This is a genomic window from Streptomyces triticagri (assembly GCF_003429565.1).
In the GTDB taxonomy this organism is placed as follows: Bacteria; Actinomycetota; Actinomycetes; order Streptomycetales; family Streptomycetaceae; genus Streptomyces; species Streptomyces triticagri.
The window spans coordinates 1-56,363 of record NZ_QUAK01000122.1 but is presented as its reverse complement, the minus strand read 5'-3'; the positions used below and the strand labels follow the sequence as shown (position 1 = coordinate 56,363).

52 protein-coding genes and 1 pseudogene (1 of these 53 running past the window's edge) are annotated in these 56,363 nt (G+C 70.5%); 31 read left to right on the top strand and 22 right to left on the bottom strand.

The genetic code is table 11. The annotated features are described in order from the left end of the window. On the bottom strand, nt 1–214 hold the 5' portion of the coding sequence (locus DY218_RS23325) for a HelD family protein (protein WP_233521838.1). 2,063 nt of this gene lie to the left of the window's left edge; the window shows 214 of its 2,277 coding nt (coding positions 1–214); its start codon is at nt 212–214; its stop codon lies beyond the left edge, outside the window. A 319-nt stretch (nt 215–533) separates the two neighbouring features. Between DY218_RS23325 and DY218_RS23320 the strand changes: the two genes are divergently transcribed. Next, nucleotides 534–1,271 (top strand): glycoside hydrolase family 16 protein, encoded by a 738-nt coding sequence (locus DY218_RS23320; RefSeq protein ID WP_128558098.1) that lies wholly within the window; start codon nt 534–536, stop codon nt 1,269–1,271. A gap of 107 nt (nt 1,272–1,378) precedes the next feature. Here DY218_RS23320 and trxA read toward each other — a convergent pair whose 3' ends face one another. Together trxA and DY218_RS23310 are read right to left on the bottom strand one after the other, a co-directional pair. Beyond that, nucleotides 1,379–1,726, bottom strand: a complete 348-nt coding sequence (gene trxA / locus DY218_RS23315) for a thioredoxin (RefSeq protein ID WP_128558097.1) — start codon at nt 1,724–1,726, stop codon at nt 1,379–1,381. Between the two features lies 1 nt (nt 1,727). Beyond that, entirely contained in the window at nt 1,728–2,147 is a 420-nt protein-coding gene (locus DY218_RS23310; protein ID WP_128558096.1) for a MerR family transcriptional regulator, read from the bottom strand. A gap of 131 nt (nt 2,148–2,278) precedes the next feature. Here DY218_RS23310 and DY218_RS23305 point away from each other — a divergent pair, with 131 nt between their 5' ends. Both DY218_RS23305 and DY218_RS23300 read left to right on the top strand, forming a co-directional pair. Next, the gene (locus DY218_RS23305) at nt 2,279–2,575 is read left to right on the top strand and encodes a hypothetical protein (RefSeq protein ID WP_128558095.1); all 297 of its coding nucleotides are present in this window, start codon (nt 2,279–2,281) and stop codon (nt 2,573–2,575) included. Between the two features lie 174 nt (nt 2,576–2,749). Then, nucleotides 2,750–3,724, top strand: a pseudogene (locus DY218_RS23300) (glycoside hydrolase family 16 protein); the annotation flags it as partial. Between the two features lie 97 nt (nt 3,725–3,821). Here DY218_RS23300 and DY218_RS23295 read toward each other — a convergent pair. Beyond that, nucleotides 3,822–5,189: a cation:dicarboxylate symporter family transporter gene (locus tag DY218_RS23295; protein WP_128558093.1), complete on the bottom strand. Its 1,368-nt coding sequence runs from the start codon at nt 5,187–5,189 to the stop codon at nt 3,822–3,824. A gap of 178 nt (nt 5,190–5,367) precedes the next feature. Between DY218_RS23295 and DY218_RS23290 the strand changes: the two genes are divergently transcribed. The 7 genes from DY218_RS23290 to DY218_RS23260 all read left to right on the top strand — a co-directional run bounded on the left by DY218_RS23290 (nt 5,368) and on the right by DY218_RS23260 (nt 12,360). Beyond that, the gene (locus DY218_RS23290) at nt 5,368–7,143 is read left to right on the top strand and encodes a sensor histidine kinase (RefSeq protein ID WP_128558092.1); all 1,776 of its coding nucleotides are present in this window, start codon (nt 5,368–5,370) and stop codon (nt 7,141–7,143) included. After that, on the top strand, nt 7,140–7,832 hold the full coding sequence (locus tag DY218_RS23285) for a response regulator (RefSeq protein ID WP_128558091.1): 693 nt from the start codon (nt 7,140–7,142) through the stop codon (nt 7,830–7,832). The genes DY218_RS23290 and DY218_RS23285 overlap by 4 nt, the downstream gene beginning before the upstream one ends. Before the next feature lie 175 nt (nt 7,833–8,007). Next, nucleotides 8,008–8,253, top strand: coding sequence for a hypothetical protein (locus DY218_RS23280; protein ID WP_128558090.1), 246 nt, complete (start codon nt 8,008–8,010; stop codon nt 8,251–8,253). Between the two features lie 169 nt (nt 8,254–8,422). Next, nucleotides 8,423–9,781, top strand: a complete 1,359-nt coding sequence (locus tag DY218_RS23275; RefSeq protein ID WP_128558089.1) for an ABC transporter substrate-binding protein — start codon at nt 8,423–8,425, stop codon at nt 9,779–9,781. After that, entirely contained in the window at nt 9,778–10,698 is a 921-nt protein-coding gene (locus tag DY218_RS23270) for a carbohydrate ABC transporter permease (protein WP_128558088.1), read from the top strand. The genes DY218_RS23275 and DY218_RS23270 overlap by 4 nt, the downstream gene beginning before the upstream one ends. Nucleotide 10,699: 1 nt before the next feature. Then, the gene (locus DY218_RS23265) at nt 10,700–11,530 is read left to right on the top strand and encodes a carbohydrate ABC transporter permease (RefSeq protein ID WP_199566834.1); all 831 of its coding nucleotides are present in this window, start codon (nt 10,700–10,702) and stop codon (nt 11,528–11,530) included. A 131-nt stretch (nt 11,531–11,661) separates the two neighbouring features. Further along, nucleotides 11,662–12,360 (top strand): helix-turn-helix domain-containing protein, encoded by a 699-nt coding sequence (locus tag DY218_RS23260; RefSeq protein ID WP_407703677.1) that lies wholly within the window; start codon nt 11,662–11,664, stop codon nt 12,358–12,360. A gap of 36 nt (nt 12,361–12,396) precedes the next feature. Here the strand turns inward: DY218_RS23260 and DY218_RS23255 are convergent, their stop codons facing one another. Further along, nucleotides 12,397–13,422, bottom strand: coding sequence for an ATP-dependent 6-phosphofructokinase (locus DY218_RS23255; RefSeq protein ID WP_128558086.1), 1,026 nt, complete (start codon nt 13,420–13,422; stop codon nt 12,397–12,399). A gap of 283 nt (nt 13,423–13,705) precedes the next feature. Between DY218_RS23255 and pta the strand changes: the two genes are divergently transcribed. The 3 genes from pta (at nt 13,706) to pyk (ending at nt 18,592) form a co-directional block, all read left to right on the top strand. Beyond that, nucleotides 13,706–15,784, top strand: coding sequence for a phosphate acetyltransferase (gene pta, locus DY218_RS23250; protein WP_128558085.1), 2,079 nt, complete (start codon nt 13,706–13,708; stop codon nt 15,782–15,784). A 76-nt stretch (nt 15,785–15,860) separates the two neighbouring features. Further along, the gene (locus DY218_RS23245; RefSeq protein ID WP_128558084.1) at nt 15,861–17,072 is read left to right on the top strand and encodes an acetate kinase; all 1,212 of its coding nucleotides are present in this window, start codon (nt 15,861–15,863) and stop codon (nt 17,070–17,072) included. An 89-nt stretch (nt 17,073–17,161) separates the two neighbouring features. Beyond that, nucleotides 17,162–18,592: a pyruvate kinase gene (gene pyk / locus DY218_RS23240; protein WP_128558083.1), complete on the top strand. Its 1,431-nt coding sequence runs from the start codon at nt 17,162–17,164 to the stop codon at nt 18,590–18,592. A gap of 109 nt (nt 18,593–18,701) precedes the next feature. Here pyk and DY218_RS23235 read toward each other — a convergent pair whose 3' ends face one another. The 4 genes from DY218_RS23235 to DY218_RS23220 all read right to left on the bottom strand — a co-directional run bounded on the left by DY218_RS23235 (nt 18,702) and on the right by DY218_RS23220 (nt 23,005). After that, nucleotides 18,702–20,084, bottom strand: coding sequence for a hypothetical protein (locus tag DY218_RS23235; protein ID WP_128558082.1), 1,383 nt, complete (start codon nt 20,082–20,084; stop codon nt 18,702–18,704). Continuing rightward, nucleotides 20,074–20,586, bottom strand: coding sequence for a DUF6114 domain-containing protein (locus DY218_RS23230; RefSeq protein WP_128558081.1), 513 nt, complete (start codon nt 20,584–20,586; stop codon nt 20,074–20,076). The genes DY218_RS23235 and DY218_RS23230 overlap by 11 nt, the downstream gene beginning before the upstream one ends. A gap of 142 nt (nt 20,587–20,728) precedes the next feature. Further along, the gene (locus tag DY218_RS23225; protein ID WP_128558080.1) at nt 20,729–21,355 is read right to left on the bottom strand and encodes a DUF6230 family protein; all 627 of its coding nucleotides are present in this window, start codon (nt 21,353–21,355) and stop codon (nt 20,729–20,731) included. A gap of 675 nt (nt 21,356–22,030) precedes the next feature. Continuing rightward, nucleotides 22,031–23,005, bottom strand: coding sequence for a tetratricopeptide repeat protein (locus DY218_RS23220; RefSeq protein ID WP_128558079.1), 975 nt, complete (start codon nt 23,003–23,005; stop codon nt 22,031–22,033). A gap of 424 nt (nt 23,006–23,429) precedes the next feature. On the opposite strand from DY218_RS23220, the gene DY218_RS23215 reads away from it, so the two are divergent. After that, nucleotides 23,430–24,062, top strand: coding sequence for a TetR/AcrR family transcriptional regulator (locus tag DY218_RS23215; protein ID WP_128558078.1), 633 nt, complete (start codon nt 23,430–23,432; stop codon nt 24,060–24,062). Between the two features lie 126 nt (nt 24,063–24,188). Beyond that, on the top strand, nt 24,189–24,764 hold the full coding sequence (locus DY218_RS23210; RefSeq protein ID WP_128558077.1) for a dihydrofolate reductase family protein: 576 nt from the start codon (nt 24,189–24,191) through the stop codon (nt 24,762–24,764). A 66-nt stretch (nt 24,765–24,830) separates the two neighbouring features. On the opposite strand, the gene DY218_RS23205 is transcribed toward DY218_RS23210, so the two are convergent. The 4 genes from DY218_RS23205 to DY218_RS23190 form a co-directional block, all read right to left on the bottom strand. Further along, complete coding sequence (locus DY218_RS23205; protein ID WP_128558076.1) at nt 24,831–26,531, bottom strand: acyl-CoA mutase large subunit family protein; 1,701 nt, start codon at nt 26,529–26,531, stop codon at nt 24,831–24,833. A gap of 85 nt (nt 26,532–26,616) precedes the next feature. After that, entirely contained in the window at nt 26,617–26,955 is a 339-nt protein-coding gene (locus tag DY218_RS23200) for a DUF3817 domain-containing protein (RefSeq protein ID WP_128558075.1), read from the bottom strand. 72 nt (nt 26,956–27,027) lie between these two features. Next, nucleotides 27,028–27,537, bottom strand: a complete 510-nt coding sequence (locus DY218_RS23195; RefSeq protein WP_128558074.1) for a MarR family winged helix-turn-helix transcriptional regulator — start codon at nt 27,535–27,537, stop codon at nt 27,028–27,030. A 32-nt stretch (nt 27,538–27,569) separates the two neighbouring features. Further along, nucleotides 27,570–28,832, bottom strand: coding sequence for an MFS transporter (locus DY218_RS23190; RefSeq protein WP_128558073.1), 1,263 nt, complete (start codon nt 28,830–28,832; stop codon nt 27,570–27,572). 117 nt (nt 28,833–28,949) lie between these two features. Here DY218_RS23190 and DY218_RS23185 point away from each other — a divergent pair, with 117 nt between their 5' ends. Beyond that, nucleotides 28,950–29,954, top strand: a complete 1,005-nt coding sequence (locus DY218_RS23185) for an ArsR/SmtB family transcription factor (protein ID WP_128558072.1) — start codon at nt 28,950–28,952, stop codon at nt 29,952–29,954. Between the two features lie 123 nt (nt 29,955–30,077). Then, nucleotides 30,078–31,112, top strand: a complete 1,035-nt coding sequence (locus DY218_RS23180; RefSeq protein ID WP_128558071.1) for a glycoside hydrolase family 6 protein — start codon at nt 30,078–30,080, stop codon at nt 31,110–31,112. A 19-nt stretch (nt 31,113–31,131) separates the two neighbouring features. Here the strand turns inward: DY218_RS23180 and DY218_RS23175 are convergent, their stop codons facing one another. From DY218_RS23175 to DY218_RS23165, 3 genes are all read right to left on the bottom strand, one after another. Then, nucleotides 31,132–31,650 carry a DUF1203 domain-containing protein gene (locus tag DY218_RS23175; RefSeq protein WP_128558070.1) on the bottom strand — a complete coding sequence of 173 codons (519 nt, stop codon included), beginning with the start codon at nt 31,648–31,650 and terminating at the stop codon, nt 31,132–31,134. A gap of 76 nt (nt 31,651–31,726) precedes the next feature. Continuing rightward, on the bottom strand, nt 31,727–33,517 hold the full coding sequence (locus DY218_RS23170) for a glycosyltransferase family 2 protein (RefSeq protein ID WP_128558069.1): 1,791 nt from the start codon (nt 33,515–33,517) through the stop codon (nt 31,727–31,729). 210 nt (nt 33,518–33,727) lie between these two features. Then, entirely contained in the window at nt 33,728–34,072 is a 345-nt protein-coding gene (locus DY218_RS23165) for a DUF3817 domain-containing protein (protein WP_128558068.1), read from the bottom strand. Between the two features lie 98 nt (nt 34,073–34,170). Here DY218_RS23165 and DY218_RS23160 point away from each other — a divergent pair, with 98 nt between their 5' ends. The 4 genes from DY218_RS23160 (at nt 34,171) to DY218_RS23145 (ending at nt 36,855) form a co-directional block, all read left to right on the top strand. Next, nucleotides 34,171–34,809, top strand: a complete 639-nt coding sequence (locus DY218_RS23160) for an AIM24 family protein (RefSeq protein ID WP_128558067.1) — start codon at nt 34,171–34,173, stop codon at nt 34,807–34,809. A gap of 1 nt (nt 34,810) precedes the next feature. After that, complete coding sequence (locus DY218_RS23155) at nt 34,811–35,461, top strand: AIM24 family protein (RefSeq protein WP_128558066.1); 651 nt, start codon at nt 34,811–34,813, stop codon at nt 35,459–35,461. After that, on the top strand, nt 35,458–36,237 hold the full coding sequence (locus DY218_RS23150) for an AIM24 family protein (protein WP_128558065.1): 780 nt from the start codon (nt 35,458–35,460) through the stop codon (nt 36,235–36,237). Before DY218_RS23155 ends, DY218_RS23150 begins: the two co-directional genes overlap by 4 nt. 141 nt (nt 36,238–36,378) lie before the next feature. Next, nucleotides 36,379–36,855 carry a MarR family winged helix-turn-helix transcriptional regulator gene (locus DY218_RS23145; RefSeq protein WP_128558064.1) on the top strand — a complete coding sequence of 159 codons (477 nt, stop codon included), beginning with the start codon at nt 36,379–36,381 and terminating at the stop codon, nt 36,853–36,855. Nucleotides 36,856–36,876: 21 nt separating this feature from the next. Here DY218_RS23145 and DY218_RS23140 read toward each other — a convergent pair whose 3' ends face one another. Beyond that, nucleotides 36,877–38,427, bottom strand: coding sequence for a sensor histidine kinase (locus DY218_RS23140; protein WP_233521834.1), 1,551 nt, complete (start codon nt 38,425–38,427; stop codon nt 36,877–36,879). Further along, the gene (locus DY218_RS23135) at nt 38,424–39,101 is read right to left on the bottom strand and encodes a response regulator transcription factor (RefSeq protein WP_128558063.1); all 678 of its coding nucleotides are present in this window, start codon (nt 39,099–39,101) and stop codon (nt 38,424–38,426) included. Before DY218_RS23135 ends, DY218_RS23140 begins: the two co-directional genes overlap by 4 nt. Before the next feature lie 131 nt (nt 39,102–39,232). Between DY218_RS23135 and DY218_RS23130 the strand changes: the two genes are divergently transcribed. Continuing rightward, nucleotides 39,233–39,685 (top strand): PepSY domain-containing protein, encoded by a 453-nt coding sequence (locus DY218_RS23130; RefSeq protein ID WP_128558062.1) that lies wholly within the window; start codon nt 39,233–39,235, stop codon nt 39,683–39,685. A 136-nt stretch (nt 39,686–39,821) separates the two neighbouring features. Here DY218_RS23130 and meaB read toward each other — a convergent pair whose 3' ends face one another. Continuing rightward, nucleotides 39,822–40,790, bottom strand: coding sequence for a methylmalonyl Co-A mutase-associated GTPase MeaB (gene meaB, locus DY218_RS23125; RefSeq protein WP_128558061.1), 969 nt, complete (start codon nt 40,788–40,790; stop codon nt 39,822–39,824). A gap of 1,238 nt (nt 40,791–42,028) precedes the next feature. Then, nucleotides 42,029–43,231, bottom strand: coding sequence for an acetyl-CoA C-acetyltransferase (locus DY218_RS23120; RefSeq protein WP_128558060.1), 1,203 nt, complete (start codon nt 43,229–43,231; stop codon nt 42,029–42,031). 135 nt (nt 43,232–43,366) lie between these two features. Between DY218_RS23120 and mce the strand changes: the two genes are divergently transcribed. The 7 genes from mce to DY218_RS23085 all read left to right on the top strand — a co-directional run bounded on the left by mce (nt 43,367) and on the right by DY218_RS23085 (nt 53,229). Further along, nucleotides 43,367–43,807, top strand: a complete 441-nt coding sequence (gene mce, locus DY218_RS23115; RefSeq protein WP_128558059.1) for a methylmalonyl-CoA epimerase — start codon at nt 43,367–43,369, stop codon at nt 43,805–43,807. Nucleotides 43,808–44,117: 310 nt separating this feature from the next. Next, on the top strand, nt 44,118–47,891 hold the full coding sequence (gene scy / locus DY218_RS23110; protein ID WP_128558058.1) for a polarized growth protein Scy: 3,774 nt from the start codon (nt 44,118–44,120) through the stop codon (nt 47,889–47,891). 244 nt (nt 47,892–48,135) lie between these two features. Next, a complete protein-coding gene (locus DY218_RS23105; protein WP_128558057.1) occupies nt 48,136–49,074 on the top strand; it encodes a coiled-coil domain-containing protein in 939 nt (312 codons plus the stop codon). 130 nt (nt 49,075–49,204) lie between these two features. Continuing rightward, nucleotides 49,205–50,230: an ATP-binding cassette domain-containing protein gene (locus tag DY218_RS23100; protein ID WP_233521832.1), complete on the top strand. Its 1,026-nt coding sequence runs from the start codon at nt 49,205–49,207 to the stop codon at nt 50,228–50,230. A gap of 3 nt (nt 50,231–50,233) precedes the next feature. Next, a complete protein-coding gene (locus DY218_RS23095; RefSeq protein ID WP_128558056.1) occupies nt 50,234–51,004 on the top strand; it encodes an ABC transporter permease in 771 nt (256 codons plus the stop codon). Between the two features lie 165 nt (nt 51,005–51,169). After that, nucleotides 51,170–52,354: an ABC transporter ATP-binding protein gene (locus DY218_RS23090; RefSeq protein WP_128558055.1), complete on the top strand. Its 1,185-nt coding sequence runs from the start codon at nt 51,170–51,172 to the stop codon at nt 52,352–52,354. Beyond that, nucleotides 52,351–53,229 carry an ABC transporter permease gene (locus DY218_RS23085; protein WP_233521830.1) on the top strand — a complete coding sequence of 293 codons (879 nt, stop codon included), beginning with the start codon at nt 52,351–52,353 and terminating at the stop codon, nt 53,227–53,229. The genes DY218_RS23090 and DY218_RS23085 overlap by 4 nt, the downstream gene beginning before the upstream one ends. A 21-nt stretch (nt 53,230–53,250) precedes the next feature. Here DY218_RS23085 and DY218_RS23080 read toward each other — a convergent pair whose 3' ends face one another. Further along, entirely contained in the window at nt 53,251–53,586 is a 336-nt protein-coding gene (locus DY218_RS23080; RefSeq protein WP_128558054.1) for an ATP/GTP-binding protein, read from the bottom strand. A 273-nt stretch (nt 53,587–53,859) separates the two neighbouring features. Between DY218_RS23080 and DY218_RS23075 the strand changes: the two genes are divergently transcribed. Further along, complete coding sequence (locus DY218_RS23075) at nt 53,860–54,894, top strand: LLM class flavin-dependent oxidoreductase (RefSeq protein ID WP_128558053.1); 1,035 nt, start codon at nt 53,860–53,862, stop codon at nt 54,892–54,894. A 100-nt stretch (nt 54,895–54,994) separates the two neighbouring features. On the opposite strand, the gene DY218_RS23070 is transcribed toward DY218_RS23075, so the two are convergent. Then, complete coding sequence (locus DY218_RS23070; protein WP_128558052.1) at nt 54,995–55,387, bottom strand: SCO5389 family protein; 393 nt, start codon at nt 55,385–55,387, stop codon at nt 54,995–54,997. Nucleotides 55,388–55,665: 278 nt separating this feature from the next. Between DY218_RS23070 and nucS the strand changes: the two genes are divergently transcribed. After that, nucleotides 55,666–56,328 (top strand): endonuclease NucS, encoded by a 663-nt coding sequence (nucS, locus tag DY218_RS23065; RefSeq protein ID WP_199566832.1) that lies wholly within the window; start codon nt 55,666–55,668, stop codon nt 56,326–56,328. The last annotated feature ends 35 nt before the right edge of the window (nt 56,329–56,363 follow it).

Sequence of the window (56,363 nt, the reverse complement as noted above, 5' to 3'; positions counted from 1 at the left end):
CGAAGCACAGACCGGATTCCACACCGGCCAGTTCGGCGGCGGTCCTGCCGTGTTCCGCGACGCTCACATCCCGCTCGAGCCGGGCCTGCTGACCGCGCCCGACCTGGGCGAGCGAGGCCTTGGCCAGGGACTGGGCCTCGGCGTGCAGCACTCCGAGACGATCGTAGAGACGGTCGATGAATTGCTGCTCATTCTGCAATTCCTCGGTTGACAATTCGGCTCCTCGCGGGGTATGGTGCTTTCTGTTGGCCCCTTTCGAGGGGCCCTTTTTTGTGGCCAGAGAAACCCCCAATATACGCAGAGAAATACCCGGGGAGTCAATCCGCCGGCGGTGATCGCCGCCCGCCCGGCCGCGCCACTCGGGCCTCGGCCCACCGTTCAACTACCTAAGGCATGTACCGATCCGTACGCCGAGTCTTGTCAATTGTCGAACGGAGTCCTACGGTCCGTCGGCAAGCGAGCCGTGGGAACGCTCCCATTCCCGCATGGGATCGCTCCCACCGCCGTCTGTTCATCCAAGCAATGGAGCCGTGATGACTGACATATCTCGGAGGCCGAGCCGCAGGCGCGTGCTCGGCGCCGCACTCGCCGTACCGCCCGCACTGGTCCTGGGCACCGCCGGGACCGCCCGGGCCGACTCCTGGGGCGACCCGGTGACCGTCAATTCCTGGAACAAGATCGAAGGAAGGTGGACGCCCAACAACGAACTCCAGACCTACACAGCGGACTGCGTCTGGTACGAAGGCGACACCCTGGTGATCAAGGCGTACTCGGCGGGCGGCGATCTGTACTACTCGGGCCGCGTGGAGTCGACGGCGCTGTACGGCTACGGCACGTACAGCTTCACCGCGAACATGCCCAACGGACAGGGGCTGCTCCCCGCGGTGTGGGCGGCCTACCTCGATCCGTGGCTGCCGGAGTTCGACGCCGCGGAGATCGTGGGCCAGGACCCGAACGTCCTGCACCAGACGTCGCACGACATCAACAACGCCCAGGAGCAGTTCTCCACCACGAACTCCGCGGGGTGGACGAACGCCTTCCACACCTACTCGTTCACCTGGATGCCCGACCACATCGACTTCGCGGTGGACGGCCAGGTCACCGGCACCACCTGGTACACCACACCGGCCGGCACCGGTATGCACTTCATCGCCAACATCGCGGTCGGTGGCGACTGGCCGGGCAATCCGGACGGCTCCACCTGGGACACCGCCGACGGTGCCCGGTATCTGCACGTCTCCTCGATCACGCACACGCCGTACTACCCGTGAGGTGACACGGCGCTGCCACCCGTGAAACCGAACGGGCAGAGCCCCCTGACCCCGCAATGGTCAGGGGGCTCGCGCGCTCCGGGCCTGCCGTGCACCCGGGGCGAGGCTCAGAGTACGCCGTCGACGACCCCGTCCAGCTCGGCGAGGAGCTTGCGCTTCGGGCGGGCGCCGACCATCGACTTCACCGGCTCGCCGCCCTGGAACACCATCAGGGTCGGCATCGACAGGATGCCGTACGCCGTCGTCGTGCCCGGGTTCTGGTCGACGTCGATCTGCACCACCTTCAGGCCGTCCGCCTGCTCCCGCGCGATCTCGCTCAGTACGGGCGCCAGCTGCCGGCACGGCCCGCACCACTCGGCGGTGAACTCGACGAGGACGGGCCGGTCGGCGCCCAGCACCTCGGCCCCGAAATCGGCGTCCGTCACCTCGGGCACACCTGCCGCCTTCACCGACATGTCAACCTCCCCATGCACACTTCGGCTCCGGGCTCTCCGGGGCCGTGGCCTGCTCGGCGAGCGCGTCGCGCTCCCGCTCGGCACGCCGCAGCTGCGATCCCACCTGCGCGCGGACCTCGCTCAACTCGCCGATCAGGGCGTCGAGTTCGGAGATCTTGCGGCGGTAGACGTCGAGCGAGGCCGGGCACGAGTCGCCGTGCGGATGGCCCGCGCGCAGGCACTCCACGAACGGCCGGGTCTCCTCGAGACCGAAGCCGAAGTCCTGCAGCACCCTGATCTGCCGCAGCAGCCGCAGATCGTCCTCGTCGTAGGTGCGGTAGCCGTTGCCCGTGCGCCGTGCGGGCAGGAGGCCGCGGGACTCGTAGTAGCGCAGAGTCCGCGTGGTCGTCCCCGCCCGCTCGGCCAGCTCGCCGATTCGCATGTCCTCGACGGTAATCCTTGACGCCGGGGTCAAGGCCAGCGGACGCCGCGCGTACGCAACCGGGCGCGGCTCCACATGCGTCCGGTCTACGAGGGGAGACGGCCGGAGACGTTTCCGGAGGGGGCGACGGCATGCAGGGCACGGGGCGATCGGATCAGGCGCCGCCGCGGCGCGGAGCGGCCTTCTGGGCGCTGATCGTCGTGTTCGTCGTCGCGATGATCGTGATCCCGGTGGCCCTGCTGCACAACGCCGACATGACGGGCTGCCGCATGATCGGCAAGGTGATGCACTGCGACCGGCCGGATCCGACGCCCACCCCGTCGGACCCCTTCGGCATCGGCGACGACGAGCCGGGCGGGCTCGATGACCCAGGAGGGCTCGACGACCCGGGCGGGCTCGACGACCCGTATCCGAACGAGGTCCCGTAGGGCGCGTACGGACAGCAGGACGAAGCGCCGGAACCGCCCCTCGGAGGACAACTCCCGCACGCCTTCAAGAAGTTGACCTGTCATGGACATTGACGCCCCGCATGGCTGCAAGTACAAAACTCTGAGAGCGCTCTCAGCCGGCCTGGTCCCCCACTCCCCCCACGGAGGTGCTCGATGTCCACGAGCCGCATCACCCCGGCACTCCCCCCGCCCGACACCCGGCGTCGCGGCAGTTGGCGGGCGGTGGCCGTCGCGGGTGCCGCCTGTATCGCGCTGCTTGCGGCCCTCGGCAGCCCCGACGCCGCGCGCGGTGACGTCCCGCCGCCCGGCGACGGCTGGACCGAGCAGTGGAGCGACGACTTCGAAGGCTCCGCCAACACCCTGCCGTCCGCGGACAACTGGCAGATCGACCTCGGCCACGGCTACCCCGGCGGCCCCGACAACTGGGGCACCGGAGAGATCCAGGAGTACACCGACTCCACCGACAATCTCAGCCTCGACGGCGACGGCAATCTGCAGATCACCCCGCTGCGCGACGACGCCGGCAACTGGACCTCGGCCCGGATCGAGACCCAGCGCAGCGACTTCAAGGCGCCCGAGGGCGGCACCCTCGCCATCGAGAGCCGCATCCAGATGCCCGACGTCGGCGGCGAGCAGGCGCTCGGCTACTGGTCGGCGTTCTGGGCACTCGGCTCCCCGTACCGCGGCAACTACCAGAACTGGCCGTCCGTGGGCGAGTTCGACGTCATGGAGAACGTCAACGGCCTGGACACGGTGTGGGGCGTACTGCACTGCGGCGTGAACCCGGGCGGCGACTGCAACGAGACCGAGGGCCTCGGCAACAGCCGCGCCTGCCCGGGCTCCACCTGCCAGTCCGGCTTCCACACCTACCGCTTCGAGTGGGACCGCTCGGGCGCCTCGGAGCAGCTGCGCTGGTACGTGGACGGCGAGGAGTACCACTCGCTCTCACAGGACCGGTTCTCGGCCGAGACGTGGGCCAACATGACGGACCACGAGGGGTACTTCGTGCTCCTGAACGTCGCGATGGGCGGCGGCTTCCCGGACGGCGTCGCGGGCCACGCGACCCCGGTCGACGCGACCGAGCCGGGTCACCCGATGAAGGTCGACTACGTGGGGGTCTGGACGAAGTCCTGACGCACCGGCCGCACGCCGCCGGACAGCCGACTCCCGTCGAGGGGTCGGCCGTCCGGCGGTCGCGTATGCAGGCTCAGGAAGTCGGGGCGGCTCAGACGTCCGCCTTCTCCTTGCCGCCCTCGCGCTGCGACGGCACCGCGTCGGCGCCCTCCTCCGCCCCGTCGGCGGGCGCGTGGTCGTCGACGAGGGTCTTCTCGTCGAAGGGGATCTTGCCGGCCAGCACCTCGTTCACCCGGTTCCGGTCGATCTCCTTGGTCCAGGTGCCGACGAGGACCGTCGCCACCGCGTTGCCCGCGAAGTTGGTCAGGGCGCGGGCCTCGCTCATGAAGCGGTCGATGCCGACGATCAGGCCGACGCCGTCGACCAGTTCGGGGCGGTGCGACTGCAGACCGCCGGCGAGGGTGGCGAGACCGGCGCCGGTGACGCCCGCCGCACCCTTCGCGGCGACGATCATGAAGAGCAGCAGCGAGATCTGCTGGCTGAGGGAGAGCGGGGAGCCCATCGCCTCGGCGACGAAGAGCGAGGCCATCGTCAGGTAGATCGCCGTGCCGTCCAGGTTGAACGAGTAGCCGGTCGGCACGGTGATGCCCACCACGGGCTTGGAGATGCCGAGGTGCTCCATCTTCGCGATGAGCCGCGGCAGCGCGGACTCCGAGGACGAGGTGGAGACGATCAGCAGGAACTCGCGGGCCAGGTACCGCAGGAGCGAGAAGATGTTGACCCCGGTGAACAGCTTCAGGACGATGCCGAGCACCACGAAGACGAACAGCACACAGGTGACGTAGAAGCCGATCATGATGACGGCGAGCGACTTCAGGGCGTCCACGCCCGTCGCACCGACCACCGCGGCGATCGCGCCGAACGCACCGACCGGCGCGGCCCACATGATCATGGCGAGGATCCGGAAGACCAGCCGCTGGATGTGGGTGATGCCGCGGATGATCGGCTCGCCGGCGCTGCCCATGGACTGCAGCGCGAAGCCGCTGAGCAGTGCGACCAGCAGGGTCGGCAGCACGGACTCACCGGTGAAGGCGGAGACCAGGGTGGTCGGGATGATGCCGAGCAGGAAGTCGGCGGTGGACTCGCTCGCGCCGTCCGCCTGGGCCGCGCCCGTCTCGCGCACCGAGTCGGTGAGCGCGAGTCCGTGACCGGGCTCGAGGATGTTGCCGACGACCAGGCCGATGGCCAGTGCGACGGTCGACATGATCATGAAGTAGCCGAGGGCGATACCGCCGACCGCGCCGACCTTGGCGGCCTTGCGGACGGATCCGACGCCGAGCACGATCGTGCAGAAGATGATCGGCGAGATCATCATCTTGATCAGGTTCACGAAGCCCTCGCCGATCGGCTTGAGCTCCACGGCGACACCGGGCGCGGCGAACCCGACCAGGATGCCGGCCGCGACCGCCGCGATCACGGCGATGTACAGGTAGTGAGTTCTGTCCCGCGTGGCGGCCACAGTGCCTCCTTGCTCGTCGACACCGGGTCGCAGGGGGTACGTCCGGTGTCCGGGGATACGCGCCAATGCGTGCGGCTCACGTCCTGGCGAGGTCCCGGTGAATATCCACCCAGCAGGTGAGGCGGGTCACCCTTCCGTTCATTTAGTTCACACACATCGGGCGAGGCAGACTGGCCGCATGCCCCGTTTCCCCCGTCCGCGCAGCCTGGCCGGCCAGCTCTTCGCGATGCAGGTCGTGCTGGTCGCCGCGGTGGTGGCGGGGTGCGCGCTCTTCGCGTACGTGACCACGCACCGCCAGGCCGAGGAGGCCGCGCGGCGCCAGGCGGGCGCGACGGCCCGTTCCGTCGCGGACTCCCCCTCGGTGCGGGCCGCGGTGCGCACCGAGGATCCCTCCCGTGTGCTGCAGCCGTACGCGGAGCGGGTGTGGCGGGACACGGGCGTCGACTTCGTCACGATCATGGACATCGACGGCACCCGCTGGACCCATCCGAACCGGGACCGGATCGGCGAGACGTTCATCGGCAACACCGAGGCCGCCCTGGAGGGCCGCACCTTCACCGAGACGTACACCGGCACGCTCGGCCCCTCGGTGCGGGTGGTCACACCGATCCGGGACGGCGAGCGGATCACCGGCCTGGTCAGTGCGGGCATCAAGGTCGAGGCGATCAACAGCCGGGTGCGCAGTCAGCTGACCGGGCTGCTCGGGGTCGCACTCGGCGCGCTCGCGCTCGGCGGCGCCGGTACGTACTTCGTGAACGCCCGGCTCCGCCGGCACACCCACGGCATGAACGCGACCGAACTGAGCCGGCTGCACGACTACCACCAGGCGGCGCTGCACGCCGTGCGCGAGGGGCTGCTGATGCTGGACGGCGGCCGGCGCATCGCCCTGGTGAACGACGCGGGCCGCGAGCTGCTCGGCCTGGACGCGGAGGCGGTGGGCCGTCAGGTCTCCGACCTCGGTCTGCCCACCGCCCTGACCGGGGCCCTGCTCGCCACCGAGCCGCGGGTCGACGAGGTGCATCTGACCGGCGACCGGGTGGTCGTGGTGAACACCTCGCCGGTCTCCGGCGGAGAGCGCCGCGGCACCGTCGTCACCATCCGCGACCACACCGAACTCCAGGCCCTGACCGGCGAGTTGGACCATGAGCGGGGCTTCTCGCAGGCGCTCCGCTCGCAGGCGCACGAGGCCGCGAACCGGCTGCACACCGTGGTGTCCCTGATCGAGCTGGGCCGCGCGGAGGCGGCCGTCGAGTTCGCGACCGCCGAGCTGGAGCTCGCCCAGGCCCTGACCGACCAGGTGGTCTCCGCGGTGACCGAGCCGGTGCTCGCGGCGCTGCTGCTCGGCAAGGCGGCGCAGGCGAACGAGCACGGCGTGGAGTTCGAGGTCTCGGCCGACAGCCACCTGGACGACGGACTGCTGCCGGACACGCTGCCGCCGCGCGATCTGGTCACCATCCTCGGCAATCTGATCGACAACGCGCTGGACGCCGCCACCGGCACACCGTCCGCCCGTGTCGAGGTCACCGCCCGGATCTCCGGCCCGGAGGAGGGCCGGGACGAGGGCGGGGGCGAGAGCAGGGACGAGGGCAGGGGCGTCCCCGAGCTGCTGCTGCGGGTCGCGGACTCGGGGCCCGGGGTGCCGGCCGGCACGGACATCTTCCGGCGCGGCTGGTCCGGCAAGGGCCCGGGCCGCGGCCTCGGGCTCGCCCTGGTGCGTCAGACGGTGGGCCGGCACGGCGGCACGGTGGAGACGGGCGCCTCGGCGGACGGCGGCGCGGAGTTCGCCGTACGGCTGCCCCTCACGGCGGAAGGCGAGGGTGACGGTCCGGGCGCGGACGGCGCCGCTTCGCCGCAGGCCCCTCTCCCCTCCCAGCCGGGTGGCCGTACCGTACCTGCCCGAGGAGGCGCCGATGCCGTCCGGGACGGCGCCGATCCGACAGGAGGCCAGCGGTGACGAGCACCCCCGAGGGGATACGCGTCCTCGTCGTCGAGGACGACCCCGTGGCCGCCGACGCCCATGTGATGTACGTGAACCGGGTGCCCGGCTTCACGGCCGTGGGCAAGGCGCACTCGGGCGCCGAGGCGCGGCGCATCCTGGACCGCACCAAGGTCGACCTGCTGCTTCTCGACCTGTATCTACCCGACGGGCACGGGCTGCGCCTGGCCCGCACACTGCGTGCCGCGGGCCATCACGCCGATGTGATCGCGGTGACCTCGGCCCGTGACCTCACCGTGGTGCGCGAGGGCGTCTCGCTCGGTGTGGTCCAGTACGTCCTGAAGCCCTTCACCTTCGGCACGCTGCGCGACCGGCTGGTGCGGTACGCCGATTTCCGTACCGCGGTCGGCGAGGCGAGCGGCCAGGACGAGGTGGACCGCGCGCTGGCCGCCCTGCGCGCGCCCGAACCGGCCGCGCTGCCCAAGGGGTTGACGGCGGCGACCCTGGACCGGGTGATCGCCACCCTGCGCGCCGCCGACGAGGGCGGGCTCAGCGCGGGGGCGGCCGCGGAGGCCGCCGGTCTGTCCCGGATCACCGCCCGCCGCTATCTGGAGCACCTGGTGACCACGGGCCGCGCCGCACGCACCCCGCAGTACGGCCAGGTCGGGCGGCCCGAGCTGCACTATCGCTGGCTCACCACCGACTGACGCGGTCACCTCTCCGCGTACGGCGGGAAAAGTCGCAGGTCAGAGCTTTCGCCATGACCGCCATTGGACTGTTCTTCAGATTTCGACGCCCGGACAGAGCGCGCCTTTCACACATTCTCCACTTCCCGGGCGCACAATCGTCGCGTTCCATCCCACTTCATGGAGGTTCGCTCACATGCGCGCTGCGCTTCGCCCCGTCGTCGTCGGTCTCGCCGTCCTCGGCCTCGCCGCCGCCGGTGCCACCACCGCCCAGGCCAGTGGCGGTCACGGCGGCTCGTCGTCGACCACGACCACCAAGACCAGCTGGGTCGTCCACTGGACCGACAGCAGCACCGACATCTCCCGGTCGATCGTCTTCGGCCCGATGCTGAACGGCGACTCCGAGATCAACATCGGCAACAAGGTGCTCTCGGACAGCTGATCCCACGTCAGTTCGCGGTGGCCCGCGGCCGGTTCTTCCGGCCGCGGGCCGAGTGTTGTTAACAACGTTGTCACGGTCCCGCGTCCCGCCGCTGCACACCCATTGACCTGGCACAGCCGCCGCCTTACGTTCGCCGGGCAGCCAATGGTGGCTCGTAGGAGGTCGTGCCGTGCGTCGCCCCACCCCCGTTCCACTGATCCTCGCCAGTCTGCTCGCCGCCTCCGCACTCACCGCCTGCGGCGGGGGTTCCGGCAGCGACTCGGACACCGTGAAGGTCTCGTACAAGCAGTCCATGGACAACAAGGTCCGCGTGATGGACAACTACCTGGCCGACATGAAGAAGCAGTTCGAGAAGGACCATCCGGGCAAGAAGGTCGAACTGGTCCCGATCAAGGCCCCGGATTCCGAGTACTACACGAAGCTGCAGCAGATGCTGCGCTCCCCCAAGACCGCTCCCGACCTCGTCTACGAGGACACCTTCCTGATCAACTCCGACATCACCAGCGGGTACCTGAAGCCGCTGGACGACTATCTGGAGAAGTGGAAGGACTGGGACCAGTTCGTCGACACCGCGAAGGCGGCGGCGAAGGCCGAGGACGGCAAGACGTACGGCGTACCGGACGGCACCGACACCCGCGGCCTCTGGTTCAGCAAGGACATCTTCAAGAAGGCGGGCCTGCCGGCCGACTGGCAGCCGAAGACCTGGGACGACGTCCTGGAGGCGGCCCGCACCGTCAAGAAGAAGGTGCCCGGCACCATCCCGCTGAACGTCTACACGGGCAAGCCCGGCGGCGAGCAGTCCGCGATGCAGGGCTTCGAGATGCTCCTGTACGGCACCGGCGCGGATCCGCTCTACGACCCGAAGCAGAAGAAGTGGGTGGCCGGCAGCAAGGGCTTCAAGGACTCCCTGAAGTTCGTGGAGACCGTCTACAAGGAGAAGCTCGGCCCCGAGGTCTCCGACGCCCTCGACCCCAACATCGGTACCACCGTGCGCGGTTCGCTGCTGCCGAAGGGCAAGCTGGCGATCAACCTGGACGGTTCGTGGCTGCCGCAGGACTGGATCGAGGGCAGCGGTCACGAGTGGCCCGAGTGGTCGAAGGAGCTGGGCCTGGCCGCGATGCCCACCCAGAACGGCGACGCCCCCGGCAAGGTCAGCATGTCCGGCGGCTGGACCTGGGCCATCCCCGACAAGGCGTCGAACCCGGACCTCGCCTTCGACTTCATCGAGACGATGCAGACCAAGGAGAACGCGCAGAAGTGGTACATCGCGAACTCCGGCATCGCGGTCCGCAAGGACGTCGCCGAGGACCCGGAGTACGTGAAGGCGCAGCCCGGCATCAAGTTCTTCACCGACCTCGTCGAGTCCACCCACTACCGGCCCGCGTATCCCGCGTATCCGAAGGTCTCCACGGCCATTCAGGAGGCGATGGAGTCGGTGACGACGGGTGACAGTTCGGTCGACGAGGCCGCGAAGGGGTACGACGAGGAACTCGAGTCCGTCACGGACGGCGAAGTGGTAAAGAAGTGACCGCGGAGGTCGCTCCGGGCCCGGCGGGGGCGTCACCGCGCTCCCCCGGGTCCGGCCGCCGGGGACGCCGGCTGATCCGGATCCTGCCGCTGTCGCCCGCGCTGGTCCTGCTGCTGCTCTTCCTGGCCGGACCGATCGGCTACTGCGCCTATATCGCCTTCACCGACCTGCAGTTGACCGGCCAGGCGTCGTCGAGCTTCGTGGGCCTGGACAACTTCCGCAAGGCGTTCGGGGACGACGACTTCCGCAACGCCGTCTGGCTGACCCTGGTGTTCACGGTGGTGTCGTCCATCATCGGCCAGAACACCCTGGGGCTCGCCCTGGCCTCGCTCATGCAGCGTGCATCGAAGCCGGTGCGCACCCTCACCGGCGGCATCGTGGTCACCGCCTGGGTGCTGCCCGAGGTGGTGGCGGGCTTCCTGCTCTACGCCTTCTTCCGCAAGGAGGGCACGCTCAACGCGATCCTCGACTGGCTCCATCTGCCGGGCCAGAACTGGCTGTTCACGCTGCCGATCCTCGCGGTGTCGTTCGCCAACGTCTGGCGCGGCACGGCCTTCTCGATGCTCGTGTACTCGGCCGCGCTGAACGAGATCCCGAAGGAGATCACCGAGGCCGCCGAGGTGGACGGGGCGAGCGGCTGGCGGCGGATGTGGCACATCACGCTGCCGATGATCCGCCGCTCCATCGGCACCAATCTGATGCTCAACACCCTGCAGACCCTCTCCGTGTTCGGTCTGATCTGGGTGATGACCCGGGGCGGTCCCGGCAACCGCAGCCAGACGCTGCCCCTGTTCATGTACGAGCAGGCGTTCCAGAAGAGCATGATCGGTTACGGCACGGCGGTGGCGCTGCTGCTCCTGGTGGTGGGCTCGCTCTTCTCCCTCGTCTATATGCGCCTGCTGCGCACGGAGGTCTGACGTGGTGTTCTCGCGGCGCACCCTGCGCCGGCTCGCGGCGGACGCGGGGCTGCTCTTCGCCGCGGCCGCCTTCGTCCTGCCCCTCGCCTGGGTGGTCCTGTCGTCCCTCGACGCGCAGGCCGACCTTCAGGTGAAGGTCCCCGGTGAGCTCACCCTGGACAACTTCGACGCGGTGCTCGAACCCGAGATCACCTTCACACCGCTGCTCAACAGCCTGATCCTGTGCGGCGGTGCGACCGCCCTGACGGTGGCGTGCGCGGCACTCGCCGCCTATCCGCTGTCCCGCTTCCGGTCGCGGTTCAACCGGCCGTTCCTGCTCACGATCCTCTTCGCGACGAGTCTGCCGATCACGGCGATCATGGTTCCGGTGTACGCGCTCTTCGTACAGGTCGATCTGATCGACACCATGCACGGCACGATCTTCTTCTTCGCCGCATCCCAACTGCCGTTCGCCATCTGGCTGATGAAGAACTTCATGGACGGGGTGCCGAAGTCGCTCGAGGAGGCCGCCTGGACGGACGGGGCCTCGGCCTTCCAGTCGCTGCTCCGCATCGTGCTGCCGCTGATGGGGCCAGGGGTCGCGGTGGTGACCGTGTTCTCGTTCGTCATGATGTGGGGCAACTTCTTCGTCCCGTTCATGCTGCTCGTCTCGCCCGACCAGATGCCCGCGTCGGTCAGCATCAACGACTTCTTCGGCAACCGCGGGACGGTGGTGTACGGCCAGCTCGCCGCGTTCTCGGTGATCTACTCGACGCCGGTGATCCTGCTGTACGTGCTGATCTCGCGGCGGCTGGGCGGAGGGTTCGCGCTCGGCGGGGCGATCAAGGGCTGAGCGGCGGCCCGGTTCTGGGCCCTGCATTGAAGGGTCCTACGGCAGCCCGGTCCGCCGGTCGTAGGACCTTGCCACAACCGGGAATCCTGGGCGAACACACCGTGGCCCGGCGCCGTCGGCCCGCCTAGCGTGTGCGCGTGTCCGAGATCCCACCGTCCGCTGCAGGGCCGCCGTTCGACGCGGCGGCCGCCAACCGCCTGCGCCGGGCGCTCGGCATGGCACCGGGCCATGTCGCCTACGGCATCCAGGCGGGCTACGGCCTGCACCACGTCACGCCCGACACGGTGACCGCCTGGGAGCGCGGCCTCGCCGTACCCTCGCCGGCCGAACTCACCGCGCTCGCCGGGGCGTTGTGGTGCGCGCCCGCCGAACTCCTGGGCGCGCCCGTCACCTTGCGCGAGCACCGGCTGGCGCGCGGTCTGGCCACCGAGGACGTGGCGCGCGAGGCGGGTGTGGAGCACCAGGAGTATCTGCGGGCCGAGGAGTCCGGCAACTGGCGCGGCACGGAACGGCAGTCGGCCGCACTCGCCCACGTACTCGATCTGGGCGTACGGGAGTTCGCCACCGCGACCGGTCTCGACGAGCGCCTCGCGGAGCTGCTGCGGGCCGCGGTGGCCGAGCGCTGGCAGTCCTACGTACGCCCGGTGGCGAAGCTGCTGCCGCTGGAGCGGGAGCGGATCGCGGACGTGCTCGGGGAGTTGCACGGCGAGTACCAGGCCTCGATGGTGGCGACCCTGAGCTGGGGCGGCGGCGACGAGGACCGCGGCGCCGCGGGGCGGGACTTCCTGGACGGGATCCTGGACCGGTTCTGGGCGCGGGCGGGCGGCTGACCTGACCTACCCGCCCGCACCGCAGGGACGCGGGAGCTAGAAGACCGACTCCGCCTCCGCCATCCGCTCCTCGGGCACCCTCTTCAGCTCGGTGACGGCCTCCGCGAGCGGCACCATCTCGATCTCGGTGCCGCGCAGTGCGGTCATGTGCCCGAAGTCGCCCCGGTGCGCGGCCTCCACGGCGTGCCAGCCGAAGCGGGTGGCCAGCACCCTGTCGTACGCGGTCGGGGTGCCGCCGCGCTGCACATGGCCGAGGATGACCGGTTTGGCCTCCTTGCCGAGGCGGTGCTCGAGCTCGACGGCGAGTGCGGTGCCGATGCCGAGAAAGCGCTCGTGGCCGTACTGGTCCACCTCGCCCTTGCCGTAGTCCATCGTGCCGTCGGCCGGGTGTGCGCCCTCCGCGACGGCGATGACCGCGAACTTCTTGCCGCGCGCGAAGCGTTCCTCGACCATCTTGACCAGGTCGGCCGGGTCGAAGGCGCGCTCGGGCAGGCAGATGCCGTGGGCACCGCCGGCCATCCCGGACTCCAGGGCGATCCAGCCGGCGTGCCGGCCCATCACCTCGACGACCATGACCCGCTGGTGCGATTCGGCGGTGGTCTTGAGCCGGTCCATCGCCTCGGTGGCGACACCGACGGCGGTGTCGAAGCCGAAGGTGCGGTCGGTGGCGGAGATGTCGTTGTCGATGGTCTTCGGGACGCCGACGACCGGCATGCCGGCCTCGGAGAGCATCCGGGCGGCGGTCAGGGTGCCCTCGCCGCCGATCGGGATGAGGGCGTCGATGCCGAGGCGCTTGGTCAGTTCCGGTACGTCGCGGACGGCCTCCTGGAGCCGGCCGCGCTCGAGGCGCGCGGAGCCGAGTATGGTCCCGCCCCGGGCCAGGATGCCGCTGACGGTGGTGAGGTCGAGCGGCCGGTAGTGCCCGTCGAGCAGTCCCTTGTAGCCGTCCTCGAAGCCGATTACCTGGTCCCCGTGGCCTGCGACCGCGCGATGCACGATGGACCGGATCACTGCGTTCAGACCAGGGCAGTCGCCGCCTGCGGTGAGAATGCCGATGCGCATCGTGCTGTGTCTCCTGCTCGCTGGAGGGACGCGTGGACCGCGTCCGATTGTTCCACGGCCCCTCGACCCCTGCCTCGCCCGGCTGCTCCACCGGAAACGGGCGCACCGCCACCGCCGGGCCGGAGTGACCCGGAGGCCTTGTCCGGCGGGCGTTCTAGCCACGCACGAGGGTATTGTCAAGGGGGCATCACCACCATAACGGGTACTTTTGTCCGCTCCCGTCTCGAACGTGGCGACCCTGCGGACACAGGTGCACGAGCGAGCGAAGGATCGGAGATCACGCGTGACGCGCAGCGTGTACGTGACCGGGATCGACCGTGGCGACGGCCGCCAGGTCGTGGAGCTGGGAGTCATGGAGCTCCTGACCCGACAGGTCGACCGGGTGGGCGTCTTTCGCCCCCTTGTGCACGACGACGGCCCCGACCGGCTGTTCGAGCTGCTCAGAGCCCGCTACCGGCTCGGCCAGGACGCCTCGTCGACATACGGCATGACGTACGCGGAGGGCGCGACCCTGCAGGCCGAGCAGGGCACCGACGAACTGGTCTCGCGCATCGTCGGCCGCTTCCACCGGGTGGCCGCCGATTACGAGGTGGTCCTGGTGCTCGGCACGGACTACGCCGGCACCCAGCTCCCCGACGAGCTCTCCCTCAACGCCCGGCTCGCCAACGAGTTCGGCGCCCATGTCCTGCCGGTGGTCGGCGGCCGCGACCAGACCGCCGAATCGGTGCGCGCCGAGGCCCGCAACGCCCATCGCGCGTACGGGAGTTTCGGCTGCGACATCCTGGCGCTCGTGGTGAACCGGGTGGCGGCCGCGGACCGCGAGGCGGTCCAGGAGCGCTTGGCGGCCTCCCTCCCGGTGCCGTGCTACGTGCTGCCCGACGATCCGGCGCTCGCGGCGCCGACGGTCGCCCAGGTGACCCAGGCGCTCGGCGGCACGGTGCTGCTCGGCGACGACGCGGGGCTCGCGCGGGACGCCGTGGACTTCGTCTTCGGCGGTGCGATGCTGCCGAACTTCCTGCCCGCACTGACCCCTGGCTGTCTGGTGGTGGCGCCCGGCGACCGCTCCGACCTGGTGGTGGGCGCGCTCGCCTCGCACAGCGCGGGCACCCCGCCGATAGCCGGGGTGCTGCTCACCCTCGGCGAGCGCCCGAGCGAGGAGGTGCTGCGGCTCGCGGCCCGGCTCGCGCCCGGCACCCCGGTGATCTCGGTGGCGGCCAACAGCTTCCCGACCGCGGCCGAACTCTTCTCCCTGGAGGGGAAGTTGAACGCGGCGACGCCCCGCAAGGCGGAGACCGCACTCGGCCTCTTCGAGCGGTACGTGGACGGCCGGGAGCTGCTCTCCCGTATCGAGGTGGCGCGCGGCGAGCGCCTGACGCCGATGATGTTCGAGCACAAGCTGATCGAGCGGGCGCGCGCCGACCTGCGCCGGGTGGTGCTGCCCGAGGGCACCGAGGAGCGGGTGCTGCGCGCCGCGGACGTACTGCTTCGCCGCGGGGTGTGCGAACTGACGCTGCTCGGCCCGGTGGAGACGATCCGCAAGAAGGGCGCGGACCTCGGCATCGACCTGTCGGCGGCCCAGATCGTCGACCCGGCCACCTCGGAGATGCGGCAGAAGTTCGCCGAGGAATACGCCCGGATCCGCGCCCACAAGGGCGTGACGGTGGAGCTGGCGCACGATGTGGTCGCGGACGTCAACTACTTCGGCACCCTGATGGTCCAGGAGGGCCTGGCGGACGGCATGGTCTCCGGTGCGGTGCACTCCACCGCGGCGACGATCCGGCCGGCCTTCGAGATCATCAAGACCCGGCCGGACGCGGAGATCGTGTCCTCGGTGTTCTTCATGTGCCTGGCCGACAAGGTCCTCGTGTACGGGGACTGCGCGGTCAATCCGGACCCGGACGCGGGACAGCTCGCGGACATCGCGGTCCAGTCGGCCGCGACGGCCGAGCGCTTCGGGGTGCAGCCCCGGGTCGCGATGCTGTCCTACTCGACGGGCACCTCGGGTGCCGGAGCGGACGTCGACAAGGTGCGGCAGGCGACCGAGCTGGTCCGCTCCCGGCAGCCGGAGCTGCTGATCGAGGGCCCGATCCAGTACGACGCGGCCGTGGAGCCGTCGGTGGCGGCGACCAAGCTGCCCGACTCGGAGGTCGCGGGCCGGGCGAGCGTACTGATCTTCCCGGACCTCAACACGGGCAACAACACCTACAAGGCGGTGCAGCGTTCGGCCGGTGCGATCGCTGTCGGCCCGGTCCTGCAGGGCCTGAACAAGCCGGTCAATGACCTGTCGCGGGGCGCCCTCGTACAGGACATCGTGAACACCGTGGCCATCACCGCGATCCAGGCCCAGGGGCCGGGCGCATGACCGGCCGCGCCCAGGACCAGCACGCTCCCCGTACCCCGGGATCCGTCCGCCCCGCCGATCTGGAGGCACCCCTCTCGTGACCACGCCGACCCGCGTACTCGTCCTCAACTCCGGCTCCTCGTCGGTGAAGTACCAGCTGCTCGACATGCGGGACACCTCGCGGCTCGCGGTGGGTCTGGTCGAGCGGATCGGTGAGGACACCTCCCGGCTCAAGCACACTCCGCTGGCCGTGGAGGGCGCGGAGACCAGGGAGTTCGAGGGCCCGATCGCCGACCACGCGGCGGCGCTCGCCGCGGTCGCGGCCGAGCTGGCGAAGGACGGGCTCGGTCTCGACTCCCCCGAACTGGCCGCGGTGGGGCACCGGGTGGTGCACGGCGGCAAGTACTTCACCGTGCCCACCGTGATCGACGACGCGGTGCTCAAGGAGATCAAGCGGCTGATCCCGGTGGCCCCGCTGCACAACCCGGCGAACGTGATGGGCATCGAGGTGGCCATGGAGCTGCGCCCCGACCTGCCGCAGGTCGCGGTCTTCGACACCTCGTTCCACACCACGATGCCGGAGTCCGCGGCGCGCTACGCGATCGATGTGGCCACCGCGGACGAGCACCGCATCCACCGCTACGGCTTCCACGGCACCTCGCACGCGTACGTCTCACGGGAGACCGCGAAGCTGCTCGGCAAGGCGCCGGCGGAGGTCAATGTGATCGTCCTGCACCTGGGCAACGGCGCCTCGGCGTCCGCGGTGCGCGGCGGGCGCTGCGTGGACACCTCGATGGGCCTGACCCCGTTGGAGGGCCTGGTGATGGGTACGCGTTCCGGGGACATCGACCCGGCCGTTATCTTCCATCTGAACCGGGTGGCGGGCATGGACATCGACACCATCGACGCCCTGCTCAACAAGAAGAGCGGCATGATCGGCCTCTGCGGCGACAACGACATGCGCGAGATCACCCGGCGGATGAACGAGGGCGACGACAGCGCGCGGCTCGCCTTCGAGATCTACGTCCACCGTCTGAAGAAATACATCGGCGCCTACTCGGCCGTGCTCGGCCATGTGGACGCCCTGACCTTCACCGCCGGGGTCGGCGAGAACTCCACCGCGGTGCGCGAGGCCGCGGTCGCCGGGCTGGAGGGCTTCGGCCTCGCGGTCGACCCGGTCCTGAACGAGACCCGCGCGGACGGCGCGCGGCTGATCTCGCCGCCCGCGGCACGTGTCGCGGTCGCGGTGGTGCCCACTGATGAGGAACTGGAGATCGCGACCTCGGCGTACGCGCTTGTACGGGGCTGAAGAGCCCACAACTGAGCGGCGGTTCGCCCATTTGGACCTTCCACCAGACGGAATATTCCGCTACGAAACAAACCGATAGGATCTGCCTCATGCGCCGTTCCAAAATCGTCTGCACACTCGGCCCCGCCGTCGACTCGTACGACCAACTGAAAGCGCTCATCGAGGCCGGCATGAACGTGGCCCGCTTCAACATGAGCCACGGATCCCACGAAGAGCACCGCGAGCGGTACGACCGCGTCCGGCAGGCCGCCGAGGACACCGGCCGTGCCGTCGGCGTGCTCGCCGATCTGCAGGGCCCCAAGATCCGTCTGGAGACCTTCGCCGAAGGCCCCGTCGAGCTGGTGCGCGGTGACGAGTTCACCATCACCACCGACGACGTGGCCGGCGACAAGTCGATCTGCGGCACCACCTACAAGGGTCTGCCGGGCGACGTCGCCGCCGGCGACCAGGTCCTGATCAACGACGGGAACGTCGAGCTCGAGGTCGTCGAGGTGGCGGGCCCCGCGGTCCGTACCGTCGTCGTCGAGGGCGGTGTCATCTCGGACCACAAGGGCATCAACCTGCCGGGCGCCGCGGTGAACGTACCGGCCCTGTCCGAGAAGGACGTCGAGGACCTCCGCTTCGCGCTCCGCATGGGCTGCGACATGGTCGCCCTGTCCTTCGTGCGGAACGCCGACGACGTGAACGACGTCCACAAGATCATGGACGAGGAGGGCCGCCGGGTCCCCGTCATCGCGAAGGTCGAGAAGCCGCAGGCCGTCGCGAACATGGAGAGCGTGGTCGCCGCCTTCGACGCGGTGATGGTCGCCCGCGGCGACCTGGCCGTCGAGTACCCGCTCGAGAAGGTCCCGATGGTGCAGAAGCGCCTGGTGGAGATGTGCCGGCGGAACGCCAAGCCGGTGATCGTCGCGACCCAGATGATGGAGTCGATGATCACCAACTCGCGCCCCACCCGCGCCGAGGCCTCCGACGTCGCGAACGCGATTCTGGACGGCGCGGACGCGGTGATGCTGTCCGCCGAGTCCAGCGTCGGCGCCTATCCGGTCGAGACGGTCAAGACCATGTCGAAGATCGTGCGGGCCGCCGAGGAGGAGCTGCTCTCCAAGGGCCTGCAGCCGCTGGTGCCGGGCAAGAAGCCCCGTACGCAGGGCGGTTCGGTGGCCAGGGCGGCCTGCGAGATCGCGGACTTCCTGGAGGCCAAGTCGCTTGTGGCGTTCACCAAGTCCGGTGACACCGCCCGCCGGCTCTCCCGCTACCGCGCGGTCCAGCCGATCCTCGCCTTCACCACCGACGAGGAGACCCGCAACCAGCTCACCCTGAGCTGGGGCGTGGAGTCCCGTCTGGTGCCGCACGTGGACAACACGGACGCGATGGTCGACCTGGTGGACGCCGAGCTGCTCAAGCTGCAGCGCTTCTCGGACGGCGACACGATGATCATCACCGCCGGTTCGCCTCCCGGTGTCCCCGGCAGCACCAACATGGTCCGGGTGCACCACCTGGGCGGCGGCGAGCGGGACTGACACCACGCACGGCCCCGCGGGGCACGGCAACGCCAAGGGGCGCCCTCCTCGGAGGGCGCCCCTTGGCGTTGCGGGCCGGTACCCGGCCGAGGGCCGGTGACCGTACGGCTCAGTCGCGGCTGAAGTAGTTCTGCAGACCCGGCACCGTGATCGTGCCGCCGAACTGGCCCGCCTGAGTCACCTTGACGTTGGTGAAGAAGGCGAACGGCACATTGAGGGGCGGGGGCGTCTCGGGGGTGAAGGTCACCGGGATGAGACCGAACAGATTGCCCTTCAACTCCTCGGTGTACATGGTCACTTCACCGTTGCGGAAGGTCGTCGTGCTGCCCTCCGCCGCCTTGACGTTGCCCGTCAGACCGTTCGGGCCGACCGTCTTCTGGTGCATCGACTTGATGTCGATCTCCTCGGCGGTGAACTTCAGGGCCTTCTTGACCTTGCCGCTCTGCGTCTGGACGTCGACGACACCGTGGTAGTCGAGGGTCCGCAGCGTCAGCTTCTCGGTCTCCAGGACGAACGGGTCGTCGGGCAGCAGCGGGATGCCCTGCTCCACGTCGCCGGCCTTGGCGCAGCCCGCGTTCTCGTCGGCCGCCTTGCCGTCCAGCTCCTCGGCCGTGGTGCCCGCCCCGGCGGCGGCCTCCTCGATCTTGGCCTTGAGCTTGTCCTCGGCCGAGAGGTTCTCCTCTTCCTCGGCCTTCTCCTTCTCGGCCTTCTCCTTCTCGGCCTTCTCCTTCGCCGCCTTCTTCTTGGCGGCCTCGGCCTTCTCCTTCGCCTCGGCGGCCGCGTCCCCGACCGCCTTCCCGCCGGCCGCGGCGCCGTCGCCGGCCTTGTCGTCCGCGGCCTTGTCGTCGGAGTCCGCGGACTCGTCGGCGGGCTTCTCGTCCTCGGCGGCGGACTCCTCGGGAGCCGGCTCCTCGGTCTTCTTGTCGTCCGGCGTGAAGAAGTCCTTGATGGCGTCGCCGACGCCCAGCGGGTCGAGCGGGTTCTTCGTCTTCGACTCGGTCGGCTCGGGCTCGGGCTCCTCCTCGCCGGCGGCCGGCTCGGACTCCTTCTCGCCCGCGTCACCGGTGGACTCCGGATCCGGGGTGGCCTTGTCGCCGGCCTTGTCGCCCGCCGAAGGCTTCGCGGACTCGGACGGGGAGGGCGAGTCCTCGTCCGCTGCCGCGTCCTTCTCCGCCTCGGCGTCCTTGTCGGCCTTGGCGTCCTTGTCCGCCTCGGGGTCCTCGGAGTCCTTCGGGTCCTCGTCCTCCCGTGACACACACGGGTTGGCGGCGCGCGGTGCGGCGTCCTTGTCGTCGGCTATCGCGAGCTTGGGCGTCAGGCCCATCCCGACGAAGACCGCGGTGGGCATCGCGGCGAGGGCGAGCGCCTTGCTGGTGGGTATCTGAAGCTTGGTCAGCAGCGACTTCCTCGGGGCCGCATGGCGCGGTCCGGTGCTGCCGAGCAAGTCGTCACCCCCGGCCGCGGCGGCCAGTTGTGCCTCGTCACCCCGCACGGTGCCTCCCGCCGTTCGTTTCGAGTGTCGTGTCGTCCTGCACCGCGGTGTCCTCGCCCGCCCGCTCCTCGGACGCCTCGGACTTCCCGGCGGCAGCCTCCGGACCGTTCTTCGCCGGCACCCAGGAGATGGACAGCGCGCCACCGGTCATGGAGAGCAGGAAACCGATCAGGAACCCGCCCAGGTTGGACACGGGGATCGAGATCAGGGCGAGCAGGATCGCCGCGACACCGGCGAAGACCCGCACCAGGTGGTGGAACCACATGGTCAGGCCGAGAGTGATCAGCAGGACACCTATGATCAGCGAACCCGCACCCGCCGTGGTGGCCATGGCCAGGGTCAGATTGCCGAGCTTGAGGTTGGCGTAGGGCAGCCAGGCGATCGGCACGCCACCCAGCATCGTCAGCAGGCCCGCCCAGAACGGGCGGGCACCCCGCCAGGCCCTGAAGCGCAGCCGACCGTGTCGGAATCGTTGGCTCAGCCCTGGGGACTCGGCGCTCATGAAAAACAGCTCCCTGGAACCGGCAATGCATTGGAGATGGTGCGGATCGGCGGACTCCGGCGGACGGGGACGGTGCCCCCGCGGGCCTCAACCCGCGGGAGCGTGCGGTGCGTCGGTGCGCCCCGCCCGCCGGAAGGGGTGCTTAGTAGCACTCCTTCTTGCCCTTGTGCAGCTTCATGCTGAGACCACTCAGCTTGAAGGTGCCGGCGGTGGTCGCCCAAGCGGTCTGCTTGACGTCGGTCAGGACGGCCTGGTCGGCCTCCTGCGCGAACGAGGTCGGGTCCTGCGGCTTCAGGCCCTTGGGGCCCTTGCTCTGCGACCCGGCCGCCACACCGATGTTGATGTTCTTGAACTCGGCGTCGGTGTCGAGCTGAGCGACGTCGAGCACCAGGTTGTCGGCCTTGACCGGCGTACCACCGCCACCAGCGTTCAGCTGGAGCGTGATCGTGCCCACCAGCGGCACGTCCGGCGTGACGACGGACTGGCACATGTTGGTGATGGTGGCGTTCTTGAACCCGGAGACGGCGACCGGGTGGGCCGCCTTCTTCCCGTCCGAGTCGACACCGACGTCGACTCCGCCGTACTGGACGAACCCGTTACCCACGAGCTTGTCGGTCGTCACCTTGAACGACTGACCCGACACACTGAACGATGCCGCGAGCGCACCCTGCGAGAGAGCGACGCCTATCGCGGCAGTCGCCGCGACGCTCGGCACCATGACCACGGCGAACCGCTTCCAACGGGTTCCGCCACGAGCCACGGACTCCATGACTTTCCTCCTTCTCGGACGTACATCTCCGGCCGCGGCTGCTCCCCTCAGGGCTCAGCAGGGCAGGGATGGGAGAAGTGCTACGTCCTCGGGAAGGAGAGCGCCTCGATGCGTCCCGGGCGCAGATGCGTCCGGTCCGCCGGCGATCACCCCCGAGCGACAACCACTGGTCGCGCCTGACTGATCACGCACAACCTGCGGACAGGCCCTGCCGGACGGCAGAGACCCCCCTGTCCAGGACCTTCGGCTGCGCCTCAGGTCCACTCGGTGGGGACCCACGTTTTTGCCCACCCCGAACTGGCTGCCGGAGTACTGCAATGGACCGAGCGTGGCCGATCGTGGTCCATTCGCGGCCCCCGCACAAGGGGGTTCGTTACTCGCTGGTAACGGCTGCATAACCACGACACGACCGCGTGACTTCGTACGGCAACACAGAGTGCACCGAAGGTCGGCCGCGAATCATTTGAATCCGGACTGAAACCGGACGGAATCACGCCACTGGCTTACTCCAAGTAACAGCGACCGCGATTACCAAGTTTTGGTAAAGCGCGGCCGCTGCTCGCCTTCGTCGCCAAATTTTCACAGGCCCCATCAGAACCACTGGTTTAGCGACTGGTCACGATCGGACCTGTCGCACCCGGTTCCGCTTCGCACCCGGGGCGGACGGTGCGTCGATCAGAACAGCGCCCGCGCCAGCGCCGACCGCGCCGCGGCGACCCGGGGATCGTCGGCGCCGACGACCTCGAAGAGTTCCAGAAGGCGCACCCGCGCCGCGTTCCTGTCCTCGCCCGCGGTCCGCTTCACCGTCTCCACGAGCCGCCCGAAGGCGTCCTCGACATGGCCCCCGACGAGATCCAGGTCCGCGGCAGCGATCTGCGCGGGCACATCCGCCGGCTTCTCGGCGGCCTCGGTGCGCACCTGCTGCGGGTCCATCCCCTGGACGCGCTGCAGGAGTTCCGCCTGGGCGAGACCGAGGGTCGCCTCGGTGTTGCCGGGATCGTCGGCGAGGACGTTCTTGTACGCCTGTACGGCGCCGCCGAGATCGCCGGCGTCCAGGGCCTGGACGGCGGCCTCGAGCAGGGCGTCGTAGGGACCGGCCGGCTCCTCGGGCTCCTCGGCCGCCTCCGGGGCCTCCGCGTCGGCGTCCACCGTCAGGCCGGTGAGGCCGAAGCGCTGCTCGCCGACCGCGATCAGCTGGTCGAGCACCTGGCGGATCTCGGGCTCGGGCGAGGCCCCCTGGAAGAGCGGCAGGGCCTGCCCTGCGACCACCGCGAAGACGGCGGGGATGCCCTGGACGCCGAACTGCTGCATCAGCATCTGATTGGCATCGACATCGATCTTGGCCAGTACGAACCGGCCGTTGTACTCGACGGCGAGGCGCTCGAGCAGGGGGCTGAGCTGCTTGCAGGGTTCGCACCACTCGGCCCAGAAGTCGATGACGACGGGCACCTCGGTGGAACGCTGCAGTACGTCGTTCTCGAAGCCGGCCTCGTCGACATCGATCACCAGGCCGGCGGGCGACACGGCGCCGCCGCCGCCCCGCCGTGCGTTCTCGGCGCGCGTCTGCTCCGCCTTCGCCTTGGCCTCCTGGGCCGCCTTCACCGCGGCGAGGTCGACGACTCCGCTCATGGACATGTTCCGTGGCTGCATGAGTACATCCTCCCCCTTCAGCGCGCGGCTGTGAAAAGCACCGTCGAACCGGTCGGAACTCGGACGCTCCGGCGCTCACGCCGTGGTGCGCCCGGACGCAACCGCGGCCCGCCCGCAGCCCCCCGCCGGATTGCGAGGCGTACGGACAGGCCGAGGCCTGGTCCCCGGAGGAAGCAGGCCGTATGGTCCCGAGGAGGACCGTTTGCCCGGTACGGGATCCCCATCCCGCACCAGTGGTCGGCACGGAGTCCCCACTCCGCACCTGTGGTTGCCGCCCGCCGAACAGGCCTCGGCCTCCCGGCAAGCTTTCGCTACGCCTCGTAGCGTATATCCCGAGCGCCCGGCCCGCACATGGTTCGCCGGTGATCTGGCTCACGGATTCCCCGGCGGCCGGACCTACTTACCGGCCGGTATGGTCAGCCGCATGTGCCGCACAACTCCGCGCTCCGGGCGGACGGGACGCCCCCGGAGCGCCGAGGCCGATGCCGCGATCCTGGAGGCGACCCGGACCGCGCTCGTCGACCTCGGCTGGTCGAAGCTGACGATGAGCGATGTCGCCCTGCGCGCGGGCGTCGCCAAGACGACCCTCTACCGGCGCTGGGCGAACAAGAGCGAACTCGTCGTGGACGCCGTCGCCGTCCTCTTCGACGAGCTAGAGATCAGCGACCGGGGCAGCCTCGCGGCCGATGTCGAGGGCGTCGTACGGCAGTTCGCGGAACTGCTCGACCGGCCCGAGGCCCGTACGGCACTGATGGCCGTGGTCGCCGAGTCCACCCGTGACCCGGCCCTGAGGACCCGTATCCGGCGCTCGATCGTGGACCGCCAGAAGCGCCTCGTGCTGCTCGGCAGACAGCGCGCCCAGGCCCGCGGCGAATTGCCCGTGGAGGACGCCGCCACCGCCTCGCGCACCGCGGACCTCATCTTCGACGTGGTCGCGGGCGCCGTGGTGCACCGCTCCCTGGTGAGCGCGGAACCGGTCGACACGGACTGGTCGCGCAGCTTCACCCTGCTGCTGCTCGGCGGCCTGCGGGGCCTCGACGCGGACCGGATCGCCTGAGACCGTCCGTTGCACGGACGCGAGCGTTGAGGACCGCTCAACCGGCCTGTTCCACACCGCTCTTGATGCGCCGGGCGCACTGTCGCCAGACTCGGCCGGGACGACGATCCACGGCAAGGAGTCGCAATGGCACGAGAGCTCGTCCACACCGGATTCATCTCGCTCGACGGGGTGAGCGACTCGCCCGGCGACACGGTCGAGGGCCACCGCAGCGGCGGCTGGGTGGCCCGCACCGAGTTCGTACCGGAGTCCTTCGCGCTGAAGGGCGAGGAACTGAGCGAGACCACGGCCCTGATGTTCGGGCGGCGCAGCTACCAGGCCTTCGCGCCCGTCTGGCCCGGCTCCGAGGACCACGCGGCGTACAAGGACCTGCCGAAGTACGTCGTCTCCTCGACGCTCGACGAGGGCGAACTCGTCGGCGACTGGGGGCAGATCACCGTACTGCGCTCCGAGAAGGACGTGGCCCGGCTCAAGGAGGGCGAGGGCGGTCCCGTCTTCATCCACGGCAGCGGCGAGCTGACCCGGCGGCTTGCCGACGCGGATCTGATCGACCGCTACAACCTGCTGGTCTTCCCCGTGCTGCTCGGCGCGGGCAAGAGCATCTTCGGCCGCGCCGACCGGGACCAGCAGAACCTGCGCCTGCGCGAGTCCGAGGCGTACTCCAACGGCATCGTGAAGCTCGTGTACGACGTGCTGCACTGACGGCTTTCGGGGTGGGCGGGGCACGCAACGGGCCCCGCCCACACCCCCGTTCAGAAGCCCGCCGGCTCAGAAGCCCGCCGGCTCCGTGTACACGCCCCACTCGTCGCGCAGTACGTCGCAGATCTCGCCGAGGGTCGCCTCGGCGCGGACCGCGTCCAGCATCGGGGCGATCATGTTCGCCCCCTCGCGGGCGGCCGTCAGCATCGCGTCCAGACAGGTCCGTACGCGCGCCTCGTCCCGGCCGGACTTGCGGTCGGCGAGGACGCGCACCTGCTCGCGCTCCACCTCGTGGCTGACCCGCAGGATCTCCAGGTCGCCGGTGACCGAGCCGTGGTGCACATTGACCCCGACGACCCGCTTGTCGCCCTTCTCCAGGGCCTGTTGGTACTGGAAGGCGGCCTCGGCGATCTCGCCGGTGAACCAGCCGTCCTCGATGCCGCGCAGGATCCCTGAAGTGATCGGCCCGACGGGGTGCTTGCCGTCCGGGTGGGCCCGCAGCCCGCGCTCCTTGATCTGCTCGAAGATCCGCTCCGCGTCCGCCTCGATGCGGTCGGTCAGCTGCTCGATGTACCAGGAACCGCCGAGCGGATCCGCCACATTGGCCACCCCGGTCTCCTCCATCAGGACCTGCTGGGTGCGCAGCGCGATCTCCGCGGCCTGCTCGCTGGGCAGCGCGAGGGTCTCGTCCAGGGCGTTGGTGTGCAGCGAGTTGGTGCCGCCGAGTACCGCGGCGAGTGCCTCCACGGCGGTACGGACCACGTTGTTGTACGGCTGCTGGGCGGTGAGCGAGACGCCGGCCGTCTGGGTGTGGAAGCGCAGCCACTGCGCCTTGTCGGTCCTCGCGCCGTAGACGTCCCGCAGCCAGCGTGCCCAGATCCTGCGCGCGGCACGGAACTTGGCGATCTCCTCGAAGAAATCCACGTGCGCGTCGAAGAAGAAGCTGAGGCCGGGCGCGAAGACGTCCACGTCCAGCCCGCGGGAGAGCCCGAGCTCCACGTATCCGAAGCCGTCCGCGAGGGTGTACGCGAGCTCCTGCGCGGCCGTGGAGCCGGCCTCGCGGATGTGGTAGCCGGAGACCGAGAGCGGCTTGTACGCCGGGATGTCCCGGGCGCAGTACTCCATCAGGTCGCCGATCAGGCGCAGATGCGGCTCGGGGCCGAAGAGCCACTCCTTCTGCGCGATGTACTCCTTGAAGATGTCGGTCTGCAGTGTGCCGTTGAGCACGCCCGGGTCGACGCCCTGGCGCTCGGCGGCGACCAGGTACATGCAGAAGACGGGGACGGCCGGGCCGGAGATCGTCATCGAGGTGGTGACGTCCGCGAGCGGGATGTCCTTGAACAGGACCTCCATGTCGGCGGCCGAGTCGATGGCGACGCCGCAGTGCCCGACCTCGCCGAGCGAGCGGGGGTCGTCGGAGTCGCGGCCCATCAGGGTCGGCATGTCGAAGGCCACGGAGAGTCCGCCGCCGCCGTTCGCCAGGATGGTGCGGTAGCGCTCGTTGGTCTGCTCCGCGTTCCCGAAGCCGGCGAACTGGCGGATGGTCCAGGTACGGCCGCGGTAGCCGGTCGGGTGCAGGCCGCGGGTGAAGGGGTACTCCCCGGGCCAGCCGATGCGCTCGAAGCCCTCGTACGTATCACCGTCCCGCGGCCCGTAGACCGGCTCGACGGGATCGCCGGAGAGCGTGGAGAAGTCCGCGTCGCGCTTGCGTGCGGCGTCGAACCGGTCCTGCCAGCGGCGGCGGCCTTCTTCGATGGCGTGAGCGTCCATACCTTCGAATTTACTTGGACGTCCTAGTAAATGTCGATGGCGGACGGCGGCGAGTTCTCCGCACGACTCGCCGCCCGGGGAGCTGTTACGCCTTGGCTGTCGCCGTCGAACCGTCCGTGACCAGCGGTTCCAGCTCCCGCGACAGCTTGCGCTCGACGAAGAAGGCCGCGGTCGGAATGGTCCCGGCGATCAGCACCCACAGCTGGCGGGCCACCGGAAGCTTCGCCTTGGAGCCGACGTCGAAGGCCATCACCAGGTACACGACGTACAGCCAGCCGTGCGCGATGCTGACGACCCGGGTGAAGTCGGCCGCGCCGTCCACGTCCAGGAGGTACTTGGCGATCATGCCGAGGACCAGGAGGATCAGCAGGACGCCGGTGACGTAGGCCATCACGCGGTAGCGGGTCAGGACGCTGCGTTTCATGCCGTCGAGCGTAACCGGGCGGATCGGGCGATCTTCGGCCGGGTCGGACGCTGCCGGCGGCCGTCCCGTCGCTCAGGCCTCGTCGAAGTCGTGGGCCGCCACCCGCAGCGGCCGCAGCATCGCGAAGATCTCCCCGCACTCCTCCGCGTCGTACGCCCCGAGGCCGAAGTCCATCGCCATCAGGTCGGCGGTCGCCGCGTCGACGACCTCGCGGCCCTTGTCGGTGATGGTGGCCAGGGTGCCGCGGCCGTCGTTCGGATTCGGGCGCTTGTCGACCAGGCCGGACTTCACCAGGCGGTCCACCGTGTTCGTGACCGAGGTGGGGTGCACCATCAGACGCTCGCCGATCTTGGACATGGGGAGCTCGCCGGACTTGGAGAAGGTGAGCAGGACCAGCGCCTCGTAGCGGGCGAAGGTCAGACCGTACGGCTTGACCGTCGCGTCGACCTCGGCGAGCAGGATCTGATGGGCGCGCATGATCGAGGTGATCGCGGCCATCGAGGGCACGGCTCCCCACCGCTGCTGCCACAGTTCGTCGGCTCGGGCGATGGGGTCGAAGGGGAGGCTGAGCGGCTTCGGCACGGGGCCGACCCTACCGGTCGGTCATATGTCGGTCAGCCCCGTCTCGCAGTTCGGTCGCCGCCGCTCTCGCGGCCGGCCGGCACGGCTCCCGCACGGCGGGCCTCCAGGACCAGACAGAGCGCACACAGCGTGCCGAGGGCTCCCGCCCCGGCCAGTGTCAGATGTACGGGGACGAACTCCGCGGCCAGACCGGCCAGGGCCATCCCGATGCCCTGCACGGTCATCAGGCCGGCGGTCATCAGCGTCATCGCCCGCCCCTTGAGCTCCTCGGGCACCGCCGCCACGAACCACCGGTCGAGCCCGATCCCGTACGCCGCCGCCGCGCCCGCGAGGGTGAGCAGGACGAGGGCGAACGCCAGGCCGGGCCGGGCGGCGTACAGCAGGAAGGGCAGCAGTCCGGCGCCCGCGAGCGGGAGCACGATGCGTGAGCGGGTGCGCGGACTCAGGCGCGAGCCGGCGAACAGCTCGGCGGCGATGTGCCCGACCGGCATCGCGCACATCAGCAGACCGATCGCCGCCGGCCCGGCCCCGATGGCGTCCGCGTACGGGGCGGCCAGCGCCTCCGGCGCGACCACGAACATCGGCTGCACCCAGAACAACAGCATCAGGACGCGCACCCGCCGGTCGCCGAACAGCTGCCGGGCACCGGACAGCGAGGACCGCAGCAGCGCTCCGTCGTCCGCGGTACGGGCGCGGGCCGGCCGGCGCCGGGTGCCGCAGCGAAGCAGCGTGGCCGAGCAGAGGAAGGTGACGAGGGTGATGCCGAGGGCGCCGCGCGGCGCGACCACGGTGAGCAGCAGTCCGCCGAGTCCGAAGCCGGCGAGCACGGCGCTCTGCGAGACGATCCGCAGCAACGAGCGGCCGAGCACGAAGAGTTCGCCCTCGCCGAGGATGTCCGTGAGCGCCGCCGTCCGCGTACCGGTGAAGACCGGCGAGATGCCCGCCACCAGGCAGCGCAGGGCGAGCAGGCCGGCGACCGGAGTGCCGGGCAGCACCATCACGGCGATGCAGCCGGCGCAGAGCAGATCGCAGACGACCAGGACCCGGCGGGCGGGGTAGCGGTCGGCGACGCCCGCGAAGAGGGTGCCGCCGACGACGTACGGCAGGAAGCCGAGCGCGAAGGTGAGCGCGCTGAGTAGGGGTGACCCGGTGAGGTCGTGGACGAGCACGGTCAGGGCGAGCTCGCAGACGACGACGCCGAGCAGCGAGAGGAGATGCGCGGCGAAGACGGCGCGGAACTCGCGCACGGCGAACACGGGCCGGTAGCCCCGGGGGTGGGATGCGGTCGGCGGCATGGGGACGAGCGTGGCTGCGGCGATCCGTGGGCTCCAGAGTTTCGTCCTGAGCCGAAACTCGGTGGGCGGCCGGCGTCCTGGAGGGCAGGGTGGCCGGGCGCAGGAAGGGAGACGGCGGTGGCCAATCGGCTGCACTTCGGACCGGAGGACTTGCTCCGCTGCCGCTTCGCGGTGTCGCCGCTGTGGGAGACGCAGGAAGCGGTCCGCATGCTGTCCCGGCCCGAGCGGTACGGGTACCACAAGGCGTGGCTGCGGCGGATCAGGGAGGCGGCGGCCGGGCTGGATCTGCGGCCGCTGTGGCTGCTCATGCCGCAGCGCGGGTACGCCCCGGACTTCTTCTGTCTGGCGCCGGCCGGTCCCGAGCCGTCCTTCGAGGAGGAGATCGCGCGGGTGCGCGCGACGCCGGCCGATGCGGCGCACACCGACATCCGCCTGGCGCTCGCCGACACCCCGGGAGCGCTCGATTCGGCGACCGGCCGGGCGATGCTCGCGGACCCGGAGCAGGCGGTGCGGGATCTGGCCGATCTGCTCGAGAAGACCTGGCGGCTGCTGGTCGAGCCGGAGTGGCCGCGGCTGCGGGCGCTGCTCGCGGCGGACGTGGCGTACCACTCGCGGCGCCTGGCGCAGGTGGGCTTCGAGCGGGTGGTCGGCGAGCTGAGCCCGCGACTGAGCTGGACGGACTCGACGCTGACGATCGCGGGCCCGGCGGCACACCACGAGCGGGTGCTGGGCGGCCAGGGGCTCGTCCTGATGCCGAGCGTCTTCGCCTGGCCGAATGTGGTCAGCGGGTACGAGCCGCCCTGGCAGCCGGCCGTGATCTATCCGGCGCGCGGCATCGGCAGCCTGTGGACGGCGACGCCCGATGTCGCACCGGACGCGCTGGCCCGATTGCTCGGCCGGACCAGGGCGGACGTGCTCTGCGCCCTCGACGAGCCGGCCGGCACCAGCGCTCTCGCCCGGCGCCTCGGCCTTGCGCTGTCCTCCGTCTCCGGCCATCTGCAGGTCCTCCGGTCGGCGGGTCTGCTCACCTCACGGAGGTACGGGCACGAGGTTCTGTACGAACGCACCGCGCTCGGCATCGCCCTTGCGACCGGCGGCAGTTCGGGCACCGGCCGCGACTGAGAGGCCGCTGACCAGCAGTGTCACGACGAGCGCGGACTGTGACCGACATGTAACGCTTGTCCGGTTCCAGCCGCACGTTCCAGCCGTGCGTTCCAGCCGCGCGCCGTCGCCCAAGGGGGCCGCATGACCGCCCGCTTCTTCCGTTCGCACCGCCGTGGGACCGTCGTGGTCTCCGCATGCGCCCTTCTCACTCTCGCCCTCGGCTGCTCGGCCGAGGAGCAGCCGAATCCCAGGGACGCCGAGCAGGCCGCAGCCGTGGGCGAGGCCTCGGGACCACCGCAGTCACCGTTCTGGGTCGACCCGGACAGCGCGGCCGCCCAGCAGGTGAAGCAGTGGAAGGCGGACGGCCGCACCGAGGACGCCGAGCTGATCCGGCGCATCGCCGACCAGCCGAGCGCGGTGTGGCCGGCCGGGGACGACCCCGGTCCCGCGATCAAGGCGGCCCGTGAGGGCGCCTCGAAGACCGGCCGCACCGCGGTGCTCGTCGCGTACAACATCCCGCACCGTGACTGCGGTCAGCACTCGGCCGGCGGAGCGACCAGCGAGGAGTTCTACCGGCAGTGGATCGGTGCCTTCGCCGACAACATCGAGGACGCCAAGGCCCTGGTGATCCTGGAGCCGGACGCGCTGCCGCACGTGGCGGACGGCTGCACACCGGCCGAGTACCACGAGCAGCGCTTCCGGCTGATGTCGGAGGCCGTCGACCGGCTGAAGAAGCAGCCGAACGTCAAGGTGTATCTGGACGCCGGCAACCCGGCCTGGATCACCGACCCCGGGAAACTGGCCCAGCCGCTGTGGCAGGCGGGCCTGGCCAAGGCCGACGGCTTCGCCCTGAACGTCTCCAACTTCCAGCTCGACGCGACGAACAAGGAGTACGGCCGGCAACTCTCCAAGCTGGTCGGCGACAAGCACTTCGTGATCGACACCAGCCGCAACGGCAACGGGCCGCTGTCCGGCGCCCCGGGCGAGGCCTGGTGCAATCCGCCGGGCCGCGCGCTCGGCGCCAGGCCCAGCACGGACACCGGCGACCCGCTGGTCGACGCGTATCTGTGGATCAAGCGGCCGGGCGAGTCCGACGGCGCCTGCCGCGGCGGGCCGCAGGCCGGGCGCTGGTGGCCGGAGTACGCCCTCTCGCTGGCGCGCAACAGCAAGGCCTGAGCAGCTCGCGGGGCGCCGGTCAGGGCCGCCGCACCTCGAACATGAAGCAGCCGTACTCGAGCGCCCGCACATGGACCAGGGCCACCGACGGGTCGGCGAAGGCCTCGTCGAAGGCCTTCTCGAAGCCGGCCGCCGCGTCCTCGGGGATCTCCAGGAGGCGGCCGCCGGCGATGCGTCCGGCCGTGTCGTAGCGGCGGACGGTGCGCAGGGCCCCGGGCCGCGCGAAGGGGAACTCCGTTCTCCCGCGCGGCCCTTCGCATGGCTCGGCGTGGATGAAGACGGGGCCGGCCTCGTCGTACGCACCCGGGTCCGCGCCGGTCTCGGCGGCCCAGCGGCGCAGCGGGGCGTAACTGACGAGGGCGATGCGCTCGCCGGGCGCCACCGGGCGCAGACAGCAGCGCAGGGGGCTGCCGACAGAGTCCATCGGGATGCCGTCCTCGGTGGCCGTGAAGGGCCGCAGCGGGCGGCCGGAGTCGTCGCGTGTCCGCAGCTCGTCGAGTACGCCGGCCGGAACGGGGCGTGCTTCGTAGGTGCTCATACGGCAAGCATCCGCGCCCGGACTCCGGCCCACCGGCGGAATTCGGACGCGGCGCTCGGCGCAGGTGCTGTGCCGGTCAACGGCCCCCGGAGGAACTGCTGCCGACCGTGGCGCCCGCGCTCACCGTGGCGTGCTCCGGCTCCGGGGCCGGCAGGGCGGCCAGTACGTGCTCGGTCGCACGGGCCCGGCGCTCGCGGCGTTCCTTGAGCTCTCCGTACCCCCAGATGGTGACCGGGGCCAGTGAGATCACCAGGGCCAGGGTGGCCCAGGTGCGCATGGCGACATGGGTGTGGTCGAGCACCAGGGAGGCGGCGAGGGAGGTGGCGATCAGCACCGCCCAGCCCAGATGGATCCGGAAGGTCTGCAGCCGGTCCGGGCTGGCGTCGTTTCCCTTGGGGGTGACCACGAAGCGGCTGGGCCGGCGCAGCACCGCCTCGCCGAGCGACTTGAGGTAGATGGGCGCCGACAGCGCGGACATCGCCATGCCGGCGAGTCCGCCGGAGCCCTCCGGTTCGTGCGGCGAGACGTTGTGCCGGCGGTTCCAGAGATAGAGGCCGACCTGCAGGGCGGCGGCGTCCGTGTAGAGCATCAGCCAGATGGAGGCGGCGACCTGCGTGCCGGAGGCGCCGAACCACAGGAAGAGTCCGCAACTGAGCACGCCGAGCATCCAGTTGACCGCGGTCATCGGGTAGTAGACGAGCATCAGGGAGTAGTTGAAGAAGCGCCCGGGCGGCATCCGGAAGAACGCCTTGCGGTACTGCTTGAAGAGCGTCTCGTACGTGCCCCGGGACCAGCGCAGCTGCTGGGTGAAGAAGTCGGTCCAGGAGGCCGGGCCCTCGCCGACGGCGAGCACGTCCGGGGTATATACGGACCGCCAGTACTTGCGGGTGCGGGGATTGCGGGTGCGGTGCAGCTCGAAGCCGGTGGCCATGTCCTCGGTGATCGAGTCGTAGAGGCCGCCGACCTGCTTGACCGCGGAGATGCGTACGGCGTTGTTGGTGCCGACGAACATGGGGGCGCGGTAGCAGTTGCCGGCCCGCTGGATCAGCGCGTGGAAGAGGAACTGCTGGGACTCGGCGGCCTTGGTGACGGCCCCGTCGTAGTTGCCGTAGACCTGCGGGCCGACGACGAAGGCGACGTCCGGGTCGCGGAAGTATCCGAGCATCCGCTCCAGGAAGTTGGGCTGCGGCACATGGTCGGTGTCGACGGAGGCGAAGAACTCGTACTCGCCGCCGTGCATGGCGATCCAGGCGTTGTAGTTGCCGTGCTTGGTCTTGGCCTTGTGGACGCCGGAGGCGCGGTTCCATTCGGGGACGCCGGAGCGGGTGAAGTGGCGGACGCCGAGCTCGGCGCAGAGCGCCTTGGCGGTGGCGTCGTCGCCCTCGTCCAGGAGCCAGACGTCGAAGGGTCCGTCGTGCCGCATCCGTATCGCGCCCTCGAGGGTGGCGCGGACCATGGATATCGGCTCCTTGCCCGGCACGTACGTGGTGATGAAGGCGACGCGGGTGCCGGGCTCGGGCGGGACGGGTATCGGGTCGCGGGCGACGAGGGTGGCGTGCGCAATCGAGACCACGTTGACGACCATGAACAGCTCGATCAAGCCGATGGCTATCAGCATCGTCGCGTCGAGCACGACCAGCCAGCTGTCGGCGCCCTCGCGCTGAGTCCAGTGCGAGGGCCAGACCAGATACAGCAGGAGCGCCGCGGTGAGCAGCGGCGCCAGCAGCATCAGCAGGACGGCGCGTATTCGGTGCGGCTCGGTGGAGAGCAGTCGCCGGTACTGCACGCGGTAGGCGCCGGTGCCGGGGTCCTGGAAGGGACCGGCGAGCGTGCTGTGGGTTTCGTAGTCGTAGCCCTCGGGCCGCACAGCGCCCTCCAACCTGATCGACGAACCGATATCCCCACAAAAGGGGAGATATACCGGCGTGTCGACCGGAGGTCGGCCGAGCGAGGGGCTTTTGCCGCAACACGTCCCGTACGGCCCATGGGAGTTGCGTGTGGAGCCCGTCCGGCGATTGAGGACAAGGCGCCCTGTGCCGGGGCAGGGCGAGAAACCCGAACCCCCAGCCGGGAGGCGCTACGCTCCGACTACGCCCTCACGCCGCGCGCGCGAGGCGATGACCGCGGACTCCGCCTCCGCCTTCAGCTTGCGGTCGGCGAAGAAGCCGCCCGTCGGCAGGACCGACAGGACGAAGTAGAGCGCGGCCCGCTTGAAGTCCCACTTCGCCTTGGACCAGGCGTCCAGCCAGAAGATCACGTACAGCACGAAGAGGATGCCGTGGATGGCGCCCATCACCGGGACCGCGTTGAAGTCCGTGGTGCGCTTGAGCACCGAGCAGACGAGCAGCAGCAGGAAGGACACGGCCTCGGGGGCCGAGACCAGGCGGAGGCGGCGCAGGGCGGATGCGGTCTTGATGTCCACGGGTCACCTTCGGGTGAAGAGGGATCGGGGTTCCTTCAGGGTACGGATCGTCCTCCGGGCCCCTGTCAGCGGGATGCCCGCCCGGCTACCGTCTTGACGTGGCTCAGTTCCGACTCCAAGGCAGCAAGGTGCTCGCCGTCGACATGTCCGGCGACTCCGTGAAGGCGAAGAACGGCGCGATGGTGGCGTACGACGGCACCATGGCGTTCAAGAAGCTGACCGGCGGCGGTGAGGGCCTGCGCGGCATGGTGACCCGCCGGCTCACCGGCGAGCAGATGACGATCATGGAGGTGAAGGGCCAGGGCACCTGCTGGTTCGCGGACCGCGCCGCCGAGATCAATCTGGTCTCGCTGGCCGGCGACAAGCTCTATGTCGAGTCCAGCAATCTGCTCTGCGCCGACAGCTCGCTGCGCACCGGCACCACCTTCACCGGCCTGCGCGGCGCCTCGCAGGGCAACGGCCTGTTCACCACCACCGTCGAGGGCACCGGCCAGGTCGCGCTGATGTCCGACGGCACCGCGGTGGTGCTGCGCGTGACGCCGCAGTACCCGCTGATCGTCGACCCGGGGGCGTACATCGCACATCAGGGGAATGTCCGGCAGTCCTTCCAGTCCGGCGTGAGCTTCCGCACCTTCATGGGCGAGGGCTCCGGCGAATCCTTCCAGATCCGCTTCGAGGGCGACGGACTCGTGTACGTACAGCCCAGCGAGCGCAACACGATCGGCGGGGAGATCTGAGATGCCCTTCCGCGAGGTCAACTCGAAGATGGTGGAGGCCACGATCGTGCCCGGGCAGCGGATGTTCTCGCAGCGCGGCGCGATGCTGGCGTACCGGGGCGAGGTGTCGTTCACGCCCAATGTGCAGGGCGGCCAGGGCGGCGTGATGTCGATGATCGGCCGCCGGGTGGCGAACGAGGCGACGCCGCTGATGACGGTGGAAGGCAGTGGCACCGTGATGTTCGGGCACGGCGGCCACCACATCCAGGTGATCAATCTGTCCGGGGACACCCTCTTCGTGGAGGCGGACCGGCTGCTCGCCTTCGACGGCACCCTGGAGCAGGGCACGGTCTTCCTCGGCTCGCAGGGCGGTGTGATGGGCATGGTCCGCGGACAGGTGAGCGGCCAGGGCCTGTTCACCACGACCCTCAAGGGGCACGGAGCGGTCGCGGTGATGGCGCACGGCGGGGTGCTCGAGGTCCCGATCACCCCGCAGCACCCGGTCCATGTCGACCCACAGGCGTACGTCGCCCACCACGGGGACGTGACCAACAAGCTCTCGACCGCGCTCGGTTGGCGCGACATGGTCGGCCGCGGCTCCGGCGAGGCCTTCCAGCTGCAGCTGTCCGGCAGCGGCGCGGTGTACGTCCAGGCCTCGGAGGAGAAGCTGTGAACGGCCCGGTGATCCACGACCCGACGACCCTGCCGGTCGACGACAACGTCAACGACTACACCTTCTGCGTGGAGCTCAAGGGCAGCCAGTGGTTCCTGCAGAAGGGGAAGATGATCGCCTACTACGGGCAGGTCGACTTCCACGGCATCGGGCACGGCCCGCTGGACCGGCTGGTGCGTACGAGCTTCCATTCGCCCCTTCACGCGAGCGACTGGGTGGTGGCCCAGGGCAGCGGCAAGATGCTCCTCGCGGACCGGGCCTTCGATGTGAACTCGTACGACCTCGACGACGGCAATCTGACCGTTCGCTCGGGCAATCTGCTCGCTTTTCAGCCAAGTCTCTCGTTGAAGCAGTCGATCGTGCCGGGCTTTCTGACCCTGATCGGCACGGGCAAGTTCGTGGCCGCGTCCAACGGCCCGGTGGTGTTCATGGAACCGCCCCTGCGGGTGGACCCGCAGGCCCTGGTCGGCTGGGCCGACTGCCCCTCGCCCTGCCACCACTACGACCACGGCTATCTGCGCGGTGTACTCGGTGGCGTACGGGCCCTGACCGGCATCGGCGGGACCTCGGGCGAGGAGCACCAGTTCGAGTTCGTGGGGGCCGGCACGGTGCTGCTGCAGTCCACCGAGACCCTGCTGCCCGACCAGGCGACGGGAGTCGTCCCGGGGCAGGCGGGAGTGCCGGGAGGACAGGGTGGGCGGGGGTCCGCGGGGCGCTCGGGGGTACCGAGGGTTCCCGGCCAAGGCGGGGACCTCCAGCGTCGCTTCGGGCTGTGAGCGGTAGTCTGCAGAGTGTGACGTCGAACGCGCATCCGCCCCTGGGATGCACCGCTCGGCCGGGGCTCCGGAGCCCGCGTGGGAGGCGTCACATCCGCAACCGCTCGTTCACCTTTCAACATTTTAGGTAGAATCGAATCTATGGAGACCGAGACGGCCACCCCCTGGCTGACCGACGCCGAACAGTGCGCGTGGCGCACCCATCTGGAGGTGAACAGACTTCTCACGCATCAGCTCGAGAAGGACCTCCAGCCGTTCGGCCTGACCATGAACGACTACGAGATCCTGGTGAATCTCTCGGAGTCCGAGGAGCACCGGATGCGCATGAGCGACCTCGCCGCATCGACGCTGCAGTCCAAGAGCCGCCTCTCGCACCAGATCACCCGCATGGAGAAGGCCGGCCTGGTCCGCCGCGAGCACTGCGAATCGGACCGCCGCGGACTGTACGCCGTACTGACCGAGGAGGGCATGGAAACGATGCACAAGGTGGCCCCGCACCATGTGACCTCGGTGCGCAGCCATTTCATCGACCTCATCGACCCCGCCGACCTCCGGGCCCTGCAGGCCACCCTCGAGCCCCTCGCCGAGAAGCTGCGCGGGCGCCGCGGCAAACCCTGACGCCGAACCCTGGCAGCTGACTCAGGGCGCGTGCCCACTGGGGCTGCCGTACCGCGGACCACCGTCCGGGCACCGGGGCAGCCACAGCTCGAAGAGTGCACCGCCGTCCGCCGACCCGCCGACCGTCAGGCGGCCGCTGTGCCGCTCCGCGACATCCCGGGCGATGGCCAGGCCCAGACCGGCGCCACCGTCGTCCCGGCTCCTGGCGTCGTCCAGTCGCACGAACCGCTCGAAGACCCGCTCCCGCTCGACCAGGGGCACGCCCGGCCCGTCGTCCACGACCCCGAGCACGGCGAAATCGCCGTCCACCCGGGTCGTGACGGTGACGCGGCTGTCGGCGTGCCGCTGGGCGTTGTCCAGCAGATTGCCGAGGATCCGGGCCAACTGGCGCCGGGAGCCGATCACTTCGAGCTCTCTCGTGGCCGGCTCGCCCGGCTCGTTGCGTACGGCGATCCGGTCGCCGGTCCGCTGGGAGAGCTCCTCGCGGATCAGGGCCGGCAGCGCGATCCGCTCCTGGCCCGGCCGCTCCCCCGCGTCCAGGCGGGCGAGCAACAGCAGGTCGGCGGCCAGCTGCTGCAGTCGTACGGTGTCCACGACCGCACCCTGGACGTCGAGCAACTCCGGGTGTGCGGCGCCCACTTCGAGCTGAGTGCGGAGCGAGGCGATGGGGCTGCGCAGCTCGTGCGAGGCGTCCGCGACGAACCGGCGCTGGCGCTCGACGGACGTCTCCAGGGCGCCGAGGGTCTCGTTCGTGGTGCGGGCGAGCGCCGCCACCTCGTCGTACGTGTCCGGCTGCGGCACCCTCCGGGACAGGTCCTCGGAGGCGGTTATCGCGGCCATCTCGCGCCGGATGCCCTCGACGGGACGCAGCGCTCTGCGGGTGACGAGCCAGGTGACCGCGCCGACCACCACGAGCAGCAGCGGCACGCCTATCAGCATCGCGGTGGCGGCGGTGCGCACGGCACTGCGCTCCGCCGCGAGCGGGGCGCCGGCGTGCACCGTCGCGGACTCGCCGCCGCGGGTGGTCAACTCCACCGATGCGAAACGGTAGTCGGCGGTGTCGCCGTCCACCGTGGCCGAGCCCTCGGAGGGCCCCACCTCGTCGGCCATCCGGCCGGGCTCCGGGTCGTCATCGTCGTCTCGGTCGTCGGAGGCGTCGTCACCGTCGTCGCCTCGGTCGTCGCGGTCGTCGCCGCCGCTGTCGCCGCCGTCGTCGCGCTGCTGGTCCTGTGCGGGGTCCGTGCCGGGGCGTACGGCGGTGACGCCGGTGCCGCTGATCGCCTCCAGATCGTCGCTCGCCGCCCGCAGACGGCCCTGTCCGTCCACGACCTGCACGGGGCTGTCCTCGCCGTCGGGCAGTTCGAGTTTCGAGTAGGAGACGCCGGAGGCGAGCTGGGCGGCCACGCGGCGGGCAGCCGTCTCGGCGTCGGAGTCCGCCTGGCCCGTCAGGGTGGTGCGCAGCGAGAGGAGCAGAGCCGCGCTCGCGACGACAAGTGCCACGGCCACCACGGCAGTTGCCGCGAGGGCGGCCCTGGCGCGCACGGAGGCGAAGACGGGGTGCCACAGGCTCACGGGGCGGCCTCCAGGCGGTAGCCGGCGCCGCGCACGGTGCGGATCAGGTCGGCGCCCAGTTTGCGGCGCAGGGCGCTGATGTAGACCTCGACGATGTTCGGATCGCCGTCGTAGGCGAAGTCCCAGACGGCTTCCAGGATCTGCGCCTTGGACACCAACTGCCCGGACCGCACCGCGAGTTGCTCCAGTACCGCGAACTCCTTCGCGGTGAGGGTCACTTCGCACTCGCCGTCTCCCTCGAGGCGGTACGCACGGCGGGCGGCGGTGTCCAGGCGCAGACCGGGCAGATTCAGGATCGGTGAGGGACCGGCCGAACCGCGGCGGCGCAGCAGCGCCTTCACCCGGGCGACCAGGACCACGTACGAGAAGGGCTTGGTCAGATAGTCGTCCGCGCCGGTGTCCAGGCCCTCGGCCTCGTCGTACTCCCCGTCCTTGGCGGTCAGCATCAGGATCGGCACGTCGTCGCCCGCGGCACGCAGGGCGGCGCACACGCGGTAGCCGTTCATGCCCGGCAGCATGATGTCCAGGACGATCAGGTCGTACGGGGCCTGGGCGGCCTGGTGCAGGCCCTCGAGCCCGTCGTGCACGACGTCCACGGCGTAGCCCTCGGCCGTCAGGCCCTTGGCGAGGGACAGGGCGAGCCGCTTCTCGTCCTCCACGATCAACAAACGCATGCCGTCAGGGTCGCAGAGCGGACCTGAAGACGGCTTCAGGTGGCTTCAGGCTGCGTTCAGGGACGGCGCGGCAGATTGGGACCAGTCGACAAGCCAGGGCCCATCGGCCCACGATCCGGGGAGGAACCCTCATGAAGCGCAACCTTGTCATCGCCACGGTCGCCGTCGCCGCACTGGTCGGCGGAGGCACGGCCTTCGCCGTCGCGGACGACGACGCGAGCGACGGCACCACGACCTCGTCGTCCCGCGGGGACGACCGTGACCGTCACGACGACGACCGTCACGACGACGACCGTCACGATGACGACGACCGTGATGATGACGGTCGGGACGACGACGGCCGGGACCGTGACGGGGACGACGTCCGGCATGCCGATCTGCCCAAGGTGACCGCGAAGGACGCGATCGACGCGGCGCTCAAGCACACGCCCGGAGCGGTGATCTCCGTCGACCTGGACGACAGGGACGACGACGACCGCAAGCTCGTGTGGGAGGTCGAGGTCCTGACGAAGAACGACACGACCCGAGGCATCCACGTCGACCCGTCCACCGCCCGCACCACATCAAGCCCGTCGAACGATTGAGGACACCCTTCAGCCCGTCCGACGCACCTTCCAGCCCGTCCGACGCACCTTCCAGCCCGTCCGGCGTTTGAGGACATCTTGCAGCCCGTCCGGCGTTTGAGGACAAGGCGCCTCGGCGCCGGAGGGGCCGAAGAACTCAACCGCCGTCCGCCCCAAGGACAAGGCTCTCCACCAGCGAATCCGCCGCAGCGTACGGATCCAGCGAACCCGACACAATCCGCCCCGCCAGGGCGGAGAGGCGGCGATCCCCGTGCAGATCCCCGATCCGCTCCCGCAGGGCCGTCACCGCAATCGCCTCCACCTCACGAGAGGCCCGCGCCGTCCGCCGCTCCACGAGCACCCCGCGCTCGTCCATCCAGGCCCGGTGCTTCTCCAGTGCCTCGACGACTTCGTCCGTGCCCTCGCCCCGCGCTGCGACCGTCTTGACGATCGGCGGGCGCCAGTCGCCGGGGCCGCGGGCCTCGCCGAGGCCCAGCATGTGGTTGAGCTCGCGGGCGGTCGCGTCCGCCCCGTCGCGGTCCGCCTTGTTCACCACGTACACATCGCCGATCTCGAGGATGCCGGCCTTCGCGGCCTGGATCCCGTCGCCCATACCGGGGGCGAGCAGCACCACCGAAGTGTCGGCCTGCGAGGCGATCTCCACCTCGGACTGGCCGACGCCGACGGTCTCGACGAGCACCACGTCGCAGCCGGCCGCGTCCAGGACCCGGATCGCCTGCGGCGCCGCCCAGGCGAGCCCGCCGAGGTGGCCGCGGGTGGCCATGGAGCGGATGTAGACCCCGGGGTCCGATGCATGCTCGGACATCCGCACCCGGTCCCCGAGGAGCGCGCCCCCGGAGAACGGCGACGAGGGATCGACCGCGAGCACCCCGACCCGCTTTCCGGCCCGGCGGTACGCGGAGACCAGCGCGGAGGTGGACGTCGACTTACCGACACCGGGCGAGCCGGTGAGCCCGACGACGTAGGCGTTCCCGGTGAGCGGAGCGAGCGCGGCCATCACCTCGCGCAGCTGCGGCGACGCCCCCTCGACCAGGGAAATCAGCCGGGCCACCGCCCGCGGCCTGCCCTCGCGCGCCTGCGCCACCAGAGAGGGGACGTCCTGCATGACTGCTGCTCCACTTCGATCGTCCGACCGTCACTCACCACGCACGTGCCCGACACCAGGCGCATACCCGCCCAGCCTCACCCATCACGAGCACAAGCCCGACCACCCCGAACGGCCCCGGCCCACGTACCCGAAAGCGGGGCCCAGCCACCTTGCGTCCCCCGGAACCGAGCCGGACCCCAGCCCGAACCGGACCCGAGACCCGAGACCCGAGACCCGAGACCCGACTGGACGGGATACCCGAACTGGACCGAAACCCCACAGGACCAAGACCCGAACCAGACCGGAAACCCGCCTGGACCCGAAACCGAACCAGACCCGAACCCGCCTGGCCCGATACCTGCCTGGCCCCAGGAGCCGAACCGGACCCGAACCCTGACGGGACACATGAGCCCAGCCAGACCCGAAACCCGACAGCCCAAGGCTCGAACCGGCCCCGAGACCAGGCTTGGCCCAGGACCGGAACTCGACCCAACACCGGAACCCGGCCCGAGACCGAGCAAGATCCGAGACCGAGCCGGACCCAAGACCCGAAACCCGACAGCCCAACACTCGAACCAACCCCGAGACCGGTTTGGCCCAAGACCGGAACCCGACCCAAGACCCGACCCGAACCCGACCCGCGACCGAGCAAGACCCGAACCGGCCCCAACGTCCGACAGCACCGAGACCCGACAGGCCCCGCGACCAGTCGGACCCGCGCATCCGGCCCCGATCCGAGCCCTCGAGGACCCGGGCGACGCCGGGGTCCAGTCCTCGAGGCGCCGATCCCCCGAGCTCTCCCCCGCCCGCGGAGGCTCCCGAGGAAACCGCAGTCCGAGTGCCCCGGTGCGAGGTCCGGTCGGCTCACGGACGGCGCCGGCCGCCAGGCCCGGAATCCGGTCGGGCACAAGATCCGGCCGCCCCGCATGCGCGAGCCCGATCCCGGCCTCGAACGCCCCGGCCGACCCTCGGACCCGACGTCGGAAAACCCGACCAACCCTCGGCCCGCGACCCGATCCCGGCCTCGGAAACCCGGCCGACCCACGCACCCCGGCCCCGGAGGCCCGGCGCACGCCAGTCCCCAGCCTCAGAGCCCACCGGGCGGGGCCCGGCCGCCCCACAGAACCCGGGCCCCGGCCGAAGACCGAGCCCGCGCCGAGGCCCGGACGCACACTCACACCGGGCCCCGGGCCCCGGGCCCCGCCGCCGACCCGAGACAAACCCCAAGGCCGGGCCCCGCCCCCGACACCCGGGCGTCAGCCCTTCGGTACTCGGACGATCAGCGCGTCGCCCTGGCCGCCGCCCCCGCACAGGGCCGCCGCGCCGACACCGCCGCCGCGCCGCTTCAGTTCGAGGGCGAGGTGGAGTACGAGACGGGCGCCGGACATGCCGATCGGGTGGCCGAGTGCAATCGCGCCGCCGTTGACGTTCACCTTTTCCGGGGTGACTCCGAGGTCCTTCATGGACTGCACGGCGACCGCGGCGAACGCCTCGTTGATCTCGATCAGGTCGAGGTCCCCGACGCTGATGCCCTCCTTCTTCAGCGCGTGCTGTATGGCGTTGGAGGGCTGCGACTGCAGGGAGTTGTCGGGGCCCGCGACATTGCCGTGGGCGCCGATCTCGGCGATCCAGTCGAGGCCGAGCTCGATCGCCTTGGCCTTGCTCATCACGACCACGGCGGCCGCGCCGTCCGAGATCTGCGAGGCCGTACCGGCGGTGATCGTGCCGTCCTTGGCGAAGGCGGGACGCAGCTTGCCGAGGGACTCCGCGGTGGTCTCGGCCCGGATGCCCTCGTCCTTGGAGAAGAGCACCGGGTCGCCCTTGCGCTGCGGGATCTCCACGGGGGTGATCTCGGCCTCGAAGACGCCCTTCTCCTGCGCGGCCGCGGCGCGCTGGTGGGAGAGCGCACCGATCTCGTCCTGTTCGGCACGCTTCAGGCCGAGCCGGGTGTTGTGGCGCTCGGTGGACTCGCCCATCGCGACCCCGTCGAAGGAGTCGGTGAGCCCGTCGTGGGCCATCGAGTCGAGCATCTCGATCGCGCCGTACTTGTGGCCGGCGCGGGAGTTCGGCAGCAGATGCGGGGCGTTCGTCATGGACTCCTGGCCGCCGGCCACCACCACGTCGAACTCACCGGCACGGATGAGCTGGTCGGCGAGCGCGATCGCGTCGAGCCCCGAGAGACAGACCTTGTTGACGGTGAGCGCCGGGACGCCCATCGGGATGCCCGCCTTGACCGCGGCCTGCCTGGCCGGGATCTGCCCCGCCCCGGCCTGCAGGACCTGGCCCATGATCACGTACTGCACCTGGTCGCCGCCGATGCCGGCGCGGTCCAGGGCCGCCTTGATCGCGAAGCCGCCGAGGTCGGCGCCGGAGAAGGACTTGAGGGACCCGAGCAGCCGTCCCATGGGCGTACGGGCCCCTGCGACGATCACCGAAGTCGTGCTGTTCGTTCCAGACATTGAGGCACGGCCCCTTGGATGAGGAGTGAACGAGGGTTTACCTCAATGTACTGAGCGGTACCTGCCCGGTCACCGGGCCATGAGTGTGATCGCGCGCACGTTGCGTGATCGGGGCCACGGCGCTCCACTGGGGAGATGCTGACGCGCATCGACCACATCGGGATCGCCTGTTTCGACCTGGACAAGACAGTGGAGTTCTACCGCTCCACGTACGGCTTCGAGGTCCATCACACCGAGGTCAACGAGGAGCAGGGCGTACGCGAGGCCATGTTGAAGATCAACGGCACCTCGGACGGCGGCGCGAGCTACCTCCAGCTCCTGGAGCCGGTCCGCGAGGACTCCACGGTCGCCAAGTGGCTGGCCAAGAACGGCGAGGGCGTGCACCACATCGCCTTCGGCACCGCGGACGTCGACGCCGATGCGGCCGACATCAAGGACAAGGGCGTACGCGTGCTCTACGACGAGCCGCGGACCGGCTCGATGGGCTCGCGGATCACCTTCCTGCACCCCAAGGACTGCCACGGCGTGCTGACGGAACTCGTCACTTCCGCGGCGAAGGGCTCGACGGAGCACTGACGGAACTCGCCATTTCGGCCGCCGATGCGTCGACGGAGCACTGACCTCCGGATCCTTCGGCCGGTAGGGTTGGGGGCGGCTGCGCGCCCGGGCGATCACCCGTGGGCTCGGCCGTGGCCGGGGTCCGGATTTTCGGGGGCGTGCGGGATCGGGGTCGGGGCAGCGGCCCACGCCCCGCCGTTGATCTGACACCATTCCCCGGTGGGCCCCGTTCGGCGGATGGGCGGAGCTCGTTTCGAGACTTTCGAACAGAGTGGGGCCTTCCCTGCTCGGTCGGAGTCGAGAGCTTGGGGAAGGATGGGACCGCGCAGTGCGGGGCTACGAACGCCAGGAGGGCCGACGGCCGGCTGAGACTGACCATCTCTCGAAGTTCGAGGCCGAGATGGACCGGCTGAAGACGGAGCGGGAGAAGGCCGTCCAGCACGCCGAGGACCTCGGCTACCAGGTCGAGGTGTTGCGCGCCAAGCTCCACGAGGCGCGCCGCAGCCTCGCGTCCCGCCCTGCCTACGACACGGCCGACATCGGCTACCAGGCCGAGCAACTCCTGCGGAATGCCCAGATCCAGGCCGACCAGTTGCGCTCGGACGCCGAGCGCGAGATGCGCGAGGCCCGGGCACAGACCCAGCGTTTCCTGCAGGAGCACGCGGAGCAACAGGCCAGGCTGCAGGCCGAGCTGCACTCCGAGGCCGTCTCCCGGCGCCAGCAGCTCGACCAGGAGCTGGCCGAGCGCCGCCAGACCGTCGAGTCCCACGTCAACGAGAACGTGGCATGGGCGGAGCAGCTCCGGAACCGTACGGAACAGCAGGCCCGCCGGCTGCTCGACGAGTCCCGAGCGGAGGCCGACCAGGCGCTGGCCGCGGCCCGCGCGGAGGCGGAGCGGCTGACCGAGGAGGCCCGCCGGCGTCTCGGCGGCGAGGCCGAGTCCGCGCGTTCGGAGGCGGAGGCGATTCTGCGCCGGGCGCGCACGGACGCCGAGCGGCTGCTCAACGCCGCCTCCACCCAGGCGCAGGAGGCCACCGACCACGCGGAGCAGCTGCGTTCGTCGACGGCCAGCGAGTCCGACCAGGCCCGCCGCCAGTCCTCGGAGCTGAGCCGGGCGGCCGAGCAGCGGATGGCCGAGGCGGAGACGGCGCTGCGCGAGGCGCGCGCCGAGGCGGAGAAGGTGGTCGCCGAGGCCAAGGAGGCCGCGGCCAAGCGCCTCGCGGGCGCGGAGAGCGAGAACGAACAGCGGGCGCGTACGGCGAAGGAGCAGGTGGCCCGCCTGGTCCAGGAGGCGACGAAGGAGGCCGAGGCCACCAAGGAGGAGGCCAAGCAGGCCCTCGCGGACGCCAAGGCCGAGGCCGAGCAGGTACTCGCGGAGGCCACCGAGAAGGCCCGTACGGTCACCGCCGAGGAGACCGCGTCCCAGTTGTCGACGGCCGCCCGTACCGCCGAGGACGTACTCGACAAGGCTCAGTCGGACGCCAAGGCGACCACCCGCGCGGCGAACGAGGAGGCCGACCGGCTGCGCTCCGAGGCCGAGGCGGAGGCCGACCGGCTGCGTGCCGAGGCGCACGATCTGGCCGAGCAGCTCAAGGGCGCGGCCAAGGACGACACCGAGGAGTACCGGGCCAAGACGGTCGAGCTGCAGGAGGAGGCCCGTCGACTGCGCGGTGAGGCCGAGCAGTTGAGGGCCGAGGCGGTCGCCGAGGGCGAGCGGATCCGCAGCGAGGCGCGGCGCGAGGTCGTCAAGGAGATCGAGGGCGCGGCGAGCAGCGCCGAGGAGATCCTCTCCAAGGCGCGCGCGGACGCCGACGAGCTGCGTACGACGGCGGCCACCGAGTCGGAGCGGGTCCGTACCGAGGCGATCGAGCGCGCGACGACGCTGCGCCGGCAGGCCGAGGAGACCCTGGAGCGGACCCGTACGGAGGCCGAGCGGAACCGCGACGAGATCGTCGAGCAGGCGGAGGCCGTACGGACGCAGGCCGAGGAGGCCGCGGAGCAGACCCGTGCGGACGCCGAGCAGGCGATAGCGCAGCGTCAGGCGGAGGCGGCCGAGGAGCTGACCCGGCTGCACACCGAGGCCGAGGAGCGCCTGACCGCCGCGGAGACCGCGCTGAACGACGCGCGCAGCGAGGCGGAGCGGCTGCGCCGGGAGGCCGCGGACGAGGCGGAGCGCCAGCGCACGGAGGCGGCCGAGCGGGCCCGCACCCTCAAGTCGCAGGCGGAGGAGGAGGCCGAGCGGCTGCGTACGGAGGCCGCCGCCGAGGCGTCCGAGTCCCGTGCGGAGGGCGAGGCGACGGCCGTACGGTTGCGCAGTGAGGCCGTGACGGAGGCGGAGCGGCTCAAGGCGGAGGCTCAGGAGAGCGCGGACCGGGTACGCGCGGAGGCTGCCGCGGCGGCCGAGCGGGTCGGTACGGAGGCGGCGGAGGCGCTCGCCGAGGCCCAGGAGCATGCGGCGGGGCGCCGCGCGAAGGCCGACGAGATCCTGGAGTCGGCCCGCGGCGAGGCCGAGCAGGAGCGCGAGCGCGCCCGCGAGCAGAGCGAGGAGTTGCTGGCCGCGGCGCGTAAGCGGGTGGACGAGGCGCAGGCGGAGGCGCAGCGGCTCGTCGAGGAGGCGGACCGGCGGGCGGGCGATCTGGTGGCGGCTGCCGAACTGACCGCCCAGCAGGTGCGGGACGCGGTGTCCGGTCTGCAGGAGCAGGCGCAGGAGGAGATCACCGGTCTGCGCTCGGCGGCGGAGCACGCGGCGGAGCGCACCCGCAAGGAGGCCCAGGAGGAGGCGGACCGGGTCAGGTCCGACGCCTATGCGGAGCGGGAGCGGGCGTCGGAGGACGCGTCCCGGCTCAGGAGCGAGGCGCAGGAGGAGACCGAGGCCGCCAAGTCCCTTGCGGAGCGCACTCTTTCGGAGGCGATCACCGAGTCGGAGCGGCTGCGCGCGGAGGCCACCGAGCAGTCGCAGCGGGCCCGTACAGAGGCCTCCGAGCGGGTCGCCGCGGCCGAGCAGGACGCGACGCGTACCCGGGCGGATGCCCGCGAGGACGCGAACCGGATCAGGACCGATGCGGCCACCCAGGCCGACCAGTTGATCGGTGAGGCGACGAGTGAGGCGGAGCGGCTGCGGGCCGAGGCGGCCGACACGGTCGGTTCGGCTCAGCAGCACGCGGAGCGCACCCGGTCCGCGGCCGAGCAGCTGAAGGCGGACGCGGCGGCGGAGGCGGAGCGGCTGCGCAGCGAGGCGCAGGCCGAGGCCGACCGGCTGCTCGACGAGGCCAGGAAGGAAGCGGGCAAGCGGCGCACGGAGGCCGCGGAGCAGGTCGACCGGCTGGTGTCGGAGGCCACCGCGGAGGCGGAGCAGCTGACGGAGAAGGCCCGGGAGAAGGCGCTCGAGACGACCACGGAGGCCGAGCAGCAGGCCGACACCATGGTCGGGGTGGCCCGCGGCGAGGCGGAGCGCCTGGTCTCCGAGGCCACCGTGGAGGGCAACTCCCTGGTGGAGCAGGCCCGTACGGATGCGGACGATCTGCTTGTGGGTGCCCGCCGGGACGCCACGGCGATCCGGGAGCGGGCCGAGGAGCTGCGGGATCGGATCACGGGTGAGATCGAGGAGCTGCACGAGCGGGCCCGCCGGGAGTCGGCGGAGGCCATGAAGTCGGCGGGCGAGCGCTGCGATGCGCTGGTGAAGGCGGCCGAGGAGCAGCGGGCCGAGGCGGAGGCGGAGGCCAAGGAGCGTCTCGCCGAGGCCAATACGGAGGCGGGCAAGGTCCGGATCGCCGCGGTGCGCAAGGCCGAGGCGCTGCTCAAGGAGGCCGAGCAGAAGAAGACGGAGGCGCAGCGCGAGGCGGAGCGTCTGACGTCGGAGGCCGAGGCCGAGGCGAAGCGTCTGGTCGACGAGGGGCAGAAGGAGCTCGATGTCCTGGTGCGCCGGCGCGAGGACATCAATGCCGAGATCTCCCGCGTGCAGGACGTGTTGGAGGCTCTCGAGTCCTTCGAGACACCCGGCGCCGGTGCCGGGGGCAACGGCAGCGGTGGCAAGGACGGCGCGGTCAAGGCGGGGGCGTCGGCCGGAGCGACTCGTTCGAGTGGTAAGTCCTCCGAATCGTGACGCGGCAGTCAATGAGTGGGCTAGGCAAGGGGTTTGACCCGGGCACGTGCAAGCGGTCCGCGGGTTCGCCACTCAAAAGGGGTGTCATTCTCCAGATCAAAAGAGCAACTGCTCGATGACACGCCGCAATGCCCCCTAGGATTCCCCTCGGGGGGTGCTTTGAAAGTCCCGTACGGCACCCGCGGCGCCCGGGGCTTTCAGAACACCCCCCTTCACCTCACCGGTCTCATTCGACAGGAACCCCATGAGCGACACTTCCCCCTACGGCTTCGAGCTTGTGCGGCGTGGGTACGACCGCGCTCAGGTGGACGAACGTATCTCCAAGCTCGTCTCCGACCGTGACAGCGCACTGTCCCGTATCACCGCTCTGGAAAAGCGCATCGAGGAACTCCACCTCGAGACACAGAACGCACAGGCGCAGGTGGACGACGCCGAGCCGTCGTACGCCGGTCTCGGTGCCCGGGTGGAGAAGATCCTCCGCCTCGCCGAGGAAGAGGCCAAGGACCTGCGCGAGGAGGCCCGTCGCGCCTCCGAGCAGCACCGCGAGCTCGCCGAGTCCGCCGCCCAGCAGGTGCGCAACGACGCGGAGGCGTTCGCCTCCGAGCGCAAGGCGAAGGCGGAGGACGAGGGCGCCCGGATCGTCGAGCAGGCCAAGGGCGAGGCGTCCGCGCTGCGTGCCGAGGCGCAGAAGGACGCGCAGTCCAAGCGCGAGGAGGCGGACGCGCTCTTCGAGGACACCCGCGCCAAGGCCGCCCAGGCAGCGGCGGACTTCGAGACCAATCTGGCCAAGCGCCGCGAGCAGTCCGAGCGGGACCTGGCCTCCCGTCAGGCGAAGGCGGAGAAGCGTCTCGCGGAGATCGAGCACCGCGCGGAGCAGCTGCGTCTCGAGGCCGAGAAGCTGCGCACCGACGCCGAGCGCCGCGCCCGCCAGACGGTGGAGACCGCGCAGCGCCAGGCCGAGGACATCGTGGCGGACGCGAACGCCAAGGCGGACCGGATCCGCAGCGAGTCCGAGCGCGAGCTCGCGGCGCTGACGAACCGCCGCGACTCGATCAACGCCCAGCTGACGAACGTCCGGGAGATGCTGGCGACCCTGACGGGTGCCGCGGTCGCCGCCGCGGGCCAGCCCGCCGAGGACGAGGCGGCCGCCTCGCACGGGGTGCCGGCTCAGCAGACGCGCTGACGTTCCCTCATCGGGTCGCCCGAGCCCCGTACCGCTTCGGCGGTGCGGGGCTCTCGCGTGTCCAGGGGTGGGGGTCGCGGGCATCCGGCCCCGGTGGCGGGGCAGTTTGTCCCGTTCTAGCGTGGTCCGCATGATCGAGCTCGCGGGCCTGACCAAGCGATACGGCGAGAAGGTCGCCGTCGACCGGCTGACCTTCACGGTCCGCCCGGGCATCGTCACCGGCTTCCTCGGTCCGAACGGCGCGGGCAAGTCGACGACGATGCGGATGCTGCTCGGCCTCGATCACCCCACCGCGGGTGATGTGCGGATCGACGGTCTGCACTACGACCAGCTGAAGGACCCGATGACGTACATCGGTGCGCTGCTCGACGCGAAGGCGATGCACGGCGGCCGCAGCGCCTTCAACCACCTGCTGTGCCTCGCCCAGTCGAACGGCATCCCGCGGGCGCGTGTGCACGAGGTCCTCGACACGGTCGGCCTGACGGCGGTCGCCGGGAAGAAGGCCAAGGGCTTCTCGCTCGGCATGGGGCAGCGGCTCGGCATCGCCGGCGCACTGCTCGGCGACCCGCAGATCCTGATGTTCGACGAGCCGGTGAACGGCCTCGACCCCGAGGGCATCCACTGGATCCGCAATCTGATGAAAGGGCTCGCCGCCCAGGGCCGTACCGTCTTCGTCTCCTCGCATCTGATGAGCGAAATGGCCCTGACCGCCGACCATCTGGTGGTCATCGGCCAGGGCAGGCTGCTCGCGGACACCTCGATGGCCGACTTCATCCGCGCCAATTCGCGCAGTTACGTACGGCTGCGCTCGCCGCAGCAGGAGCGGCTGCGGGACGTGCTGCACGAGGCCGGGATCACCGTGGTGGAGGCGGGCAACGGCACGCTCGAGGTGGACGGCGTCGGCGCCGACCGGCTCGGTGAACTCGCCGCGGGCGCCGGGCTCGTACTGCACGAGCTGAGCCCGCAACAGGCTTCCCTGGAGGAGGCCTTCATGCAGCTCACCGCGGAGTCCGTGGAGTACCACGCGCATTCGGATCCGGCGTCCTCGCCGCCGGGAGCCGGCCCCGGCGCACCGTCCGGCGGCGTGAGCGGCCCGGCGCCCGGCTGGGGCGAGCAGTGGAATCAGCAGCAGGCGCGCAAGAACGAGGGAGCCTGACGGATGGCTGCGACACAGGTGCTCCGCTCGGAGTGGACGAAGATCCGGTCGGTCTCGTCGACGGTGTGGACGCTGGGACTCGCCGTGGTCGTCTCGATCGGGCTCGGCATCCTGATCAGCTGGCTCGCCTCGAACGACTTCGACAATCTCGGCGCGAAGGACCGGATGGGCTTCGACGCCACGGCGATCAGCTTCGCCGGGATGGGCCTCGGCCAGCTCGCCATGATCGTCTTCGGGGTGCTCGTGGTCGCGAACGAGTACAGCACCGGGATGATCCGCACCTCGCTGTCCGCCGTACCGCAGCGCGGCACCTTCCTGTTCTGCAAGATCGCGGTGGCCACGCTGCTCGCCCTGGTGGTCGGCCTGATCACCGCCTTCATCGCGTTCTTCGCGGGGCAGTCCGTGATGGGCGAGCACAAGGCGTCGATCGGTGACGCGGGGGTGCTGCGCGCGGTGATCGGGGCCGGTCTCTACATGACGCTGATCGCGGTGTTCTCGATGGGTGTCGCGGCCATGCTGCGCAGTCCGATGCTGTCGCTCGGCATTCTGATGCCGTTCTTCTTCCTGATCTCCAACATCCTCGGAAATGTCTCGGCCACCGAGAAGATCGGGCAGTTCCTGCCGGACCAGGCGGGACTGAAGATCATGGAAGTGGTCAGCCCGGTGGACGACGACACCCCGTACGGGCCGTGGGGCGGTTTCGGAATCATGGCCCTGTGGGTGGTCGCGGCGCTGATCGGCGGATATGTGCTGCTGAAGAAGCGGGACGCCTGAGGCCTGCGGGAATGGTGCGAACGAGGCCTGCGGGAATGCTGCGGACGCCGGAGCGCACCCGCTCGCGTTTGCCTGGAACCGTCAAGGCGTGGATATCCTCTTAGCCCTCACGGGGGCGTGTGTGCTGGTGCCCCGACGTCAATGACCTGTCGATGGGTGCGGAGCATGATCGAGGCAGTCGGCCTGACGAAGCGCTACGGCGCCAAGACGGCCGTGTACAACCTTTCCTTCCAGGTGCGGCCCGGCACCGTCACCGGATTCCTCGGGCCGAACGGCTCGGGCAAGTCGACGACGATGCGCATGATCCTCGGCCTCGACAACCCCTCCGCCGGCCATGTGACCATCGCCGGTCATCCCTACCGCAAGCTTCCGAACGCCCCCCGGCACGTCGGCGCGCTGCTCGACGCCAAGGCCGTGCACGGTGGCCGGCACGCGCGCAATCACCTGCTCTGCCTGGCTCAGCTGTCCGGCATCCCGGCCCGCCGGGTGGACGAGGTGCTCGGCGTGGTCGGCCTGCAGGACGTGGCGAAGAAGCGCTCCAAGGGCTTCTCGCTCGGCATGGGCCAGCGGCTCGGCATCGCCTCCGCGCTGCTCGGCGACCCGCAGGTGCTGCTCTTCGACGAGCCGGTCAACGGCCTCGACCCGGAGGGCATCCTCTGGGTCCGCAATCTGATGAAGCAGCTCGCGGCGGAGGGCCGTACGGTCTTCGTCTCCTCGCACCTGATGAGCGAAATGGCCCTCACCGCCGAGCACTTGATCGTGATCGGCCGCGGCCAGCTGCTCGCCGATATGAGCGTCAAGGACTTCATCTCGGCCAATTCCGCGGACTTCGCCCGGGTCCGCACCCCGGACACCGATCCCCAGCAGCGCGAGAAGCTGACGGCCGCGCTCACCGAGGCCGGCGGCCAGGTGCTGCCCGAGCAGGACGGCGCGCTCCGGGTCACCGGCCTTCCGCTCCCCCGCATCAGCGATGTCGCGCACGGTGCGAGCGTCCGCCTGTGGGAGCTGTCCCCGCACCAGGCCTCGCTCGAGGAGGCGTACATGCGGATGACCCAGGGCGCCGTCGACTACCGCTCGACCATCGACCAGCGCGCCGGTCTGCAGCAGCAGCTGCCGGCCGGGGCGCCCGACCAGTTCGCGCCGCCGATGCCGGGTCAGGACCAGCCCGGTTGGTACGCGCCCCCGCCGCCGCAGCAGGGCGGTCAGCCGTTCGGCATGCCGCAGGGCGCCCCTGGCGGGCCGTACGGCGGCGCTCCCGCGGGCCCCAACCCGTACGCACAGCAGGCGCCCGCCGCGCCCGCGCAGGCCCCCGCCCCGACCCCGCACACGGACAACGAGGACTCCCGATGAGCACGCCGCACCCGCAGCAGGCACCCGCGCCCGTGCCCCCGCAGGGCGCACCGCAGCAGGCCGACCCGTCCGGGAAGTGGCAGGGTCTGCCGGGCGCCGCCTACACCTCGCCGATCCCGATCAAGCGCACCCACCTGGGGAACGCACTCGCCTCGGAGTGGACGAAGATCCGTTCCGTCCGCTCGACGATGTGGACGCTCGGCATCTTCCTGCTCCTGGTGATCGGCACCGGCCTGGCCATCGCGGCGAACACCGAGCCCAGGGACTACGCCGACGTCCCGTACACCCTGCCTGCCTTCTTCGGTCTCATCCTCGGCCAGATCTGCCTCATCACGCTCGGCGTCCTGGTGGTCTCCTCCGAGTACGGCACCGGCATGATCCGTACGACGATGACGGCCTCGCCGCAGCGGCACCGGGTGCTCGCCGCGAAGTTCCTGATCTTCTTCCTGGTGGCGTACGTGGTGTCGTTCTGCGCGATCGGCCTGGTCGGCCTGATCACCTCGGGGATGCACGAGGACGGCTCGGTGGAGGCGGCGCCGATGGGCGGCACGCTCCTGAAGGGCTCCCTGTACGTCTCGCTGCTCGGTGTACTCGCGCTCGCCGTGGGCGCGTTGCTGCGGCACTCGGCGGGGGCGATCACCGCCATGCTGGGCCTGGTCCTGGTGCCGGCGATCCTGCCGGCGTTCCTGATGATCTCCGAGTCGATGCGCCCGATCGGCGAGAAGATGCTCGACTACAACGCGCCGAACTCGCTGTCCAAGATCTTCGAGATCGACGGCGGTACCGGCGGCACCTCCCAGCTGTGGCTGCTCATCGGCGTCACGGCCGCCGCGATCGTCGGCGCCTTCATCCGGCTCGAGGCACGGGACGTCTGACCGCCGGGCCGCCGGCGCCCCTCAGAACCTCGGCGCGTTACGGGACCGCTGCACCCGCGTGGTGCGGCGGTCCCGCGCGTTCCAGCAGGCCTTGTGCCAGTGCCTGCGGTCCTCGACCCCGCCGCCGAACTCGGGCCAGGCGACCACATGGGCCACCCCCGAGGGAATCTCCTGATCGCATCCGGGGCAGCGGTACGTCTTGCCCGCGCTGCTCGCCCCCGCCACATGCCGGACGCTGAACTCCTCGCCCTGCCAGCTCTCCGTGTGCTGATGCCCGCCGTAACGGCTGCCGCGCTCCTCCTCCCCCGCTCGGCCGGCTGAGCCGGCGGCCTTCGGTCGGTTTCGGCGCGGGGACACGGCACACCTCTCGGGCTGTCCGGGGGACGGATGGATGCGGTACGGGCAGTTGCTGTGCGGGCGGATGCGGTTCAGGTGAATGCCGTCCAGCCTACGCGGCGCGACTGCGGGTACACGTCACCCAGACGCGTACCCCTGCGGCACCGAGACTGCCGACGCGCGTCACTCATCGGAAAATGGGCCAACCTGCTTGCCAAGCCGTGCCTTTGGCACGTGTCACGCGTTATTGCCTGCAGGGGAGGCCGCGTCGGCGCCGAAGAATCAGGAGTCTCGATGCGCGTGGGAAGTTTCGTACTGGCCGCACAGTTCCCGGGCCAGGGCCAAGGGGAAGCGCTGCACCGGGCCGTCCGTACCACGGAAGTGGCGGAAGAGGCCGGGCTCGACGCGGTCTGGCTGGCCGAGCACCACTTCGTGCCGTACGGCGTGTGCCCGTCGGCCACCACACTGGCCGCGCTGCTGCTCGGCCGCACCCGCCGGATCCGGGTCGGCACAGCGGTGAGCGTGCTGCCCACCCAGCATCCGGTCACGGTCGGCGAGCAGGCGGCGCTGCTGCATGTCACCAGCGGCGGCCGGTTCTCGCTCGGCGTCGGCCGCGGCGGACCGTGGGTCGATCTGGAGGTCTTCGGCAGCGGACTCGAGGCGTACGAGAGCGGGTTCACCGAATCGCTCGATCTGCTGCTGCGCTGGCTCAGGGAGCCCCGGGTGGCGGCGGACGGCGAGCGCTTCGCCTTCCGCGAGGTGGCGGTGGTGCCGCGGCCCGACGAGCTGCTCAGCGGTCCCGAGGCGCCCGAGGTGCTGGTCGCGTGCACCTCGCCCGCGAGTGTCAGGACGGCCGCGGAGCGCGGCGTTCCGATGCTGCTCGGCATGCACGTCGGGGACGAGGAGAAGGCGGACATGGTCGGCCTGTGGCGGCGCTGCGCTCGGGCGGCCGGGCATCCGCCGGAGGATGTCGCCGCGGCCGGCCATGTGTCGGCGGGCGTGGCCCAGGTCGGGGACCGGCGCAGTGATGCGGCGGAGACGCTGATGAAGGCGATGCCGGGCTGGCTGAAGCAGGGTCTCGACGCCCATGTGACGGTGGACGGCCGGCTGCGCAGGATGCGCGACCCCGCGGCGTACACGGAACTGCTCTGCGGACTGCACCCGGTGGGCACACCCCGCCAGTGCGCGGACCGCCTGGCGGCGACTGCCGAGCGCACGGGCATCACCCGCTTCGCACTGCTCATGGAGGGCTCCGGCGACCTCACGGCCACCGAGGAGAACGTACGGCGCATGGGGTCGGACGTACTGCCCCGACTCCCCGCGCACTGAGTCCGCGTTCCCGGCGCGCTGCTCACCGGCGCCGTGGCCGCGCGGAGGGCTGCCGCCCCGGACAACACACCTCCCGCGTACGGGGCGGCAGCAACAGACCTCAGCAGTCCCGGAGTTCCGGCGACTGGTTGAGCAGCTGGCCACGGATCGAGGTGAACCGGGACAGCCGATCATCGGCCTCGGAACCGAGTGGGAAGACGGCGACCCGATGGCAGTTCTGGAATGCGAGGCGCACCCCGAAGTGCCGTTCGAGCGAGCCGCGTATCGCGTCACTCGCGAGCGCGCGCAGCAGCTGCCCGCGCGCCTGCTCGTCCGGCGGCGGCGTCTGGTTGTCGGCGAACTCTCCGCCGTCGACCTTCAGCCGGGCCACCAGTGAGCTGATCATCTCCCACGCATAGGGCAGGGAGTTCCGGACGCAGTCGACAAAGGCGGCTTCATCGACCTCGCCTCGCTCGGCCTGCTCCAACAGCGCCGGTGAGACGTCGAGCGACATGGGTTCTCCTCTCGGACCCCCGAGGGGCGGGGGCTGACGGACAGGGCAGGAGTCCGCCTATGCAGCGTGCACGCTCCGCGACCTCCTGCTTCCACGGTAAACATCGTGTCCTGCCCGCACCAGGAGAATGCGCGCACAACCGGCCAATAACATGCGGCGTCAAATCGCGTGCATCCGTGGGGTGTTGAGCGGTTACGACCGAAAGTCGGGCCCCCCGGGCGGGTGGTCCTCCAGGGCGAATCGCGCGGACCGCCCATGGTCGAGTAGCGTTGCCGACCATGCGTCTCGTCATCGCCCGCTGCTCCGTGGACTACGCGGGCAGGCTCACGGCCCACCTCCCCCTCGCGCCCCGCCTCATCCTGGTCAAGGCTGACGGCAGTGTCTCGATCCATGCGGACGACCGGGCCTACAAGCCCCTCAACTGGATGTCCCCGCCCTGCACCTTGAAGGAGGGCGAGGACAACGTCTGGACCGTGGTCAACAAGGCGGGCGAGAAGCTCATCATCACCATGGAAGAGGTCCTGCACGACTCCTCCCACGAACTCGGCGTGGACCCCGGCCTGATCAAGGACGGCGTGGAGGCGCATCTGCAGGAGCTGCTCGCCGACCGGATCGACACGCTCGGCGAGGGCTACACGCTGATCCGCCGCGAGTACCCGACGGCCATCGGGCCGGTCGACATCCTCTGCCGGGACGCGGACGGGGCGACGGTCGCGGTGGAGATCAAGCGGCGCGGCGAGATCGACGGCGTCGAGCAGCTCACGCGCTATCTCGAGCTGCTCAACCGCGATCCGCATCTCGCGCCGGTACGGGGCGTCTTTGCCGCGCAGGAGATCAAGCCGCAGGCGAGGGTCCTCGCGACGGATCGCGGTATCGGGTGCGCGGTACTGGATTACGACGCCCTGCGCGGCATCGAGGACGACAAGCTGCGCTTGTTCTGAAGGCTTGTCCTCAAGCGCCGGACGGGCTGAATATC

What these genes read in the sequence shown, in the direction of transcription:
- DY218_RS23305 (WP_128558095.1), top strand. Translation starts at nt 2,279, where the DNA reads ATGCAGGGCACGGGGCGATCGGATCAGGCGCCGCCGCGGCGCGGAGCG.
- DY218_RS23255 (WP_128558086.1), bottom strand. Translation starts at nt 13,422, where the DNA reads ATGCGCATCGGCATTCTCACCGCAGGCGGCGACTGCCCTGGTCTGAAC.
- pyk (WP_128558083.1), top strand. Translation starts at nt 17,162, where the DNA reads ATGCGCCGTTCCAAAATCGTCTGCACACTCGGCCCCGCCGTCGACTCG.
- DY218_RS23135 (WP_128558063.1), bottom strand. Translation starts at nt 39,101, where the DNA reads ATGCGTTTGTTGATCGTGGAGGACGAGAAGCGGCTCGCCCTGTCCCTC.
- DY218_RS23130 (WP_128558062.1), top strand. Translation starts at nt 39,233, where the DNA reads ATGAAGCGCAACCTTGTCATCGCCACGGTCGCCGTCGCCGCACTGGTC.
- DY218_RS23100 (WP_233521832.1), top strand. Translation starts at nt 49,205, where the DNA reads ATGATCGAGCTCGCGGGCCTGACCAAGCGATACGGCGAGAAGGTCGCC.
- DY218_RS23215 (WP_128558078.1), top strand. Translation starts at nt 23,430, where the DNA reads ATGTGCCGCACAACTCCGCGCTCCGGGCGGACGGGACGCCCCCGGAGC.
- DY218_RS23220 (WP_128558079.1), bottom strand. Translation starts at nt 23,005, where the DNA reads ATGCAGCCACGGAACATGTCCATGAGCGGAGTCGTCGACCTCGCCGCG.
- DY218_RS23200 (WP_128558075.1), bottom strand. Translation starts at nt 26,955, where the DNA reads ATGAAACGCAGCGTCCTGACCCGCTACCGCGTGATGGCCTACGTCACC.
- DY218_RS23145 (WP_128558064.1), top strand. Translation starts at nt 36,379, where the DNA reads ATGGAGACCGAGACGGCCACCCCCTGGCTGACCGACGCCGAACAGTGC.
- DY218_RS23310 (WP_128558096.1), bottom strand. Translation starts at nt 2,147, where the DNA reads ATGCGAATCGGCGAGCTGGCCGAGCGGGCGGGGACGACCACGCGGACT.
- DY218_RS23075 (WP_128558053.1), top strand. Translation starts at nt 53,860, where the DNA reads ATGCGCGTGGGAAGTTTCGTACTGGCCGCACAGTTCCCGGGCCAGGGC.
- DY218_RS23120 (WP_128558060.1), bottom strand. Translation starts at nt 43,231, where the DNA reads ATGTCTGGAACGAACAGCACGACTTCGGTGATCGTCGCAGGGGCCCGT.
- meaB (WP_128558061.1), bottom strand. Translation starts at nt 40,790, where the DNA reads ATGCAGGACGTCCCCTCTCTGGTGGCGCAGGCGCGCGAGGGCAGGCCG.
- DY218_RS23280 (WP_128558090.1), top strand. Translation starts at nt 8,008, where the DNA reads ATGCGCGCTGCGCTTCGCCCCGTCGTCGTCGGTCTCGCCGTCCTCGGC.
- DY218_RS23085 (WP_233521830.1), top strand. Translation starts at nt 52,351, where the DNA reads ATGAGCACGCCGCACCCGCAGCAGGCACCCGCGCCCGTGCCCCCGCAG.
- DY218_RS23180 (WP_128558071.1), top strand. Translation starts at nt 30,078, where the DNA reads ATGACCGCCCGCTTCTTCCGTTCGCACCGCCGTGGGACCGTCGTGGTC.
- DY218_RS23225 (WP_128558080.1), bottom strand. Translation starts at nt 21,355, where the DNA reads ATGGAGTCCGTGGCTCGTGGCGGAACCCGTTGGAAGCGGTTCGCCGTG.
- DY218_RS23105 (WP_128558057.1), top strand. Translation starts at nt 48,136, where the DNA reads ATGAGCGACACTTCCCCCTACGGCTTCGAGCTTGTGCGGCGTGGGTAC.
- DY218_RS23320 (WP_128558098.1), top strand. Translation starts at nt 534, where the DNA reads ATGACTGACATATCTCGGAGGCCGAGCCGCAGGCGCGTGCTCGGCGCC.
- nucS (WP_199566832.1), top strand. Translation starts at nt 55,666, where the DNA reads ATGCGTCTCGTCATCGCCCGCTGCTCCGTGGACTACGCGGGCAGGCTC.
- DY218_RS23230 (WP_128558081.1), bottom strand. Translation starts at nt 20,586, where the DNA reads ATGAGCGCCGAGTCCCCAGGGCTGAGCCAACGATTCCGACACGGTCGG.
- trxA (WP_128558097.1), bottom strand. Translation starts at nt 1,726, where the DNA reads ATGTCGGTGAAGGCGGCAGGTGTGCCCGAGGTGACGGACGCCGATTTC.
- DY218_RS23070 (WP_128558052.1), bottom strand. Translation starts at nt 55,387, where the DNA reads ATGTCGCTCGACGTCTCACCGGCGCTGTTGGAGCAGGCCGAGCGAGGC.
- DY218_RS23205 (WP_128558076.1), bottom strand. Translation starts at nt 26,531, where the DNA reads ATGGACGCTCACGCCATCGAAGAAGGCCGCCGCCGCTGGCAGGACCGG.
- mce (WP_128558059.1), top strand. Translation starts at nt 43,367, where the DNA reads ATGCTGACGCGCATCGACCACATCGGGATCGCCTGTTTCGACCTGGAC.
- DY218_RS23210 (WP_128558077.1), top strand. Translation starts at nt 24,189, where the DNA reads ATGGCACGAGAGCTCGTCCACACCGGATTCATCTCGCTCGACGGGGTG.
- DY218_RS23175 (WP_128558070.1), bottom strand. Translation starts at nt 31,650, where the DNA reads ATGAGCACCTACGAAGCACGCCCCGTTCCGGCCGGCGTACTCGACGAG.
- DY218_RS23155 (WP_128558066.1), top strand. Translation starts at nt 34,811, where the DNA reads ATGCCCTTCCGCGAGGTCAACTCGAAGATGGTGGAGGCCACGATCGTG.
- DY218_RS23290 (WP_128558092.1), top strand. Translation starts at nt 5,368, where the DNA reads ATGCCCCGTTTCCCCCGTCCGCGCAGCCTGGCCGGCCAGCTCTTCGCG.
- DY218_RS23090 (WP_128558055.1), top strand. Translation starts at nt 51,170, where the DNA reads ATGATCGAGGCAGTCGGCCTGACGAAGCGCTACGGCGCCAAGACGGCC.
- DY218_RS23190 (WP_128558073.1), bottom strand. Translation starts at nt 28,832, where the DNA reads ATGCCGCCGACCGCATCCCACCCCCGGGGCTACCGGCCCGTGTTCGCC.
- DY218_RS23095 (WP_128558056.1), top strand. Translation starts at nt 50,234, where the DNA reads ATGGCTGCGACACAGGTGCTCCGCTCGGAGTGGACGAAGATCCGGTCG.